The sequence below is a fragment of the Streptomyces sp. NPDC006193 genome (genome assembly GCF_040613915.1).
Taxonomy (GTDB): domain Bacteria; phylum Actinomycetota; class Actinomycetes; order Streptomycetales; family Streptomycetaceae; genus Streptomyces.
This window is the reverse complement of the sequence record NZ_JBEXTB010000022.1, coordinates 55,500-108,933: the sequence shown is the minus strand read 5'-3', so window position 1 is coordinate 108,933 and position 53,434 is coordinate 55,500. Positions and strand designations below refer to the sequence as shown.

The following is a 53,434-nucleotide window of genomic DNA, read 5'->3' as shown; positions in this document are numbered from 1 at the left end:
GCACCTCCACCACACCGCCGAGGGTGTCGCCGTCCCGGTGGGCCCGGTCGATCTCCGCGACCATCGCCTTCGACGCGTCCGCGTCCAGGCAGCGCCCCCGAGAGAAGCGACGGGCTGGGCGTGGGCCGGCCGGCCGTCAGCTGCGTGCGTGGGGTGCTGACTGATCCGGCTGTCCACTGGGGAGTGCGAGCATTCGGCGTTGCCGGACCTCGGCGGGCTGTCAAAGCCCTTGCGTCCCCCGTGGGCTGCCGAGCGCGTGGGCCCAGCCAGCAGTTCGGGAGCGTCCAGCGCCGGTAACCACCCGTCGGCCCGCGCCGTCGCCCCGCGGCCGGGGACCGACGCCCAAACCCGCAGGCCGGCCCGGCGGACCGCCTCCACACCGGTCTGCTCGGCGCTCGCCCGGAAGGCCGCACCGCCGCCGCGCATACGAGGCCGCGGCTGACGCGCACGCCGCCGACCGCCCGCTCGTAACGGCCGGCAGCGGGTGCGGCGCGTGCTCGTCCGGCGCCTCGAGCCGGGCCGCGGCCGGAGCGGTGCGGAAGAAGGGACCGGGAGGAACCGGTGGCGCGCGGTTCCGCCGAACCGGCCGGCTCCCGCGCCTGTGCGGCTTCCGGGTGCTGCCGGGCGGCCGTCACCATGCGGCCGGGCGCCGGCAGGACACTGCGGCCGCCGCGGAGTGACGAACTCTGCACTGACCAGGGAATCGTCGCGTGGGCAGAAGAGTGATGGACGGCCAGGCCGATGCCCTGGGCGAAGACAACCGTGACGGAAGGATCGAGACGGAACGGGAAGGACGACAGCAGCCGGAACCGTCACCGCACGGGCGACCGCCGGTGCGGCCCGCCGTGCGACGCAAGCGCCGAACCGCGCCGACCTGGACGCCGGCGTGCCGCCCGGGCAGGCCGCGCGTGCCCGGCCCCGACCGCAGACAGGAGACCACCAGTGACCGCCATACCCCAGGGCCGCGACTGGACCCGTATGCAGCGCGCCGACTTCGACGACTCCGCCCCGCTCGATCTGGTCGATGCGGCCGTGTGCCGGCCGGTACCCGCTGTGCCCGACGAGTGCGGGACGCAGGCGCTGTTCGGGAAGGAGCCGGAGCCCGCGCGCCCCCGCCGCGCCCGTACGCCGGCCCCGGCGCCCACCGAGGACACCGACACTCTGTTCTAGGCCGGTATGTGCGCCGGCGCGGGGCTCTGGGTGTCCGGGCCGGTGCCCGGGCGGCCACGGCCGAGCACGGCATCCCGAGAGACCAGATGTTCGGCGAGAGGATCAGCACCGGGTGCGGGTGATCAAGGCCCGCAGCCGAACGCGCTCTGAACGGTCACGGGCTCGGTGGCGGCGCCACTGGCTCGGGGTGGGACCGTAGGCGGCGCGGAAGCGCCGGGTGAAGTGGCTGGGGCTGGTGAAGCCGCACCGGGCCGCCAGGGCGGAGACGGGCAGTGTCGCGTGACGGGGTGAGGCCAGGAGCTGGCACGCCGCTTCCAGCCGCTCGGCGATGAGCCACTGTTCGAGCCGGATGCCCGCGCGTGCCAGCACGACGTAGAGCTGCCGTTCGGAGATGGCGCGTACCGCGGCGATGCGTTCCGGCCCGAGATCGGGATCGGTGAGGTGGCGGCGTGTGTACGTCATGATCCGGGTCGCCAGGGAGTTGTCCATGGCCTCTCGGACCCGTTGGTCCCGTTCGTCGTGTGCAGCCGAGGTCAGCAGGGCGCGTACGAGGTCGGTGGTGGCGTTGGCGAGGGCGCCGGCTCCGGGGTCCGCTTCGAGACGGCCCGGATCCCGGAACAGCGACCGCAAGTGCCCCAGCGGCAGGTCGTGCGTTCAGGAGCTGCGGCAGCGTCGTTGCCGGTGCTCAGTGGCGGTATGCGGCTGTGGCGATGTTGATGAATGATCGGATCAACGGGTTGGTGTCCCCTTCGTTACACACCGCCACCACTCGGCTCGGTGCCATGTCGATCAGCGGCACCACGGTGAACTCGGCGGGCAGGTCGTGTCCGAGCGGGGCCAGGCCGACCGTACCGTTCCACAGCACGGCCTGCAGGCATTCCTGGACGGTACGCACCACTGGTCCCTCGCGCGGGCTGCCACCGTTCCAGTACGACTGCCAGATGGGGTCGGTGCCCTGCGGGAACTGGAACCAGCGGCGGTTGCGCAGCTCGGCCAGCCGCAGAGCATCGCGGCGGGCCAGTGGATCGTCGGCGCGCAGGACCACGCCGACCGGATCGGCCCGCAGCGCACGCACCGCCAGGCCGGTCTCGTCGAACGGCGCCCGGGTGAGGGCGACGTCGACCAGTCCAGCGCGCAGTCCGCACGTCGGGTCGGTCAGATCGGTGTCGCGGATGCGGACGTCGACTCCGGGGTGGTTCCGGCGGTAGGCAGCGGCCAGCCTGGCCGCTCCCGGGTCGGTACTGTCACCCAGGATGCCGACGGTGATGGTCGCGGCTCCGGCTGCTGCGCTCACGCGTACCCGGACGCGGTCGGCGTGGTCGAGTAGGGCTCGCGCCTCATCGAGCAGCACCGTGCCCACCGGAGTGAGCGTGACACCGGTGGTCGAGCGGGCGAAGAGAAGAGCCCCGACCTCGGCTTCCAACCGCTTGATCGCCCGGCTCAGCGGCGGCTGACTCATGTGCAGTCGGGTGGCGGCCCGGCCGAAGTGGAGTTCCTCGGCGACCGCCACGAAGTAGCGCAGGGTTCGTAGCTCCACGCTGCAACGATACCCATGAGGTATCGGCTCCGCTGAATGGGTCTTGGACGCCGACGCGCTCCCGGCGGTGGACTGGTGAACATGACCGAAGAGACGAAGACAAGCGAGCCGCAGGCCGACCCCGCCGTATCAGTGGTGGGTCCCCGCGACGGCGAGACGATCGTTCTGGGCACCACGCGCATGCGCGTTCTGGAGGACGGCAGCCACACCGGGCACCGCCTCGCGATCGCCGAGTCCGTCCTCGCCCCGCACACGCAGGGTCCGCCGCAGCACCGCCATGGCCAACACGACGAGGGCTTCTACATCCTCTCCGGCAACGTCCGGTTCACCGTCGGGGACGAGGACTACGACGCCACCGCGGGGACCCTCGTCATGGTTCCGCCCGGCACCCCGCACACCTTCGCCAACCTGACCGACCAACCCGCCATCATGCTCAGCACATTCACACCCGACCTGTACCTGCAGTACTTCCGAGACCTCCAGGAGGTGCTCGCCGACGGCCGACCGCTGACGCCACAGGCCAACATCGACACGATGAGCCGCTACGCGACACAGCCCGCCACCGACCTCGCCTGAAGCCGACAGGACGGAACGGCCCGGCCGCCCTCCTTTCGACCCCGAGGCCATGGCGCTCCCGCCTTTCGCGTCCGAACCCCTCGGACGACGGACCGGCCTTCTCCGGGGGCTTCCCCGGCACTCGACGCAATCGACAGGCCCTCGCAAACCGGGGCCCCGTGAACGGGAACCATGAACATCGCCTACTGGATCGTCGCGGGACTGCTCGCGCTCTTCTACTTCTACGCAGGCATGCTGAAGGTGATCCGCAGCCGCGACCAACTCCGACCGATGATGGCTTGGGTCGACCGCATGCCCTTGCCCGCCCTCAGGGCGCTCGGGGCGGTCGAAATACTCGGCGCGACCGGTCTGATACTGCCACCGCTGACCGGCACCGCTCCTTGGCTGGCGTCGGCCGCAGCCATCGGCTTCGTACTCCTACAGACCGGTGCGATCGCCGTTCACCTGACCGGCGAAGACCGTCGAATCACACTCAATGTCGCACTCACCGCCATCGCGGCTGTGACCGTCTGGTTGGCCGCCCGGCCGTGATCGTGGCTCAGTCCTCGACCGGCGGAGGCGACTGCTCGGCCAGCCACCCCACGGCCGCCGCCGCTGCGACATCGCCCCCGGCGATGCCGCACACGCCCGGCTGCGCCTGCGCGGGGTTGCCGGTCCGGGCGATCCCGCTGTCACACCGCCGGGCCCGCGTCTCCCGGCGGTCAGGACAACAGGCAGTGGAGGGTCGCTCGGGTGGACGCCTAGCGAGTGCACCGATCCGGAGCAGGAGGTCGGATGAAAGCGGAGCGTCCCCGCAACCTCATGGAGAGTCATGCGTACGATTCGTCTCGCCACCGCCGCGACCATGCTGGCCGCGGCCCTGCTGTCCACCGCGGTCGGTACCGCAGCCGCTCAACCCTCCGACGCCCTTGCGTTCGACACGCCCGGACTGATCCAGGACGTCGCTGAAAGCGTCACCGTCGAGGACGTTCAAGTCGGCCTCGTGAACGTGCAGGACATCGCCAGCAACGCGGTCCCCGTCAACGCCCTCGGCCGGTTCCCCGTCAGTGCCGAGGGGAATTGAGCCTGAACAGCAGGCTCATCCGCCGGCAACGTGAACGACTGGCGTCCGGCCGGTGAGCCACCGGACCGTCCGCCGTCTCGGTCGCGCGGGTTCACGCAGCCGCAGCGGCTTCCGTTCGGGGAACGGTCACCGGTGCAGTTCCCCGAACGGGGCGAGGATGTCCGCGCGGCGCGCGTCGGCGTCTCGCGGTCGTGCCGGCCGGTCCGGGTCCGCGTCGGGCGTCGGCGCTGGGGTCAGGGCTTCTTGGGCGTCGACCGCGGGCGGGCGCTGTGAGGGGAGGCGGAGTTCGGGTCGGGCATCTGGTTCAGTCTCCGGAGGGGGAACAGGGCGGGCCGCGGCGGTCACGGATGAGGCAGGCCGCCGCACAGGCCGGCAGCGCGAGGGCACCCGCTGCGGCGAAGTCCGTGCGGTGCCCGTCCAGGGTCGGCGCCGACACGGCCGCGCCCGCCGGGTCACGGCAGCTCGTGCACTTGTGCCGGGCGGCCCCGGCCGGACCGGATGGCCCTGCCTTCTGCACACCAGCACAGCGGCTGGGCTCGGGCGTTTCAGCGCCCGCAGGGTCACAGAAGGGGCCCACGACGTGATCACCCGCTTCCCGGTCGCCATGAGCAGGCTCTCCAGCACGAGGCCGCGCCGGCCTTGCGTGAGGTGGTGGGCCTCGTCGGCGAGGATGAGGCCGACGCCGATGTCAGTGCGGCTGTCATCGCGGGCAGTGTGCGTGGACGATGTCGAGCGGGTCGCCTGCCTGCGGACCCGCCCCGTCAGCCGGCTGGTGCTGCTGTCCGCCGCCGGCGGCGACCGGGCTGCCTGGCTCCGTGGCTGGATCCGACGCGGTCGGCAAGAGATGTTCAGCGCGTCACTTGATCGGCACTGTTTCGGCACCTGCCCCGCCGTACGATCGACCGCCCGTCAAGTGACCGTCGAAAGGCAAGAGCCCCCGGCATGGCGTACACAGCTCAAGAGCAGCAAACCGCGTCCCTGGCAGATCTGTCGTTCGAGGCTTTCGGTGTGATGACGGCTCGGCGCGGGACCGAGCAGGTGCCTCTCGGTCCCCCACGCCACCGGGCCGTGCTGGGACTGCTGCTGATCCGGCTGGGCCAGGTGGTGCCCGCCGATCAGCTCGTCGACGAACTGTGGCGCGACAGCCTCCCCAGACGCCCGCAGGCCACCTTGCAGACGTACCTGTCCCACCTGCGGCGGGTGCTGACGGGGCGGCACGGGCCGATCGCCCCGCTGCGGTACCAGGCCCCCGGGTACGTCCTGACGGTGGAGCCGGGCACGTTCGACCTGTCCCGGTTCGAGAGCCTCGTCTCCCAGGGGCAGCGCCATGTGGCCGACAGCCGGCTCCCGGACGCCCGCGACGCGTTCCACAAGGCGCTGCGGTTATGGCGGGCAGACCCCTTCCTGGACCTCGCCGCCTACACCCCGCTCGCGGAGGAGGCCGCCCGGCTGAACCTCCTGCGGACCACCGCCGTCGCGGCCCACGCCGACACGCTCCTCGCGCTCGGCGAGGCCGGTGACGCCGTCGCGCTGCTGCGCCGCGAGGTGTCCCTCCAGCCCACCGACGAACGCCTGGTCGGCAGCCTCATGACGGGCCTGTACCGCCTGGGCCGGCAGGCCGAGGCGCTCCAGCTGTACGACCGGACGCGCGCCTACCTCTCCGAGGAACTCGGGGTCGCCCCGGCCCGCGAGCTCCAGCGCGTCCACCTCGCCCTGCTGCGTCACGAACTCGACGACCAGACGCCCGCCCCGGCCGCCGTCGAGGTACGCGTCCGGCCCGGCACCGTGGCCGAGCGGGAGGCGGAGGGGCCCGCGCCGGCGGACGGTCCGGCGCCCGTCCTCGAGGCCGGGCAGCGGGGTACGGCACCGGCGGCCTGGTCCGCCTTCCCCTGCCGCGGCGACGCCCTCGACGCTCTGCGGTCGTCCATCACCGGCGCCCTGCGCGGCAGCGGGCACACCACCGCCGTCGTCGGCGAGGCGGGCGTCGGCAAGACCGAACTGGTGGCACGTGCCACGGATCAGGCGCAGCCGCAGCACCCGCAGGCGGAGGTGATCCGCGTCAACTGCCGCGGCAGCGTGGGGATGCCCGTCGGCTGGGTGTGGCAGCAGGTGCTGCGCCGGCTCGACATCCTGTCCGGGGCGTCCTTCGACGACCCGTGCAAGCAGCGCGCCGAACGGCATCCGGTGACAACGCTGTCAGAACCCCCCGCGGACCAGATGGACTTCCTCGCCCAGGACGCGCTCTGCGAGGCGATCCTGCAGTGCGCCGACGACAGCCCCCTCCTGCTCGTCCTCGAGGACGTGCACCGGGCGGACCGGCTGACGCTCGACGTGCTAGGACTGTTCTGCAGCCGCACGCAGGGGCGGCCCGTCAGCGTGGTGATCACGGTCCGCGAACCCGGTCTCGGTGCCGGGCCGGACGCCGACGGCCCGCTCGTCGACCTCCTGGCCGATTCCCGCACCAAGGTCGTGCACCTGGACAACCTCACCGAGGACTACGTCCGGTCCGCGGTCACGGCCCAGGCCGGGCCCGGCGTCGAAGCGTCCGTCGTACGGGCGCTGTACGAGCGCAGCGCCGGCAACCCCTATCTCCTCGACCAGTTGCTCGCCGACGCCGGCGGGGCGCGGCGCCTGCACGATCCCCGTGCGGCCGACGTCGTCCGCGCCGGGATCCCGACGGGCGTCCGCAGCATGCTGCGCCAGCGGTTCGCCGGGTTACCCCCGCGCGTCCTGCACCTGCTCCAGTGCTGCGCCGTGCTCGATGGCGAGGCGACGCTTGCCTCGCTGACCGCCATGCTGGACGACGACGGCGCCGGCTGCGACGTGCTGGAAGAGCTGCTGGGGACCGGGCTCATGCGCAGCGACCCCGACGACCCGCACCGACTCGTCTTCCGCTACGGCCTCATCCGCGACGTCCTCCTGGCGGAGCTGCGCCGGCAGGAGCGGGCGGCGCTGCACGCGCGCGCCGTCGGCGTGCTCGGCGCCCGCCACGGCGACTCCCCCGAGGCGAGCGAGCAGATCGCCGAGCACGCCTGGCAGGCCGTGCTGGCCCTGCCGGCGGAGGACGTGCTGCCGCACCTCAGGCGCGCCGGCGAACAGGCCATCGGCGACGGCGACTACCGGCGCGCGCAGACCTGGTTCGAGCACGCGCAGACCTTGCTCTGCGCCTCGCCCCGGGACGGTGGCGCGGCATCGGAGCAGACGCTGGACCTGCGCAGCAAGCTCCTCTACACGGCGAGCATAACCCGCGGCTACAGCGACCGGCAGGTGGAGTCCGAGGCCGGGCGCATCCGGAAGCTGTACGCCGGCACGGCGGGCCGGATCATCGAGCAGGGCTCCTTGTTGCTGCGGCAGTTCGTGGCCGAACTGGTCACCGGCCGGCACGCCGAGTGCGCCCGGCACGCGGAGCAGCTGCGCGCCCTCGCCGAGCGGTCCGACGCCCCGGAGGTCCGGTTCTACGAGCGGATCGCCCGCGGTCTGCTCCAGTTGCCCAGCGAGACCGCCGACGCGCTCACCGCCATGACCGAGGCGGAGCGGATCGCCGAGAAGCTGACCCCGGGACAGCGGGAGCGCATGACCCGCCGCTCCCAGCACGACCCGCGGTTCATGGCCGCCAACCATCGCGTCCTCACCCTGTGGCTGCTCGGCGCCACCGACGAGGCGCGGGCGCTGTGCGAGGAGCTGCTCGTGGCCACCGGCCTGGACGGCACGCCGGTCGACCAGGCGAGCGCGTACTACTTCCACTCCCTGACAGCGGCCCTGGGCGAGGACCCCCACGGGGCGGCGGCCTCCAGCGGCCGGGGCCTGGACATCGCCCGCGCCCACGGGCTGAGCCACTGGACCCCGATGCTCCAGGTGTGCCGGAGCTGGGCACTCCAGCTGAGCGGCGAGGCCACCGCGCTCGACAGCCTCGAGTCGGCCATCGCCGAGCTGCGTGAGCGGCGGCTGCTCATCCGGCTGCCGCTCCACCTGGGCCTGCTGGCCCACGCCCAGCACAGCAGCGGGGCGGCCGAGGACGCCAGGCGGACGCTGCGGTCGTCGGTCGCGGAGGCCGAGTCCCGCGGGGAGTTCGCCTATGTGAGCCGCGCTCTGCCGTTCACCCGGCTCTCTCCCTTGAAGTCCGCTTCGTAGCGGCCGGGTCGCCGGCTGCTTCGCCCGCCTCTCAGCCGGGCGCGGGCCTGGCCGGCGTCGGGGTGGCCGAGTCCGTCGAGGATCCGCACCGCCTCCCGCCACAGGGGCAGGGCGGCGGCGCGGTCTCCGCGGGCCTCGTGGGCGTCTCCCATGTGCAGGAGGGTGTCGGCCTCCAGGTAGCGGTCGTTCATGTGCTGGTAGAGATCCAGGGCGCGCTCGTAGCAGCGGAGGGCTTCCTCGTGGTGGCCCAGGTGGTGGTGGGCGTAGCCGAGGCTGTCCCAGGCCGCGGCCTGGCCGTTGGTGTCGCCGCTCCCCTGGTGCAGGGCCACCGCCTGGGCGCACGCGGCCACGGCCTGCTGGTGGGCGCCGTTCAGGATGTGGGTCCATCCCGTCTCGTTGAGGACGAGCGCCTGTCCGGTGAGGTTGCCGGCCGCCCGGTACAGGTCGAGGGCCTGCGCGTAGTGGCGCAGGGCCGCGTCGTGGTCCTCGCGGGTGTTGGCCAGGAAGGCCAGCGACCGGTGGGTGCGGGCCTGGCCGCCCTGATCGCCGAGTGCGGTGAACAGGGACATCGCTTCCTGGAGTTCGGTGTGGGCCCGGTCGTCCTGGGTGAGGCGCCCGTACGCGAAGCCCAGGGCCCGGCGGGCGCTCGCCTCGCGGCGCCGGTCCTGGAGCGCGAGGGCGGCGTCCACGGCGATGGACTGGATGTCGATCTGGTCCTGCCAGCGGCCCCTGCGGTCCAGGTGCAGCTCCAGGGTCTGGGCCAGCAGCCAGGCGCGGTCCGGGTGGCCCGTGCTCCCGGCTCGCTCCACGGCGGCCAGCAGCACGGGCAGTTCCCGATCCAGCCAGGCCGCGGCCGAGGCGGGGTCGGTGAGGGGCTCCAGTTGGACGCCCGGTTCGGCGGGGGCGTCGGGGGCGGCGTCGATGCGGTCGGGCGTCAGCGCGGTCGTGGCGGCGTGGGCGCCGTGGACGTAGTGGTCGAGCATCCGCCGTGCGGCGGCGGCGCGCGTGTCGGCGTCGTCGTGGTCCTGGAGCTGCTCGGACGCGTAGATCTTGAGCATGTCGTGGAAGACGAAACGGTTCGGCAGCGGCCTGATCATCAGGTGGGCGTCGGCGAGCTTGGCCAGCAGCGTCGTGGTCCGGCGCGGCGGCAGCGCGGCCAGGCTCGCCGCGGCCGCGGCGGACAGGTCGGGGCCGGGGTGCAGGGACAGCAGCCGCAGGAGCCTGGCCGTCTCGGGGCCGAGGCCGTCGAGGGACCAGGAGAAGACGGTGCGCAGGTCGGTGTAGGGGTCGTCGTCGGCGAAGGCGTCGAGGCTGTCGTGGTCGGCCCGGAGTTCGGCGGCGATGGCGGCGAGGGAGAAGCCGGGCAGTGTGGCCGCGCGGGCCGCGATGACCGCGAGGGCGAGGGGCAGGCGGTGGCAGAACTTCACGATCGCGTCGACGGCCTCGGGTTCGGCGGCGGTGCGGGCCTGGCCCAGGTGGCGCGCGAGGACCTCGCGGGACTCCGCCTCGCTGAGCGGGCCGAGGATCAGGGGGGCCGCTCCGTGGGTGGCGACGAGGCCGCGCAGCTGGGTGCGGCTGGTGATGACGACGAGGCAGGTGCGGCTGCCCGGCAGCAGGGGGCGTACGTGCTGCGAGTCGCGCGCGTTGTCGAGGACGATCAGGACCCGGCGGTCCGCGAGGATGCTCCGGTAGAGGGCCATCTGGGAGTCGAGATCGGCGGGCAGGTGGCGGGCGGAGACGCCGAGGGCGATGAGGAACGAGCGCAGGGCCTCGGCGGCGGTGACGCAGGGTCCGCCGGCGTCGAAGCCGCGGAGGTTGACGTAGAGCTGGCCGTCGGGGAAGCGGGGCGCGAGGCGGTGGGCGAGGTGCACGGCGAGGGCCGTCTTGCCCACGCCGGCCATTCCCTCGATGGTGTTGATCACCGCCGAGCTGGTCCCGGAGGTTTCGCCGGGCTTGTCGAGGGCGCCGGCGATCCGGGCCAGTTCCTCCCGTCGGCCGACGAAGGTGCGCAGGTCCAGCGGGAGTTGGGTGGGACGGACCGTGGCCGGGGCGTCCGTCCGCGCGGGGTTCCGCGCCGGCGGGGCTTCTTGGCGCTCGTCCTCCGGTGCCGCGGCCTGTTCCGAGCCGCGCAGCAGGCTCGCGTGGGCGAGGCGGAGTTCGCGGCCCGGCTCGATGCCGAGCTCGTTCTTCAGCCGCAGGCTCATCTCCTGGAAGAGGCCCAGCGCCTGCGCCTGACGCCCCGTCCGGGCGAGGGCCTGGATCAGCCGGGCGTGCACCGCCTCGTCCAGCGGGTACTGCGCGCTCGCCCGGTGCAGCAGCGGCAGGACCGGGGCGGGCGTGCCCAGCGCCAGCATCAGGTCGGCGCCCTCGCGCAGGGCCGCCAGGTGTTCGCTGTCGACGGCGGAGAACAGGGGGTGCGCCCGGATGTCCGGGGGGACTCCCTGCGCTGCTTCTCCGCGCCACAGGGAGAGGGCCTGGGTGTAGAGCTCGGCGGCGGCGCTCACCTCGCCGCCGTCGGCGGCGTCGCGGGCGCGGGCGACGAGGTCACGGAAGCGCAGCAGGTCGAGGGTGGTGGCGTCGGCGTCGATGCCGTACCCCCCGGCGCGGCGCACCAGCAGGGCGCCCGGGGCGCGGGGCGGGAGGCCGGGCTCCAGCAGTTTCCGCAAGGAGCCGATGTGGCGGTGGACGACGTTCACGGCGCTGTTCGGCGGGTCGCCGTGCCACAGGACGTCGACGATCTGGCTCAGGCCGACGGTCTGTCCGGCGTGCAGCAGGAGCAGCGCCAGCAAGGCGCGCTGCTTCGGTGGTCCGAGGGGTAACTCGGCGCCTGCCCGCCACACTTCGACCGACCCCAAGACCGCGAACCGCACGTGGTGATCCTGGTCTTCTCTCATCTTCACTGGTCCCGGTAGGAGGATCCTGAACGCTCCCACCCTAGTTCGCGATCTTCCTCGCTCGTGCGGCACGTCAACGCAGGCGGTCGTAGCGCCGTTCGTTGTAACTGAGCATGTCGATGAGGCCCCGGGCGGTGAGCCGCTGCCGGTTCCCGGCCAGATCGCGCGCCCGGGGAATCGGCACCCCTGCGGGGTCGGCCCAGGTGAGCCGGCCACGGTCGTCGATGCGGGCCCGGCAGCGATTGGCGTTGTCCTGGTGCAGGCAGAACGGGATGTCGAGGTGTCCGAGGGCGAACGCGCGGACGAGCGCCTTCCCGACGTCGCTGCCGAGGGTCAGCGTGTGCGTGATGATCGCCTGGGCCTCCTCGTAGATCCCGGAGTCCGGAATTCCGGCCGGTTCGGCCACCGCCTCCCGCTCGGCCGCCCTCGCGGCGCGTTCCAGGGCGTCGACGTTCTCCGCGATCGACGGGATTCTGCTGGCCTCCACCGCGGTCTTGACGATCAGCCGCTCGGTCCCGGATGCGGCGGCGAGCCTCGCACTCGCCTCGAGGAGCCCGTACGCCCCCTGCCGGGTGCGGGGATACACACCCATGTAGGTGTACAGGACGGCGTGCCAGTCGGTGTCTCCGAGCCATTCCTTCGCCAGGGCGCGCAGGGCGTGGATCGCCTCGATGTCCTGCTGCTGATTCGTCTGCTGGGCGTAGCTGACGGAAATGTCCCGCAGTCCGTGTTCGCGGAAGAACAAGCCTTCCAGAATGCTCAGGGAGATCAGCAGGCTCGGCGGGCACAACTGTCCCAGCATGCAGCCGCCGAAACTCTCCAGATGCACCGGTTCGCTGATTCCCGCGAGCATGTCGCAGCATTCCGCCCAGGCGTCGACGGCCTGCGCCAGAGGGACGCGGCTGTAAGGCAGACAGTAGGAGACAGGGCCGCCTTCGGTGGCGTCGATGCCGGCCGCCACCAGTTCCTCGAACAAGGCACCGGGCAACGCCGAGCCGTGCCTCACCTGCACCGGGAAGCCGTCGCCCGCGATGTCGGCGAGCAGCTCGCGGGTCACCGCCGCGCCGTGGGCCACCAGCGGGAAGCCGTTGAGGTCCGCGCCCTTCTCCAGAGCGAGAAGGGCCGAGGCGTGATCGTTCACCCGCGTGTAGCTGTCGACGGTGATGGTGCCCACCGTCGCCGCGTCGACGTTCCTGACCGCGTCGAGTCCCGCGCGCATCTGCTCGACCGTGCCGAACCCCATGCGCGGCTGGACGACCAGTCTCCCTTCGCTCGACGCCCGCCGGACGAACCGGGTGAAGCGTCCGGGTCCGGCAGGAGGTGCCATCAGGTGCTCCGGATTTCCGTAGAGGCGAGGCGTTGCGGCGCGGGCGTGCCCAGTCCGAGGCAGTCGAGGAACCGGCCGAGATCGGCGTCCGCCTCGAACACCGCGTCGAAGCCGTTCGCGACCAGGTCCGCCCGGGATCCCGCGTGCCGGGAACCGTGGACGCCGAGCTTTCCGCCGATGACGACTTTCATGGAGGCGAGCGCCGCATGCCCGCGGATCTTTCTGATCAGCCGCAGGCCGTCGATATGGCCGTGTCCGTTGACCGTGCTGATGACCAAGGCGTCCGGCCGGATTCTGAGGCATTCGGACATGACCAGTTCGTCCGGAGTGCACGCGCCGAGGTTGATCACCTGCCCGCCGTTCTCCTCGAGCAGCAAATGGAGGAAAACGAGATTCCACATGTGGGAATCCGACGACACACTGGTCACGACGAACGTCCTGCCGTTCTCACGGGGAGCGGCACTCACGGGCGGTTCGTCTCGGCCGCTGCCAGGAACGCGTCGTTGTCCGCCGCGGTCCCTGTCGTCACGCGCACGCCGTCACCCGGGTAGGGCCGTACGTCGACTCCCGCCGACGCGCACGCGGCGGCGAACTCCTCGGCGCGGGCGCCGAGCGGCAGCCAGAGGAAGTTCGCCTCCGAGGGCGGCACGTCGAATCCCAGAGCGAGCAGCGCGGCGCGGACGCGGTCCCGTTCGGCGGCCGTCTCCCGGACGCGGCAGAGGAGCTCCTTCTCCGCCGCCAGTGACGCGACGGCGGCGGCCTGGGCGATGTCGCTGACGCTCAACGGCATGACCATGCGGTGGACGCGGGAGATCAGGCCGGGTTCCGCGAGCAGGTAGCCGACGCGCAGGCCGGCGAGGCCGTACGCCTTGGAGAAGGTGCGGGCGACGATCAGGTTCGGCCGCGAGGTGTGGAGGCGGGCGCCGAGGCCGGGGTCGCGCGCGTATTCGCAGTACGCCTCGTCGAGCACGACCAGGCAGGTGCGCGGCACGGCGTCGAGGAACCGCAGGAGCTCGGCCTCGCCCGAGGCGGTGCCGGTGGGGTTGTTGGGGTTGCAGAGCAGCACCAGGCGGGTGTGCTCGTCGACCGCCGCGGCCAGGGCGTCGAGGTCGTGCCCGTCCTCGGCCAGCGGGACCCGTACCGTGCGGAATCCGGCGAGGTCCGCGAGCACCTCGTAGCCGTCGAAGGACGGCCACGAGTAGGCGACGGCTGCTCCCGGTCCGGCGGTCACCGTGAGCAGCGCCTGGAGGAGCGTGATCGATCCGGCGCCCACCGCGACGCGGTCCGGGGAGATGCCGTAGTGCCGGGCGAGTGCGGCGCGCAGCGCTCCGCAGAACGGGTCCGGGTACCGGTTGGCCTCGGCGGCGGCGCGGGTGATCGCGTCCAGCACGGGCGCGGGGGGCTGGAACGGGGTTTCGTTGCGGGCGAGCGGGTGGGCGGGGGCGGGGCGGTCGGGGCGGACGCCGTCCCCGCCGCCGAGCAGCCGGGCGAGCCCGGCGTCCTCGCGGCCCTCGGCTCGGTCCGCCGCCTGGGACAAGGGTGCTCCCGGGGAGCCCGGCAGGCCGGCGGTGCGCTTCTCCAGGAACGCGGCGATGTCCGCCAGCGTCCTGAGGCCGAACAGGTCCTCGTCGGCGATGGTGACGCCGAGGCGCTGGCTGAGCGCCAGGGAGAGTTCGAAGGTGGCGAGGGAGTCCAGGCCCGCGTCCTCGCGGCTCGCGTCCGGGGACACCTGGCCGGCCTCCACCTCCAGCTCCTCGATCATGATCGTCTTCAGCAGTTCGTACACGGGTCCTCCGGTCCGATCGCCGGGCCGCTACGCGTCGGCCGGCTTCCTTCGGGGCGTCTTCCAGCGGTCGGGCACCGCGTTGGTCCGGTCCTCCCAGACGACGTTGTCGTCCCACCACTCCTCGATCCGCCGCAGCTCCGCCCAGGTGTCCGGCTCAGTGAGCCGGAAGACCATCTCGGCGACGGGCCGGCCCAGTCCGGCGGAGCGGCCGTAGCGGCGTCCGACGTCGCCGCAGGGCCGGTAGCTCACCGTCCCCGGCAGCGGGCACGTGTCGGGCAGCGCGCGCAGGACTCCCCTGGCCGGCGGGAACCAGACGAAGCCGAGCCGTTCGCCGGTCGGCCGGATCTCGACCTGGTCACCGCGCCCGGCCTGGCCGAGCAGGCTCGCGCCGTGGAAGTTGATGCCCAGCACGGCCTCGTGGACGTCGCTGACGAGGGCCGCGCCCGCCCGGCAGGCGATCTCGCAGACGACCACGCGGTCGTCGGCGGTGTGGAACAGTTCGAGGTGGAAGGCGCACAGGCCGGGCACGGCGGGAAGCGCGGCCACGACCTGCCGCGCGGTACCGCGCAGCCGCTCGGACAGGGGGTGGTCGTCGGGCATCATCCCCGTCATGGTCGGGGCGTCGTAGGCGACCGAGAACCAGTCGGAGTACAGATTGCGGGAGGGCACCGCGAGCACCACCTCGCCGTCCTTCATGAGGCCGTTGACGTGGTAGAAGTCGCCCTCGACCCAGGCTTCGGCCAGCCGGGGGGCCGCGGTGGCGCGCTCCGGGAGGGCGCGCAGGTCCTCCTCGTCCATCAGGACCACCGTGCCGTTCGACGCGCCGGAGTCGAGCTCCTTGACGACGACCGGGAAGCCGACCTCCCACGCGAACTCGGCGAGGTCGTCGTTGGTCCGGAACGTGCGCATGGGGGCGACGTCGATGCCCGCCGCCGCCAGGGTCGACTTCATGACGTGCTTGTCCCGGTACGCCGTGGCCGAGGCGAGGCTCTGGCCGGGCAGGCCGAGTTCGGCCCGCAGGCGCGCCGCGCGCAGCACCTCGCGCTCGCCGAGCGACAGGATCCGGCGTACGCCGAACCGCCGCGCGAGGGCCAGGAGTTCGTCGTCCGGCAGCTCCGTCAGGCTGGGCACCACCTCCAGGTGGAGGAAGCGCCGTGCGTACGCGGCGATGTCGGAGGCGGGGATGTCCGCTCCGGTCGTCACCACGACCAGCTCCCGCGCCGCGTCGGGGAACCACTCGTGCAGGCGCGAGACGATCTCCTTGGTGTTCAGCAGGAGGAACGGCCCCTGTTCGGCCTTCATGTGCATCCTTCGATCAGTCGTCGTTCCACGGTCTTGCAGGCCGGCCGGGGAGCCGGCCGCGCGCGTCAGGCGTCCGTGCCGAAGTAGCGGTCCCCGAAGTCCCCGATGCCGGGCAGCATCCACGCGTCCTCGGTCAGCCGCTCCTCGATGGCGGAGGTCACGATCCGCAGCCGCGGGTACTGCTCGCAGACGGCGGTGATGCCCTCGGGGACGGTGATGAAGTTGACGAAGACGATGTTCTCCTCGGGCACGCCGAGGTCCGTCAGCACCCGCAGCGCCGCCAGCGCGGTCCCGCCGGTCGCCATGACCGGGTCGAGGAGCAGGACGTGCCGCCGGGCGATGTCGGCGGGCAGGGCGGTGTAGTAGAGGCGGGCCTCCTTGGTCGTCTCGTCCCGCTGGATGAGGATCTTCCCGATCCTGATCCCCGGGCAGACGTCCCGCAGTTCGCCCTCCATGCTCTCCCCGGCGCGCACCACGGTGACCCCGCACAGCCCGGAGGCGAAGCGCAACCCTTGGTAGACGGCGCCGGTCGGGGTGCGGACCTCGTGCGGCTCGAAGGGCAGCAGGTCCATGCCCGCCTCGATCAGCAGGCGGATGATCCGGCGCGAGTAGCGGACGAAGTCCTCGGGGCGGGCGTCCCGGTCGCGGATCGCGGTGTGCAGGGCGCGCAGTTGGCCGGTCTGGGGCAGCAGACGGACATGGGTGCCGAGGTAGGTGTCGGTCGAGGGGGCGGTCGACGCGGTCATGGGGCAGCTCTCCTCAGGCCCTCGGAACGAATTTCACGGGAAGCGAGTCGAACCCCCACAGCAGGTTCGAGCGCAGGCGGCGGACCTGGCCGGCGAGTTCGGCCACCTCGACCCGCGCCAGGAGTTCCTCGAACATCACCGTGAGTTCGAGCTTGGCGAGCGAGGAGCCGATGCAGTAGTGGTTGCCCTGGATGAAGCTCAGGTGGCGGTTGGGCTCGCGCTCGATGTCGAAGCGGTCGGGGTCGTCGAAGACCTTCTCGTCGCGGTTGGCCGAGGGCAGCCACGCGACGACGTGGTCCCCGGCGCTGATCCGCTCCCCGCCGAACTCGACGTCCTCGGTCGCGGTGCGCAGCGCGTGCATGACAGGCGAGGTGTAGCGCACGATCTCCTGGATCGCCGAGGGCATGAGGGCGGGCTCGTCGCGCAGCCGGTGCCACTGATCCGGGTTGTCGATGAGGGCGAGCAGCCCGCCGACGGTGGCGTGCCGGGTCGTCTCGTTGCCGCCGGAGACCAGGGCGTCGCAGTTGTAGAGGATCTCCTGGTCGGTCAGCGGGGCCCCGTCGATCTCGCCGCACACCAGGGCGCTCATGAGGTCGTCCTTCGGCTCCCGCCTGCGCTGCGCGGCGAGGTCCTGGAAGTGGAGCAGGATCTCGGTGTGGGCCTGGGTCTTGCGCGCCTCCTCCGCCTCGTCGAGGGCGGTGGAGCTCCAGGCGAAGCGGGTGCGCTCGACCATGAAGTCCCAGTCGGCGGGCGCGACGCCGAGCATGTCGCAGATGACCGAGACCGGCAGTTTCTGGGCGACGCGCGTGAACTCGCACTCCCCCGCGGCCAGCGCCTCGTCGATGGCCTCGGCGGCCGTCCTGCGCATGGTGGCCTCCAGCCGGCTCACCATGCGCGGGGTGAACGCCGAGCTGACGACCTTGCGGATCTTGTCGTGCCGGGGCGGGTCGGTGATGTTGAGCATCTTGCCGGCCGCGGCGGCGAGGACCTGCGGGTCGGAGTCGAGGCGCATCCCGTTCTGGGAGCTGAACACGCGGGAGTCGGTCAGCATGTCGGTGCACAGGCCGTGGGTCATCACCGCCCAGAAGTGCTCCCCGTTCGCCCGTTCGTTGCGGTAGACCGGGTGTTCGGCGCGCAGCCGCGACCAGACCGGCCCGGGGTCGGAGTCCCGGTACAGGAGCGGGTCGGACAGGTCAACGTTCATCAGCTCTCCCGGTGTCGATCGTGGTGGCGGGAAGGAGGACCTCGCGCAGGGCGTGCAGGACGTCGTCCGGGTGTTCTCCCAGGTAGAAGTGGCCGCCGGAGAAGGTGCGGAGCGTGAAGCGGCCCCGGGTCGCGCCGGCCCAGGCGCCCGCGTCGCCGACGCCGACCGCCTCGTCCCGCCGGCCCACGAACGCGGTGACGTCGGTCCGCAGGAGCGGGCCGCCGGCGCGCGGGACGTAGGACTGGACGATGCGGTAGTCGTCGCGGACCGCCGGCAGGAAGGCCGAGCGCATGTCCGGGTCGTCCAGCAGGCCCGCGTTGCCCGAGCCCAGCTCCTTGAGGAGGGCCACGAGCCGGTCGTCGTCCAGGAGGTGGGCGCCTTCCTGTCCGGCGAAGGGGCGCACCCGCTGGGGGGCGCCGCACCCCGAGACCACGAGGTGGCGTACGGTGCCGCCCCGGCCGCCGGCCGTGAGGCGACGCAGGACCTCGTAGCCGACGACGGCGCCCATGCTGTGCCCGAAGAAGACCGCGGGCCGGTCGAGGAGTCCGCGCAGTTCCTCGGTGACCTGGTCGGCGAGGGTGTGCAGGTCGGGCGGGAACTCCTCCCGGATCCGGTTCTCGCGGCCCGGGTACTGGACGGCCCACACCTCGGCCCCGGCGAGGTCACGGCCGCCCCAGTCCCGGAAGTAGCTGGCCGCGCCCCCGGCGTGCGGGAAGCACACGAGCCGGGCCGGGGCCGCAGGCTGCGGCGGGCCGAAGGTGCGCAGCCAGGGGCTGTCCGGGCGCGTGGCGGCGGTCTGTCGCGGTGCCACCGCCGGTCAGCTCCGGCCGGCGCGGTCCGCCGCGCCGTCGCCGGCCGCCCGGGTGACGGCTTCGGCGAGCCCGGCGATGGTCGGGGACTCGAACAGCACGCGGGCCGTCATGGCGACGTCGAACCGGGCGCGGATGCGGGCGATGAGGCTCGCGGCGAGCAGGGAGTGGCCGCCCGCCTGGAAGAAGTCGGCGTCGACGCTGATGCCGCGGCGGCCGAGGACGTCCTCCCAGATGTCCGCCAGGACCGCTTCCACCGGGGTGCGCGGCGCGATGTGGACGGCTTCGCCGTCGTCGTCGGGTTCGAGGGCGAGCAGGGCGGCCCGGTCGATCTTCCCGTTGGGGGTCAGGGGGAAGGCGTCCAGGACGCGGACGGCCGTCGGGATCATGTACCAGGGCAGCCGGCCGCGCAGGTGGGCGATCAGTTCGGCGGCCGGCGGCGCGGCCCGCCCGCCCGCGGTCACGAAGCACACGAGGGTGCTGTCGGGGCCGTCGCCGGCCACCAGGGCGACGCACCCCCGGACGTCCTCGTGCTCGGCGAGAACGGCCTCGATCTCGCCGAGCTCGATGCGGTAACCGCGCAGTTTCACCTGGTGGTCCCGGCGGCCGAGGAACTCCAGGCAGCCGTCGGCGTCCGCGCGCACCAGGTCCCCGGTGCGGTAGAGCCGGCTGCCGGGCACGCCGGAGAAGGGGTCGGGCAGGAACCGCTCGGCGGTGGTCAGCGGCGCGTTCAGGTAGCCGACGGCCACGCCCGCCCCGCCGATGAACAGCTCGCCCGGCTCTCCCGCCGGGACCGGTCGCAGGGCGTCGTCGAGGACGTACGTGCGCACGTTGTCGATGGGGCGGCCGATCGGGACGGAGCCGTGCTCGCCGGCCTCCCAGTCGGCGCCCGGCTCGTGGACCGTCGTGGTGATGGTGCCCTCGGTGGGGCCGTAGACGTTGAACCAGCGGATGTCCTCGCCGACCCGTTTCTTCCAGGTCAGCAGGGCCTGGCGGGCCGCCTTCTCGCCGGCCACGATCATCGTGCGCAGCGCGGACTCCGTGGCCAGCCGCAGCAGGCAGTCCTCCTCCGCGACCCAGCTGTGCCAGAAGGCCGTGGGCACGCTCAGGAAGGTCGTGCCGGTGTCGATGACCTGCTGGGTCAGGGCCCGGAACGTCTGGCGCAGGGGGTCGCTGCCGAGGACGAGGGCCGCGCCGTGCAGGAGCGGCGGGAAGATCTCCTCGGCGGCGGCGTCGAAGCTCAGCGGCCTGCACTGCAGGACGCGGTCGCCGGGGGCGAAGGCGAAGTGCCGGTTCACGGCGGAGCTGTGGTTCGCCAGGGAGCGGTGCGTCACCAGGACGCCCTTGGGGCGGCCCGTGGAGCCGGAGGTGTGGATGACGTAGGCGGCGTCCGACGGCAGCGGGACGGCGCTGTCCGGCGCGGGCGCGGCGGGCAGCGCGTCGATGTCCTGCCGGTGCTCGTCGAGGCAGAGGATCTCGCCGTCGTGGTCGGGGAAGAGCGACCTCAGCGGCTCCTGGGTCAGGAGCAGGCGTGCGCCCGTGTCGGACAGGACGTACCGCAGCCGCTCGGCCGGGTACTCGGGGTCGAGGGGCACGTAGGCGGCGCCGGTCTTCAGGACGCCGAGCAGGGCCGTGATCATCTGCGGCGACCGCTCGACGCACAGGCCCACGAACGCGCCGGGCCCGACGCCGCGCAGCCGGAGACAGGCGGCCAACCTGTCCGCAGCGTCGTTGAGCTGACGGTACGTCATCTCTTGGTCCCGCCAGATGAGGGCCGGGGCCCCGGGGGTGCGCGCGGCCTGCGCGGCGAACAGGTCGTGCAGGCAGGCGCCCGCGTCCGTCCCGGCGTCCGGGAGTCCGGCGGGCCGGATGTCCGGCCAGTGGGCGCCGATGTACTCCAGGCACTCCCGGCGGCTCGCCGCCCGGTGCGCGACGCGCCAGCCCGGTGGCACGTCGAGGCCGCCGGCCCACAGAGCGTGCCGGTTCTCGCTGTTCACCAGGACCAGAGAGACACCGTTGTCGTCATGAATCGGGTTGACCACGGCTCGCAGTCCCCTTCGGATGCTAAAGGTGCGGCGTACGGACTGGCGTTGTAGCGGGGGAAGCCCCCGGGGTGGTGCCCGCACAGCATGTCGCCGCGTCCCTGCAAGGACCTCGCCGCCTCGCTTGCCCCGCCCGCGGCGCCGGCCGGTCAGTGCGACGGCGAGCCGTCGACAAGGCCCCGGTTCCAGGCTGGGCCGCACAGGGACCACCGCGGCCGGCCTCCGCGGGTCCCAGGGCGGATCACGCCGCACCTTGACGGAAAGGCGACCGTACATGCAAGCAACTGGACGGCTGTCCGTATCGGTCCTCGGCGCCGGACTCATCGGTATGGACCTGGCGACCAAGATCATGCGCTCAGACTGTCTCGACCTGCGGCTCGTCGCGGGGCGGCATGACGCCGCCGAGCTGCGGCGGGCGGCCCGGCGCGGGCTGCCGGTGGCGACCGGGGGCATCCAGTCCCTCGTCGACGCCGAGGAGGACTTCGACGTGGTGTTCGACGCCACCAACGCGTCGTTCCACGCCGAGCACGCGGAGAAGCTCGCGGCGTCCGGGGCGATGATCGTCGACCTGACGCCCAGCAGGGTCGGGCAGATGATCGTCCCGACCGTCAACCCGGAGGACATCGGCTCCCACCGCGACATCAGCATGGTGACCTGCGGCGGACAGGCGTGCGTACCGATCCTGCACGCGGTCGCGAGAGCGCACGAGATCGACTGCGTCGAGGTCGTGACCACGGCCGCCACCCTGAGCGTGGGCCGCGCCTCACGCCTGAACCTCGACGAGTACGTGCAGACCACGCAGGACGCGATCCGCTGGTTCACCGGCGTCGAGGACGTGAAGGCGCTCGTCAACATCAGCCCGGCCCGGCCCGCGGCCACCTTCCGGGTCGCCATGCACCTGCGGGGCCGGGACCTCACCGCCGACTCGGTGCGCGCGCTGGTGACGGGAGCCGCTGACGAGATCCGCACGTACGTCAAGGGGTTCGGCGTCAGCGTGTGCACCGTCAACGACGACACGGCCTTCGTCTCCGTGGAGGTCACCTCGTCCGGCGAACGGCTGCCGCACTACGCCGGGAACCTCGACATCATCAATTCCGCCGCGATCCAGGCCGCCGAGTGTTACGCGGCGGACCGGCTCGCACTGGCAGGCAGGGAGACGGCATGAGCCAGGAAGCGGCCCGGGACGCCGCCGCGGGCAGGCCGGTCCAGATTCACGACCCGACGCTGCGCGACGGCCAGCACGCCGTGCGGCACAGTCTCGGCGCGGAGCAGTTCCGCGCCTATCTGAAGGCCGCGGACGCCGCGGCCGTCCCGGTCGTCGAGGTCGGCCACGGCAACGGGCTGGCCGCCTCGTCCCTCCAGGTCGGCCGGGCCCGGCTGAGCGACGACGAGATGATGTCGATCGCCCGCGAGACCCTGACGACCAGCAAGCTCGGGGTTCTCATGTTCCCGGGCTGGGCCACCACCCAGGACATCAAGAACGCCCTCGGGTACGAGGTCGACCTGGTGCGCATCGCGACGCACTGCACCGAGGCCAGCGTCGCCGAGCGCCACCTCGGCTTCCTGCGCGACGAGGGCGTGGAGGCGCACGGCATCCTCCTGATGACGCACATGGCGAGCCCCGACCAGCTCGCCGAGGAATGCGCGCGCCTGGTCGGGTACGGCGCCACCGGTGTGGGCATCCTCGACTCCTCGGGGCACTTCCTGCCCTCGGACGTCACGGCCCGCATCGGGGCCATCTGCGCCGCCGTCGACGTGCCGGTGATGTTCCACGGGCACAACAACCTCGGCATGGCCGTGGCGAACTCGATCGCGGCGGCTCAGGCGGGGGCCGGCATCCTCGACGCGTGCGCGCGGGGCTTCGGCGCCGGCGCCGGCAACACCCAGCTGGAGGTCCTGGTGCCGGTGCTGGAACGGCTGGGGTTCCGGACGGGCATCGACCTGTACCGGCTCCTGGACGCGGCGGACATCGCCGGGCGGGAGCTGATGCCGGCGCCGCCCACCATCGACTCCGTCTCCATCGTCAGCGGGCTGGCCGGGGTGTTCTCCGGGTTCAAGAAACCGGTGCTCGACATCGCGGCGCGGGAAGGGGTCGATCCGCGCGACGTCTTCTTCGAACTCGGCAGGCGTCAGGTGGTCGCGGGCCAGGAGGACCTGATCGTGGAGGTGGCGCTGGCCCTGCGCGCCGCCCGGGACGGGGGAAGCCCGGCGGGCAGCGGGACCGGCTCATGCTGACCGTGGACGAGAACTCCCGGTACTTCGTGCCGGCCCCCGCGGTGGGAAGCGTCCTCGGGGACGCCGAGCTGGCCGCGCTGGGCGAGGTCGTCCGGTCCGGCGAGAGTCTGTCGCAAGGGCGGTGGCGGGACGCGTTCGAGCAGGCGATGCGCGAGCACGTCGGCAGCCGGTACGCGATGACCGTCACCAGCGGAACCGTCGCCGTCGCGCTCGCCGTGCACCTGCTGGACCTCGCCCCCGGTGACGAGGTCATCGTGACCCCGCAGACCTTCAAGGCCACCGCCGACCCCCTGCTGGCGCACGACGTGACGGTTCGTTTCTGCGACGTGGAGCCGGACACCCTGAACGTGGACGTCGACTCGTTCGAGTCGCTGATCACCCCGCGGACCCGGGCCCTGATCCTGGTCCACTACGGCGGCCGGCCGGCACGCATGGACGAGATCATGCGGGTGGCCCGCCGGCACGGCGTCAGGGTGATCGAGGACTGCGCGCACGCGCTGGGCGCCCTCTACCGCGGCCGGCGGCCGGGCGCGCTCGGCGACATCGGGTGCTTCAGCTTCCACTCCAGCAAGAACATCACGACCCTCGGCGAGGGCGGCATGCTCACCTTCGACGATCCCGAGTGGGCCGAGCGCCTCGACCGCATCCGCTCCAACGCCGCCGACGGGGTCCTCGTCCCGTCGCCGCTGTCGGCCGGGCCGTACGAGCACGCGGAGCCCTGGATGATGTGGGCCGGGGACTCGTACGAGAAGGAGTGCCTGCGCATCCGGCACCCCGGGAGCAACGCCACGCTCAGCGAGGCCGGGGCGGCTGTGGGGCTCGTCCAGCTGGAGCGTCTCGGGGAGCTGGCCGGGCGGCGGCGATGGATCGCCGGGCGCCTCGCCCGGACGCTGGCGGAGTTCGGGCAGGCGCGGCTGGCTGACGTGCCCGAGGACATCCACCACCCCTACCACCTGTTCACCTTCTTCGTCCGGCCGGGACAGGGCGTGAGCCGCGACGAGGTGATCCTCGCCCTGGAGGCCGCCGGGGTCCAGGTGCAGGTGCGTTACTTCCCCCTGCACCTGCGCCCCGAGTGGCGGGGCCGGGGCCACCGGCTCGGCGAGTGCCCGGTCACCGAGCGGCTCTGGTTCCACGAGCAGGTCAACCTGCCCTGCTATCCGTCGATGACCGACGGCCAGGTGGAGCATCTGGTGCTGGCCCTGAAGTCCGCGCTCACCGGACGGCGGGACCCCGGCGAGCGCGGCACGTCGAGCTACGAGGAGGCCCGGGCATGACGGAGTCCTATGACGTGGTGGTCGTGGGAGGCGGGCCCGTGGGCCTGGCCACCGCCTGGCAGGTCGCCGAGCGCGGCCACCGGGTACTGGTCCTGGAGCGGCACACGTTCTTCAACGAGAACGGGGGGACCAGCGGCGCCGAGCGGCACTGGCGGCTCCAGTACACGCAGGAGGACCTGTTCCGTCTGACGCTGGAGACCCTTCCGCTGTGGCGGGCGCTGGAGAGCCGCTGCGAGCGCCGCCTCATCCACGAGATCGGCAGCCTCTGGTTCGGGGACATTGACGTCGTCACCAACGAGGGCCAGATCTCGGGGACCGCCGCGATGATGGACAAGCTCTCGGTGCGCTACGAGTGGCTCAAGGCCACCGACATCGAGCGGCGGTTCGGGTTCCGCGGCCTGCCCCGGGACTACGAGGGGTTCCTCCAGCCGGACGGCGGGACGATCGACGTCAGGGGAACGCTGGCGGCGCTGTTCACCCTCGCCCAGGCGGCCGGCAGCACCCTGCGCGCCGGGGAGGCGGTGACGGAACTCGTGCCGGACGCGGACGGGGTGAGCGTCACCACCGACCGGGGCGCCTACCGGGCCGGCAAGGTGGTGCTGGCCTGCGGCCCCTACACCAACGACCTGCTGGAACCGCTGGGCGCGCGCCTCGCGTACTCGGTGTACGAGATGGCCGTCGCGGCCTACCGGCAGACCACGCCGGTGACGGAGGCGCCGTTCTGGTTCGCCTTCCAGCAGCCGACGCCGCAGGACACCAACCTGTTCTACGGGTTCGGCCACAACCCGTGGGCGCCCGGGGAGTTCGTGCGCTGCGGGCCGATCTTCGAGGTGGACCCGCTCGACCACCCCTCGGCGGCCACCGGCGTCGCCGACCGGCGCCAGATGGACCGGCTGTCGGGCTGGCTGCGGGACCATCTGGCCACGGTCGACCCCGACCCGGTGCGGACCTCGACCTGCCTGGCCGTGCTGCCCACGGACCCCGAACGGCAGTTCTTCCTCGGCACCGCCCGGGACCTGGTGACGCACGGGGAGAAGCTCGTCGTCTACGGGGCGGGCTGGGCGTTCAAGTTCGTCCCGCTGTTCGGCCGGATCTGCGCCGAACTGGCCGTGGAGGACTCCACCGCGTACGACATCTCACGGCTCGCCCCGCAGTCGGCTCTCTGACGTGGCCGCGAGAAAGGAAGGTGACAGGGCGTGAGTTCATTCCGTCCCGAGGACCCCGGCCTCCCGAGGATTCCGCCGGATCGCGCGCGGGAGTACCGCGAGCGCGGGTGGTGGCGTCCCGAGCGGGTCGACCGGCTGGTGCTGCGGCACATGGCCGAGGATCCCGAGAAGGAGGCCGTCCGCGGCCCCGGCGGCCGGCTGACCCGGGGCGAGCTGGCGGACGCGGTCGCCGGCGCCGCCGCCCGGCTGGCCGGCCTCGGGATCGCGCGCGGGGACCGTGTCCTGGTCCAGCTCCCCAACGACCTGGAGCTGGTCGTCCTGCCGCTGGCGCTGATGCGGCTGGGCGCCCACCCGGTGATGGCGGTGCCCACGCTGCGCCGCCGCGAGCTGCTGGCGGTCGTGGCGGCCACCCGGCCCACGGCCGTGGCCGTACCGCGCCACTGGCAGCGCTTCGACCATGTCGCGCTGGCGAGGGAACTGCGGGAGAGCTGCCCGAGCATCCGGCACGTCCTGGTCGCCGACCGCGCGGCGGACGCCGTTCCCGAAGGCACCGAGGACCTGGTCGAGCTGTGCCGGCCGGACCCCGGGGCGAGGCCCCTGCCCGATCCGGGACCGCCGCTGGCCGACGAGCCCGCCGTCTTCCTGCTGTCCAGCGGGACCACCGGCCCGCCGAAGGCGATCGCGCGCGCCCACGAGGGCTACGGCTACATGATCCGCACGGCCGCCCGGTGGGCCGGGCTGTCGCCGGACGCGGTGTACCTCGCCGTCATGTCGGGGGCGCACGGGTTCGTCCTCAACTGCCCCGGCATCTTCGGCGTCCTGGCCTTCGGCGGCCGGGTGGTCCTGGGCTCGCCGGGAGATCCCGGGGCGGCGCTCGACCTCATCGACCGGGAGGGGGTGACGCACACGACGCTGGTGCCCGCGCTGGTCACCCAGTGGCTGGGCGAGGTCGGGCAGCGGGGCCGCGGGCCGACGTCGCTGCGCGTGCTCCAGGCCGGCGGCGCCCGTCTGGAGCCCGCCCCGGCGGCCGAGGCGCACAAGCTGCTCGGCTGTACGGTGCAGCAGTGCTACGGCATGAGCGAGGGGCTGCTGACCTACACCGCGCTGGACGACCCCGATGACGTCATCGCCCACACCCAGGGGCGGCCCGCCTCACCCGGCGACGAGATCCGCATCGTGGGCGAGGACGGCACCGAAGTGGCACCCGGCGAGGTGGGCGAAGTGCTGACCAGGGGCCCGTACACGGTCGCCGGGTACTACGCGGCGCCGGACGCCGACGCGCGCGCCTTCACCGACGACGGCTTCTACCGCACCGGCGACCTGGCGCGCCTCCACCCGTCGGGCGGGCTGGTGGTGGAGGGCCGGATCGGCGACGTCATCAACCGCGGCGGGGAGAAGATCTCCGCCGGGGAGATCGAATCACTGCTCGCCGAGCACCCCTCGCTGCGGGCGGTCGCGGCGGTCGCGATGCCGCACCCGGTGTGGGGGCAGACGGTCTGCGTCTTCGCCGTCCCCTCCGCCCCGGAGAAGCAGCCGACGCTGCTGGGCCTGCGCCGCTTCCTCACCGAGCGCGGCATCGCCACGTACAAACTGCCCGAGGAGATAAGGGTGGTCGACGCCCTCCCGATGATCGGCGTCGGCAAGATCAACCGGGTCGCGCTCCGTGCGGCGGCAGCGGACCGGCAGGCCCGAGAGGAACGGGAACCCCTCCCATGACCGAGACGTTCGACCACGGCATTCCGTCGTTCCCCATGGCCCGCGAGTGCCCCATGCACCCGCCCGCCGAGTACCGCAAGCTGCGCGGGCAGGAGCCGGTCAGCCGGGTCCGCATGCCCGACGGCCAGGTGGCCTGGCTGGTCACCAAGCACGAGCTGGCCCGCAAGCTGCTCGCCGACCCGCGGGTCAGCGCCGACCGCCTGCACCCGGCGTTCCCGGGCCGGCTGACCGCCGAGCAGCGCGCGGCGCCCGAGCGCGTCCGTCGGCTCAGCACCCGGCGGTCCATGATCCACCTGGACGGGGCCGAGCACGGGGCTCACCGCAAGATCCTGACCGGCGAGTTCTCGCTGCGCCGGATCGCCGCGCTGCGCCCGCGTGTCCAGGAGATCGTCGACCGGAGCATCGACGAGATGCTGGCCGCGCCGCAGCCGGCCGACCTCGTCGAGCACGTGTCGCAGGCGGTGCCGTCGCTGGTGATCTGCGAGCTGCTGGGCGTGCCCCACGAGCAGCGCCGCGACTTCCACGAGTGGGCGGGCATGCTGGTCAGCCGGTCCGCCTCGATGCGGGAGCGCGCCGCGGCCTCCGACGCGCTCAACGACTTCCTGGAGGACCTCGTCACCGAGAAGGAGCGGGGCGAGCCCACCGACGACCTGATCGGCCGGCTCATCGCGCGCAACCGGCAGACGTCGGTGATGACGCACGACGAGATCGTGGGCACCGCCGTCATGCTGCTGATCGCCGGACACCAGACCACCGCGAACATGATCTCGCTGGGCGTGGTGGCGCTGCTGGAGAACCCGGAGCACAAGGCACGGATCGCGGCCGACCCCGCGCTGCTGCTCCCGGCGATCGAGGAGATGCTGCGCTACTTCAGCGTCGTGGAGAACGCGCCCGCCCGGGTCGCCACCGAGGACATCGAGATCGGCGGCGTGACCATCCGCAAGGACGAGGGCATCGTCGTGTCCGCGCTGGCCGCCGACTGGGACGACGAGGTCTTCGAGCACCCGGACCGGCTCGACTTCGGACGTGGCGCCCGCCACCACGTCGCCTTCGGGTACGGGGTCCACCAGTGCCTCGGGCAGAACCTGGCCCGGGTGGAGCTGGAGATCGTGTTCGAGACGCTGCTGCGCCGGGTGCCGGGCCTGTCGCTGGCCGTGCCCGCCGAGGAGCTGCCGTACAAGGACGACACCGGGATCTACGGCATCCACCGGGTGCCGGTGAACTGCTGAGAAGAGGGGCACGCCCGTGCACATCACCGCGGACAGGGGGCGGTGCGTCGGCGCCGCCCAGTGCGTCCTGGCGGCGCCCGCCGTCTTCGACCAGGACGAGGAGGGGCTGGTCGCGCCCGTGACGGTGGAACCGGCCGGGGCGGACCGGCCGGCCGTCCGTCAGGCGGTCCAGCTGTGCCCGTCGTCGGCCATCCGGATCGACGAGGAGTGACCGGCAGAAGCCGCCGTCCGAGACAGCTCGGGCGGCGGCTCCGGTCGTGTCCGGCCGTCGGTGTCCGGCCGGGGTCCGCCGGTCACTCGAAGAAGGCCATGGCGACCCACCGCCGCACCAGGCCCCGCCCCGCGCTGACCGGCGCCATCCGGTGCCAGGACGAGGGCGACGCCGGATAGAGCCAGGCGGTGCCTCCCGTCGGAAGCATGGCCGAGGCGGGGCCGGCCGACCTGTCCGGGCCGGACCAGCACTCCTGTTCTCCCCCGCCGTCGGCCGGCCAGTGCTCGTTGGTGTGCAGTGCCAAGGCGAGTCTCTTGTTCTGTTTGCCGACGCTGAGGTCCTCGAAGTCGCCGTCGTAGTGGTGGTAGATCTCGGCCCGGCGGTGCAACCCGGTGGTGTCCACCCCGGTCTCGCCAAGGAGCCAGTCGGTGAACTCGTCGGACAGCAGGTCGGCGACCAGGTCGCGCCACGGCGCCGCCAGGGGGATCTCATCGGGGGTGAGGCCGGTCCTGTTGTCGAAGACCGGCAGGACGGACGAGCGGTAGCGGCGCCGTACGTCACCGGTCGAGGTGTCGATCCGCTGGAACAGGCCCGCGTCCGGCGCGGTGGCGCCGAGGTCGGCCAGGTCGCGCGCGGAGAGCAGACCGGCGCCGCGGAAGTGCCGGAAGGGGTGGTCCCACGTTTCGAGCCGGACGTCCAGATCGATCAACACTCGCACCTCTCGGCGGCCGGTGTGTGCACCGGTTCGGGTATCAGGGCTGCCCCGCCAGTGTCGCCGTCCCGCTTGCCGTGCGATGGCGCGCCGGTTTGCGAAGACCTTGCGGATCCACGGCAGCGGCCGGGCAGCGAACCGACAAGGGGTCGGCAGGGGTCCGCGGACAGGCTGTGGCCAGGTCGGGCCCGGGCCGTCCCGGGACCTCCGCATCGACCCCAAGGAGACACCGTGGTGCTGACGCTCGACTCGGCGCTGGAGGAACGCACCCAGCCGTTCCAGCTCTTCCGCGGCCGTGACCTGCTCGACGACGGGCAACTGGAGGAGTTGCTCGCGACCATGCCGACCGCCGACGTCGCGAAGATCGCGGTCGAGGACCCGAAGCACGAGAAGCAGTACCGGATGAACCTCGTGGACCTCATAGTCCTCGAGAAGGAAGCCCCGGTCTTCCCCCGCCTGCCCGCGATCTGGCGGGACCTCGTGGAGGACCTGCGCGGCGCCGAGTTCACCGCCTGGCTGGAGAAGTCGACCGGGATCGAACTGGCCGGCCTGCAGCGCAGCATCGGCCTCTACACCCACCGCAACGGCGACTACCTGTCGGTGCACAAGGACAAGCCGACCAAGGCGATCACCGTGATCCTCTACCTGAACCGTGACTGGCCCGTCGAGGCGGGCGGGCAGTTCCAGATCTTCGCGTCCCCCAAGGAGGGTCCGACGGAGGAGATCAGCCCGGTCGGCGGCCAGCTGCTCGCCTTCCCGCCCACCGACAGGTCGTGGCACGCGGTCTCGAAGATCGAGCACCCGGAGGGGACCGAGCGGATCACGGTCCAGATCGAGTACTGGCTGACCACCGGGCTCGCCGGCTCCGCGTACCGGCCGCAGAGCTGACCGTCCGGCGCCCGGCACCGAAAGGACCCCCCATGGGAGAGATTGTGGACGAACCCCGGAAGATCCTCGTGATCTGGCCGCCGCAGGTGCTCAGCTACTTCAACGCGGGGCACCACCTCGCGCTCTACCAGGTCACCGGTCACCTGCGCGCCGTCTACCCGGGCGCCCAGGTCACCGCGATCGACGCCAGTGTCGAGCGGCTGACGTGGAAGGACCTCGGCAGCAGGCTCTTCCAGGAGCGGTACGACGTGATCGCCGTGATGAACGAGTTCGACGGCATCGACGGGCTGCGCCGGCTCGTCTCCTACGCGCGGGCGCTGAACCCCACCGCCCCGATCGTCACGTTCGGCAGGCTGTCGGGGGTCAACCCCCGCTTCTTCGAGCGCTTCGACATCGACGCGATCGTGGAGAACGGCGACTTCGAGTCGGGCGTCGTCGCCGCGATCGAGACCTTCCGGGGCCGGGCGGCCGACGCGGCGGGGGTGCACCTGCGCCGCGACGGCTCCTGGGCCGCTCCGAAGCGCCGCGGCGACCTGCTCCCGGCTGAGGACTGGTACCTGCCGACGCCCGACGAGATCCCGTACGGGCACTACGACGCCCTCTACTTCGACGACGCCAACAAGTTCTGCGGCATCCCGCGCCGCCGCGAACTGGTCGTACCGGCGGCTCGCGGGTGCCCGGTCGGCTGCTCCTACTGCGAGGTGCCGCTGATCTACACGCGGAAGGAACGGCGGCTCACGGTCGAGCGGACGGTCCAGTACATCGAGGAGTCGTTCGCCGCGGCGCCGTTCGAGTACGTGGCGTTCTACGCGCCGACGTTCACGCTGGACAAGAAGTGGACGGAGGAGCTCTGCCGGGAGCTGACCGGCCGCGGCTCCCCGTACCCGTGGAAGTGCGCGACGACGGTCCACCACCTCAGCGAGGGGATGATCCGGTCGATGGGCGCGGCCGGCTGCGTCCGGATCAGCGTCGGTCTCGAGACGCTCGACCCGCAGGAGGGCGCGTTGCTGCCCCGGGCGAAGCAGAAGTCCGCGGTGGACCTCGACCGGCTCTCGGCCTGGTGCAAGGAGTCGGGCATCGAGCTGAACTGCTTCGTCATCGTCGGGCTGCCCGGCACCACGATCGAGGGAGCCGAGCGGACCATCGAGGCCGTCCAGGAGCGCGGGGGCCGGGCCCGGCCGACCGTGTACGCCCCCTGGGAGCTCGCGGGCCCGGACCTCCTCGACCACGAGATGGCCGCGTTCAACCGGCAGTTGTTCGTCCCGGGCACCCACGCGCTGACCGACGACGAGCTGGCCCGCGGCTACGACATCGTCTTCGGCAGCCAGCCGGACGTCACCCAGGTGTTCGAGAACATCCCCGCCCGCGCCGCCGGCCCGGCCCTGCGCCCGGCATGAGGGACGAGACGCTCGTGCCGGCGCGGGACGGGGCGGACTCCCCCTTCCTGCGGGAGAGCGCCGGCCGGTTCCGCAACCGGCGCGTCCGGGTCCCCGACGAGATCAACCTGAAGAACTGCGGGCTGCTGGACAGCCGGGCGGCGGCGGTGCACCGGGCCACGCTGGCGGAGTTCGACCCGAACGACGTGCTGACCTACCCCGTCCTCCAGCCGGTCTACGGCATGCTGGCCGACCGGTTCGGGGTGGACACCGACTCCCTCGTCCTGACCGCGGGCAGCGATCCCGGGCTGAACCTGCTGACCCGGGCGTTCCCGGAGGTGTCGCGGATCGTCCTGCACCAGCCGAACTTCGACGGCTGGGCGAAGTTCGCGGCGATCTCGGGCTGTGTCCTGGACCCCGTGGCCCCGGACCCCGAGACCGGGCTGTTCGACCTCCGTGACCTGGCGCGGCGGCTGCGCGCGGGTGCGCCGGCGTTCGTCGTCGTCACCACCCCGCACAGCTTCACCGGGCAGGTGCACGGGAGGGAGGAGCTGGCCGAGCTGGCGGACGCGGTGGCGGAGCACGGCAGTCTGCTGGTCGTGGACACCGCCTACCTGGCGTTCACCGAGGGCGGCGAGGAGCTGGTGCGCGGGCTCGCCGGTCTGCGGCACGTCGTCCGCGTCAACACGTTCTCCAAGTCCTACGGGCTGTCGGGCGCCCGGATCGCGGTGACGGTCGCGCACCCGGCGACCGCCCGCCACCTGTTCGACCTGGACCCGGAGGGCTCGGTCTCCGCTCCGGCGGTCGCGCTGCTGCGGCGTTCACTGGAGGAGCAGGCCGTCTTCACCGGGATCTGGGCAGACGTGCGGCGGCTGCGGGAGCGGTTCGCGGCCGAGGTCGAGCGCGCCGCGCCCGGCTGGCACGCCCGGCCGAGCGGCGGGAACTTCGTCACCTGGGACGTCCCCGGCCCGGCGGACGCCGGGGCCGCGAGCCGGCACCTCCTGGAGCGGGGGATCGTCGTACGGGACCTGTCCGGCGCGCCGGGGCTGCCGGCCGCCGTCCGTATCGCGGTCGCGAACGAGGCCGTCGTCCGTCAGGTCGTCGCCGCCCTGGGCGACCGGTACCGCGAAGGGGTGGCATGACCACGCGGAGGATCATGGTTCCGGGCCTGCCCAACGTGCGCGATCTGGGCGGGCTGCGCGGTCCCGGCGGGGGGTACCTGCGGCGGGGGCTCCTCGTCCGGGGGCCGGCGCCGTCTCCGCAGACGGCGCCGGCGCTCGGCGGCCTGGGCATCCGTACCGTCGTCGACCTGCGCCTGGAGGAGGAACGCCGGCAGTACCGGGGGCCCGAGCGCACGGGCGCGACCGTGCTGTCCCGGCCCGTGGCCGGCGACATGAGCCGTATCCGGGGCAATGTGCGGCCCCGGCCCAGCGACTACCTCGCGAACTACCGTGACATGCTGACGAGGGCGGCGCCGGTCGCGGCGGAGATCGTGGACCTGCTCGCCGACGGTGCGGAGGTCCCCGTCTACATCTGCTGCGCGATGGGCAAGGACCGCACCGGCGTCGTCAGCGCCCTGGTCCTGCGGGCGCTCGGAGTGCGGACCGCGGACGTCGCCCGGGACTACGCCCTGACCGCCCGCGCCTACCGCGCCCTGCGCAGCACCGACGCCCGCCCGAACTGGACCCGCGAGGACACCCTCGCGCAGCTGCGGCTGCGGACCTCCACGCCGGCGGCGACGATGCGCTCCCTGATCGCCGGGATCGAGGCCGAACACGGCAGCGTCGCCCGGATGCTCACGCTCCACGGCCTCCGGGAGGAGACCCGGCTGCGCGCGGTCGTCGGCGTGTTCACCCATTCCGTCCACCTGTGAGGAAGAAGACGTGTCCCTCGTCGACATCGAGACCATCAGCCGGGCCGAGCTGGAACAGGACCCGTTCGACCACGCCGTGATCCCCCGCTCGTTCGTCACGGACGCCGTCGCCGAGAACCTGCGCGGCGAGTTCAGCGACGACGGCTTCGAAGAGTCCGAGCGCACCGGCCTGAACCGGTCCGACAAGCAGTACCGGATGTTCAACCGCAACCTCGTCACCGCCGGCGCGGTCGACGAGGACCAGGTGCGCACGCTCCCCGCGAACTGGCAGCAGCTCGTCGCGGACGTCGTCTCCCGGCCCTACCGGGAGGCGCTGTCCGCGCTCACCGGCGTGGAGCTGGAGCGGTGTCTGGTCGAGGCGCGCATGACCCGCTACGCGCGGGGCTGCTGGATCGAGCCGCACACCGACCGCCCGGACAAGGCGGTGACCCACCTTTTCTACTTCAACGACGGGTGGGACCCGCAGTGGAGCGGTGACCTGCGGCTGCTGCGCAGCGCCGACATGGCCGACTGCGCGAAGCGGGTGGCGCCGACCACCGGGACGTCCGTCGTGCTCGTCCGCTCGGACCGGTCCTGGCACGGCGTGCCGCCGGTCGCCGACACCTGCCCCGTGGACCGGCGGGCACTGCTCGTGCACTTCGTCCGCCCGTGATCCCGTCCCTGACCGGCCGGCGGCGGAAGACGCCCGGGAAGCGCACCTACCTCGTGGCGCTGACCGTCGACTGCGTGGGCAACGGCCTGTGGACGCCGGTCGCGCTGATCTTCTTCACCCGGGGCCAGCACCTCCCCCTGGCGCACGTCGGTGCCGCGCTGACGGTCGGCGGGCTCCTCGGCCTGCTTGCGGGGCCGGTGAACGGCCTGCTGGTGGACCGGTGGGGTCCGGCGAACGGGGCGGCCCTGAGCTACGCCGTGCGCACCGGGGTGTTCGCGCTGTTCCCCTTCGTCTCCGCCACGTGGCAGGTCGGCGCGCTCGCCGTCGTCGCGGCGGCCGCGGACCGGCTGTTCTGGACGGCCGGCACCCCGCTGATGGCCCGGCTGGTCCCGGCCGGGGAGCTGATCGGCGTGCTGAGCACGGCGAGCGTGCTGAAGGTCGGCGGGTGGGCGGCGGGCGGTGCGATCGGCGCGACCGTCGGGGGCCTGCTGATCGGCAGCGGTACGGGACTGCACCTGGTCGCGTACGCCAACGGCCTCACCTACGCGGCGGCCATGGGCCTGGTGCTCACGGTGCGTCGGCACATCCGGCCCTCCCCCGCGGCCGGGCTCTCGGCCGACGGGCGGGCGTGGCGGTGGCGCGACCTGCGCGACGACCCCGGCTTCCTGCGGCTGTGCCTGCTGACGCTGTTGCTGGCGTTCGCCTCCGACTGCCTGACGACGATGCTCCCGGTGGTCGCCGTCGTGGTGCTGGGGCAGCCGTCGTGGGTGCCGGGGGTGGTGATCGGCGTCGCCTGCGGGGCGATGGCCGTGGCCCGGCGGCCCGCGGCCGCCTACGCGCAGCGTGTCTCCGCCCCGCGGGCGCTGCGCCTGGCGGCCTGCTTCTTCACCCTGGCGGTCCTCGTCATGGCGCCGTCCGGCTGGGCGGGTCCGGTGACCACCGCGGTCGTCCTGGCCGCGGCGCTGATCGGCACGCTCGGCGACGCGCTGTTCACCCCGGTCGTCACGACGACGGCGCACGCAGCCGCGCCACCCGGTCTGGAGGGCCGCTACAACGCGACGTTCCAGACGTCCTTCGGGATCGCGGGCTCCGTCGCCCCGGCGGCCGGGACGGCGCTGCTGGCCCACGGGAACACCGTGCTGTGGCTCGGCCTGGCCGCCGTCTGCGCGGGAACGGCCCTGTCGGCCGGGTTCCTCACGCGGCCCACCCGGCCGGTGGCGGCGCCCGCAGCCGCGCCGCTGCGGCGGATCGTCGTCGGCGGGATCTCCGGCGCGGGCAAGACGACGCTGGCCGCCGCCCTGGCCGGGGCGCTGGACATCCGGCACATCGAGATGGACGCGCTCTACCACGGTCCCGGCTGGACCCGCCGGGCGGAGTTCGCAGACGACGTGGAGCGCGCCACGCGGGCACCGGCGTGGATCTGCGACGCCCAGTACCACTGGGTCGTCGGCGACCTGCTCGGCGAGCGCGCCGACACGTTCGTCTGGCTCGACCTGCCCCGCCGGACCGTCATGCGCCGCGTGCTGCGGCGCTCGGTGGTCCGGGCCGCCACGGGCCGGGAGCTGTGGCACGGCAACCGGGAGACCTGGCGGTCGATGCTGCGCAACCCGCGCCACCCGCTGCGCTGGGCCTGGTCCCAGCACGCCACCCGGCGGGCCGAGACGGCCGCTTTCCTCGGCCGGCACCCCGGCCTCACCGTCGTCCACCTGACCGGTGCGAGGCAGGCGCGGCAGTGGCTGCGCTCGATTCCGCACCGGACCCTTTCACCCGACCCCTCACCACTCAGCGCAGGAGGCACCCCCATGCAGGACCGTTGGCGAGAACCCGCTCCCACCGGCGAGCCGCTGCTGGAGATCCACGGCGGCAACCGGCTCTCCGGGGCCGTCCGCACCTCCGGGTTCAAGCATTCCTTGGTCACCACCGTGGCCGCCGCGGCCACCGCGAGCGCGCCGGTGCGCGTCGAGAACTGCCCGGACATCGTCGAGACCGCGGTGCTGGGCGAGATCTTCCGCGCCGCGGGCGCGCACGCGCACTACGACGGGGCGTCCGAGACGTTCACCGTCGACGCGTCCGCCTGGGACTGCGCGGAGCTGCCGGCCGACCTCGTCGGCCGCATCCACGGTTCGCTCTACCTGCTGCCCGCCCTCGTCTCCCGCAACGGCGCGGCCCGGCTGCCCGCGACCGGCGGCTGCACGATCGGCGAAGGCCCGCGCGGGAGGCCCGTCGAGCACCTGCTGGACGTGATGGAGCGGTTCGGCGTCACCACCCGGCTCACGGCGGACGGCTCCGTGGACCTCACGGCGCAGCGGCTCACGCCGTGCACCATCGACATGCTCGACTACACGCGCAACAAGGCACTCATGAGCGGGCCCTGCTACAGCGGTGCGGTCAAGACCGCGCTGCTGATGGGCGCGGTCACGCACGGGACGACCACGCTGCGGCACCCGTACCTCAAGCCCGACGTGACCGACATGGTCACCGTGCTGCGCGACCTGGGCGCCGACATCGAGTTCGCCGGGCCCGAGACGTGGGTGATCCACGGGCGCGGCCCCGAGTCGCTGGACCGGCCCGCCGACGTCACGCTGATCCCCGACCTGATCGAGGTGGTCACCTGGATCTGCGCCGGTGTCCTGCTGGCGGACGAGCCGCTGCGGATCACCGGGCCGGGCATCGACCGCGCGGTCCACGCGCTCGCGCCCGAGTTCGACCTGCTGGACCGCATGGGGGTGCGGGTCGACGTCGGAGCCGACGAGGTGACCGCGCACCCGCTGACGAAGCCGTTGCGGCCCGTGGAGTTCACCGCCATGTCGCGCGGCGTGTTCAGCGACAGCCAGCCCTTCCTGGCCCTGCTGGGGGCGTACGCCGAAGGCCCCACCTACATCAGGGAGGCCGTCTGGGAGCACCGTTTCGGCTTCGCCCCGGAGCTGGAGGCGCTCGGCATGCGGACGGCGGTCGACGACACGGTCCTGCGCGTCGACGGCCCCTGCCCGCCGTACCGGCCCGGCAGCGACCTCCATGCCACCGACCTGCGCGCCGCCGCGGTCCTGCTGCTCGCCGCGCTCGCGGTACCGGGCCGGACCACGCTGCGCAACCACCACCACCTGGCCCGCGGTTACCGCGACCTGGTCGAGGACCTGGTGAAGCTGGGCGCCGACATCCGGCACACGACGGCGCCCGACGTCCGGCCGAGGCCCACGGCGGGGGCCGGTGCAGACCCGGCCTGACGTCCTGAGCCGCGACCGCGACGGGGCCCTGCTGGAGTAAGGAGGCTCTGGGCGCGCTCGCCACCACCGCCCGTCCGGGCGAGCGCGCCCCAGCCGCACGACCCGGCCGGTCACAGCAGGCTCCCCACCGCTGCCCGGGCTGATCGCGCACCGGCTCGGTGTCGCCCTGCCGCCGTCGGCGTTCGCCCGGACGCCGGCCGCCGACGACCCCGCGCCGGCCCCGGTCCCGGTGACCGGCGCGCCGCGCCGGGTGGACTACCTGGTCTCCCGTCTTCTCCGAGATGTTCATCGCGGGCCGGAACAGGTCACCATGCCGCCCACTGCCTGGTCGCGGGTGACGGCGCGGCCCAGGTAGCTGCCGCCGCCGGCTACGCCGATCAGTCCCACCTGCATCGGGACGTCGTGGAGTTCACCGCCGGTCGGCGGGGTCCGGCTCGCGCCGACCGGACAGGTCAGTTCGTCCACGGCTTCGCCGATGCCGGTGGTCATGGCCCGGTGCAGCTCTGTCCGGGTACCGCGCCTGAGCAGCACGCCCAGGGCATCGGCGATCTCGCCTCCCACCTCGGTCTCCACCCACCCCGGGATTGCCGCCGCCTTGTCCGTCTGTCTGCGGTCAGACCTGCGCGGCCGTGCGTGTTGTGACGGTGAGGGCGGCCGCGGCCATCATGAGCGCGCCGAAGAGCGCGGCGCAGGCGTACATGGTGAAGCCGAGGTCGGCGTTGCCCGCCTCGATGAGGGCGCCGCCGATCCACGGGCCGAAGATGGCGCCGAAGCGGCCCATGCCGGAGACCCAGCCGAGGGCGGTGGGGCGGTCCGCGCCGGTGTGGTGGGTGCCGACCGTCGCGTAGACCATCGTCTGGCCGGAGAAGAGCAGTAGTCCGGCGAAGAAGACCACCGCGTACAGGACGCCGACCGGCATGGCGACGCCCATGAGGTAGACGAAGACGGCGGTCAGGAGGAACCAGGCGATGACGACCTTGTGCGGGCCGGTGCGGTCGGCGGTGCGGCCGGCGATGAGCATGCCGAAGATGCCGCCGACGTTCAGGAACGTCGAGAAGAGCAGCGAGTCGCCGGTGTCGTGACCGAGGTCGACCATGATCTTCGGCAGCCACTGGCCGACTCCGTAGACCAGGAGCAGACCGGCGAAGGATGTCGACCAGAAGCACAGGGTGGTGGGCCACTGGCGGTTCCGGAAGAGGTTCTTCACCGCGTCCAGCTTGTCGCCGCGGTTCACCCTCGGCTCGGCCGGTTCGGTGCCGTAGTCGGCGGCGAGCAGCTCGGCGTCGGCGCGGCGGCCGCGGGTGAGCAGGTCGGTGGGCGACTCGGGCAGCAGCTTGAAGGCGACCGGGAGCAGGATCAGGGCGGGCAGCGCGGAGGCGATGAAGGCCGTTCGCCAGCCGTGGTCGTCGACCAGCCAGAGGGCGATCAGCGGCGCCAGCGCGCCGCCGGTCTGGTGGGCGGTCATGATGATGCCGGTGGCGAGGGCGCGGCGGCCGTGACCGGTGAATTCCATGCCGTAGGAGATCGCGATCGGCAGCAGCGCGCCGAGGCCGAAGCCGCACACGAAGCGGAAGAGGCCGAACTGGCCCGCGGACTGGGACCAGCCGGTGGCCAGCGTGGCCAGGGTGAAGATCGTGACGCTGGCGAAGACGGTGACGCGGCGGCCGATCCAGTTCGAGGCCGTGCCGGACAGGATCGTGCCGAGCAGCATGCCGAAGTTGGCGTAACTGCCGATCGTGCCCGTGGCGTCGGGGGTGAGGCCGAGGCTGCGGCCGCCGAGCATCTTCGGCAGCACGGAGCCGTAGACGAAGGTGTCGATGCCGTCGAGGAGGACGAGTCCCCAGCACAGGGCGATGACGCCGGTGCGGCTACGGCGGGACGCTGTCCCGGTCGCCCGGGCGAGCGGGGAGGTGGCGGAGGAGGACATCGTTGTTCCTCTCGTGCGGGACGTCAGCACAGGGCCTGGTCCCTGGCTGCAAGGGCAGTGGGGCCGGCGCGGCTCGCGCGGCCGGTGGGGAGGGCGGACGGGCATGTCCGCGAGCTGCGGGCTCCGCGCGGAAGGCCTCGGGTTCGCTGTGGCGTAGACGTTAAGAAGCCGCGGGCGCTACGTCAACAGTTTTGTTGACAATCTGAGCGACAGTTTGGCCCCGGGGACGGGACGCCGTCCCCGGGGCCTGGAAGGGCTCACATCAGGGCCGCACGGGCGGTGTGCCGTGCGTGTGGAAGGACTCGATGGTCTTCAGGCCCCATGCCTGGCCCCTCCTGCGTTCCTCCTCGGTCCAGGTGATGAGGGGCCAGTCGGGGGCCAGGACGAGGCGGGTGAGCGGGTTGCAGAGCTCGATGCGGTTGCCGCCGGGTTCGTAGACGTAGAGGAAGAACGTCTGCTGGATGGCGTGCTTGTGCGGTCCCGTCTCGATGAACACGCCGGTGTCGATGGCGAGGTCGGCGGCTCGCAGGATGTCCTCGCGGGTGTCGGTGGCGAAGGCGATGTGGTGCAGGCGGCCCTGGCTGCCGGTCCGGTCGGACGTGTAGACGACGTCGTACGACTTGTCGGTGTAGGTCAGCCAGCGTGCCGCGATCGCGCCGGAGTCGAGCCGGATCTGCTCGGTGGGGCGGGCGCCGAGGAGTTGTTCCTGCCACTCGGCGTTGGCGAGGACGTCGGCGGCGAGGAAGTTGATGTGGTCCAGGCGGCGGACGCCGACGCCGCGGTTGGGTTTCGCCTGCGGCTGGTTCTTGAGAGAGGGCTTGAACGCTCGGGGGGCCTGGTAGTGCTCGCTCTCCCAGTACAGGGCGTGTTCGTGGCCGTCGGGGTCGGTGGTGACGTAGAGCCGGCCGAGACCGGGCTCGTCCTCGGTCCACTTTCCCGTGCGCCCCGCCGCCTCGACGGCCCGCACCCGGCGCTGGAGCGCCTCCTCGCTGGAGGTGCGCAGGGCGAGGCGGCCGAGGCCGGGCTGTTCGCGGGCGGTGAGGACGAGGCTGTGGTGCTCGTAGTCGTCGAAGGTCCGCAAGTAGACGGTGTCGCCGTCCTGTCCGTTGACGGTCAGGCCCAGGAAGTCGGTGAAGAAGGCGACGGAGGCGTCCAGGTCCGGGGTGAACAACTGGGCGTGGCCGATGTGGGCGATGTCGCCGAGAGGCGGAGTCATGAGCGACCTCCTGTGGGCGGTACGGGGAAGACCGTGCCGTCGAAGATCTTGCGGGCGGTGCGGACGACGGCGGTGCGACGAGCTCTCGGGCCGCCCTGGGCAGCGCGATCGATGCTGCTCTCGACGTCGGTGAATCCGCTGGGATGCTCGATGCGGAGCCGGTCGCCCGCATCGGGGAGGACCGCGATGCCCTGCGCAACGCTTCCCTCGATCCGCAGCCCGGCCGCCACGCTGGCTGCGCCCAGGACGCCGATGGAGGGGTGGACGCGGGCGGGGATGAAGGTGCGGGTGGTGACGGCGCCGCCGTGGCGGGGCGGCGAAAGGAGGGTGAGCTTGGGAACGGTGGTGCGGGTGGCGTCGCCGAGCCCCATCAGCTGCCCGGCTGCCAGCCGTATGTCGTGGAGCCGGGCGGTCAGTTCCCGGTTGCTCTCCAGGTCTGTCGGGTCCTCCTGACCGGTGACCTCGAGGGCTCCGGCTGGGATCAGGACGGTCGGCATGCCGTTGTCGACGCACGTGACCTCGATGCCGGCGACCGTGTCGCGCACGTTCCCCGTGGGCAGCAACTGCCCTTTCCAAGGCGGGAATCGGAGGACGACGGCGGCGGCGCTCCCGGGGACCCCGGAGATCTCCGTGTCGCCGCCGTAGTCGACGCGGCCGTCAGGGGTCGGGAACGTCGCCGTGGCGAGGTCACCGGAATTCACCATGCGGATGCGCACGGACGTATCGCTGCTGCCTGCCCGTACGAGTCCGCGCTCGACGGCGAACGGGCCGACCCCGGCGAGCAGGTTGCCGCAGTTCTGGCGGTCCGAGACCTCTGCTCTGTCCACGGCGACTTGGAGGAAGAGGTAGTCGACGTCGGCCTCGGGGTCGGCCGACGCGGACACCACGGCGACCTTGCTCGTGAGCGGGTGGGCGCCGCCGAGGCCGTCGATCTGGCGCGGGTCCGGGCTGCCCATGACGCGCAGCAGCAGCTCGTCGCGGACGGTCCCTTCGGTAGGCAGGTCGTCCGCCAGGAAGTAGGCGCCCTTGGAGGTGCCGCCGCGCATCAGCATGCAGCGGACCTCTGGGGGGCGGGTCACGACTCGGCCTCCTCGTACGGGCGGCAGGTCACCCCGAGCCGTGCGAGTGTCTCCCGCAACCCGTAGCGGTCCAGGCCCAGTTGGCCCTCCAGGAAGGCGGCGCGGGCCCCGGCCTCCTTCCGTTCGCGTGCCTCGGACGCCTCGGCGGTGTCGCGGGCGCGTTCGCGCGGGACGACCACGACCCCGTCGTCGTCGGCGACGATCACATCTCCGGGGCGGATCACCTGGCCGCCGATCACGATCGGCACGTTCACGCTGCCGCCGGTCGCCTTGACCGTGCCCTGCGGGCTGACGGCGGCGGACCAGGCGGGGAAGCCCATGGCGCGCAGCTCCGCGGTGTCGCGGATACCGGTGTTCAGGACGGCACCGCGCACTCCGCGATGGGCGAGAGCTGTGGCGAACAGCTCGCCGAACAGGCCGTCCGTGCACGGTGAGGTGGTGGTGACGACGAGGATGTCGCCCTCGCCGCACTGCTCGACCGCCGCGTGGATCATGAGGTTGTCGCCGGGCCAGCACAGCACCGTGACAGCGGTGCCCGCGACCCGGACACCTTGCTGGATCGGACGCAGATGCGTGCCGAGGAAGCCGGTGCGGCCCATGGCCTCGCCGACGGTGGCTGTCCCGTGGCCGGCGAGCGCCTCGACGTCCTCCGCCTCGGCCTTGGGCGGGTCGGTGACGATCATGCCGGGCATCAGGCGAGCTCCTTCGCGATCTGCGGGTAGGGCCGCATGTACGCCTCGGCCATGGTCCTGTGGGCGAGGCCCAGGTTGGGGCCGGCGTTGCGCTTGAGCTGGGCCCCGCGCCGGGCGGCGAGGTCGGTGTAGTAGTCCCACAGGTGCTGCTGGGCGCCGAGGCACTCCATGGCCTTGCGCTTGGTCTCCCACACCTCGGTGATGTCGAGGAGGACCTCGGGCTTGAAGCCGCTCATCTCGGGCTGGTGCGGCTCGAAGTAGAAGACGGGCGGAGCGCCGATGATGTCGCCCTCGCCGGGGTAGCCGATGGCCTGGGCGAGGATGCGGGCCTGCAGGGCCATGCGGTTGGCGGCGGGGTGGTCGCCGTTGTAGGGGTCCTCGGTGGGATGGGTGAGGACGATGTCCGGCTGCGTCTCCCGGTAGAGGGCGACGAGCCCGTCGGTCAGCTCGGCCGTGGCGAGGAGCGGGTAGTCGCCGGCGTCGAAGAAGCGGACCTCGGCGCCGAGGACGGCGGCGGCCTTCTCCGCCTCCTCCCGGCGTACCGCCTTGACCTCCTCGAGACTCTTGCCTTCCCGCCACGCCCTGGCCGACTCGCCGCGCTCGCCGAAGGTCAGGCACGCGATGGTGACCTTTTCGCCCCGGGAGGCGGCCAGGGCGATGGCTCCGCCCGCCCGCCACACGAAGTCCCCGGCGTGCGCGGTGACGACGAGGGTCGATCGGGGCGGAGCGGCGGGTGCGCCGTTGCCGTGGGTCATGCTGCATCTCCTTGGTGACAGGTGCCGCACCCGCCCCAGGAGCGCGTTTCAGTCGGCGCGCAGGGCGTCGATCACGCTGCTGAGGTGGGCGCGAACGGCCGTCTCGGCCGCTTGCGAGTCCCTGGCCCTGATCGCGTCGATCACGGCCAGGTGCTCACTCAGGGACTGCTGCGGACGGCCCGGCCGCAGCGCCAGCTGGAAGCGGTGGCGCACCAGCTGGGCGTTGAGCCGCTCCAGGAGACCGACGGCCGTGTGCTGGCCGGAGGCGTCCCGGATCAGGGCGTGGAGGTCGTGGTTGAGCTCGGAGTAGGTGACCGGATCGCCGTCGCTGACCGCCCTGGACATGGCCTTGCCCAGGGCCGTCAGCTCGTCGAGCTGCGCGTCGGTGGCCTCGGTCGCCGCCTTGCCCGCGCACAGCCCTTCGAGCACCATCCGGCACTCCGTGATCTCCACGGCCTCCTCGACCGTCACCACCCGCACCCGCGAACCGCGGTTGCGGATCCGCTCGACCAGCCCCTCGGCGGTCAGATCGAGCAGTGCGGCACGCATGCTGGCACGCGTGACGCCGTAGGTCTCGGCGAGCTCGCTCTCCACCAACCGCTGGGCCGGCGCCATCTCGCCCTGCAGGATCGCCTTCCTCAGCCGCTCCAGCGCGTACTGCTTGGCCTGCTCTCCGGAGCCTGGACGGGCTTCCTTCGGCATCTGCCCTCCCTGAGTGAGTGCCTGTCGACGCTAAATCTAGGCGAACAGAATTGTCAACGATTCTGTTGCCACTTTGCCGAGGGTGAGCCACGGCGGATGCCGCCGGCGACAGCCCGTCTCGCGGCGCAGGGCGCCAGATCTCGCGCCTGTCCTCATCGAGCCGGCGGCGGCCGGTTCCTCACTCACCGGACCAAGATTGTCGGCAATACTGCTACTCAGATTGTTGACAAAGCTGTAGCGTGCGTCACGCCGTGACCCTGAGGCATCCGCGAAGCACTTGGTGCTCAATGAGGGGAGACCCATGCATCGGTTGACCGCGTCACGCGGACGGGACGCACTCACCCACCCGCCGAGCCTGCGGGCGGAACGCCCCGTGACCCGCAACCGCTTCCTGACAGGTGCGGCACTCGCGGGTTCCCTCGTCCTCACGCTCGTCGCAGTACCGGCCACGGTCACGACGGCCGCCCCTGCGCAGAGCCGTGGCCATGCCGCCGACCCCCAGGACGCGGCGCTCGCCTTCGACTCCTCCGACTACACGACGATCACCGTCACCATCGACGGCCGTCCGGTTGATGTGCGCTGGTACAAGGAGATCTGCTACGTCGCGAACCCGATCGCCGCGGCGGCACAGCAACCCGGTGGTCCCGGCGGGGGCGGCACCACCATCCCCAACACCGCCTGCGGCTACCAGAGCATGAACGTGTTCGTCCCCGAGAGCGCCTTCGGCGACCAGCGGGCGCCGATCTACTTCGCAGTGAACAACAGTGGCTGGATGGCCAGTTACGTACGGGCAAGCGTGACCACCGGCGCCTCCTACAACAGTGCGACGAGCAACGTCGGCGCCGCCCTGAAGGCGGGTTACGTCTTCGTCGACGTCGCCAGCCGCAGCCGCGGACTGGTCGGTGCCGACGGCTCGTCACCCGGCAAGGCGCCGGCGGCCGTCGCTGACGCCAAGGCCGCCGTGCGCTACCTGCGCCTCAACGACACCGCAATGCCCGGCAGCGCGGAGCGGATCGTCGTCAACGGCACCAGCGGCGGCGGAGCGCTGGCGTCGATCCTCGGCGCTTCCGGCAACAGCGGCGCGTACACGCCGTACCTCGCCGCGATCGGCGCCGCAGGCATCGACGCCACGGCGCACAGCACCCTGCGCGACGACGTCTTCGCAGTCAACGCCTACTGCCCGATCACCGACCTCGGCAACGCCGACACGGCCTACGAGTGGCTCTACAACGTCCTCGACACCCGTGACACCACCGAACAGAACCCCTCCCCCGGAGCAGCCGCAGAAATAGCGGCCCGTTTCGTGGGCTACGAGAAGAGCCTCGGGCTGCGCGATTCCGACGGCTCGCAGCTCACCGCCGCGACCATGCTCGACACCATCAAGAAGGAGGTCGTCCGCTCCGCGGAGACCTATCTGAAGGAGGACCCCGCCCGCACCGTCCCGCCGCTGGGCGGAACCTTCCTGATCACGACAGGGGGCACCACCACGTCGTACGTCAACGACTGGATCGACGTGGACACCGCCACCCGCACGGTGCGCTCCGTCGACATGGCGAAGTACCTCGCCTTCGTCGCCGCCCAGGCCGCCCTCAAGACGACCCCTGCCTTCGACGCCGTGGGCGTCGACGGGAATGTCACCAGCCGCACCGAGACCAACCTCTTCGGCCCGCCGACCGCGACGTACATGAACTACACCGAGTTCAGCTGGAACCACAACGACGTGCCCGGCGACGGCAGCGGCCTGGACGACACCGGGCTGACCTGGAAGCAGTACACCGCGCGGAAGAGCACCACCGTCGATGACCAGGTCCACCTCATCAACCCGATGGACTTCATCGGCACCGGTGCCGACACCGCGCCGAACTGGTACGTCCGCCACGGCACCCGCGACCGGGACACCGCCTTCACCGTCTCGGTCAACCTGGACCGTGCGCTGGCCGCGGACAAGGAGGTCGAGGACCTGGACTACCGGCTCGCCTGGAACCAGCCACATGCCGGGAACTACGACGTGCCCGAGGCCATGGCCTGGATCGCCGGGATCGTCCAGAAGGCCGGCGACCCGCTCGCGGCGCGATAGCCCGACCTCGGCGGCGACGTGCGCGATCGGCCGGCCGCGTCGATCCGCCGGCACGACCGCAGACGTCCCTCGGGAGTCAGCGGTGCGCTCCGGTGCCCCATGCTGCCGGCCCGTCAACGTGCGAACTTGGCGATGGCCGCCGGGGTGACGGGGGTGAAGAAGTTGACGAGGTTGCCGTCGGGGTCGCGGAACAGCAGCGACCGGTTGCCCCAGGGCATCGTGGTGGGCTCGTTGACGAAGTCGGTGACGAAGTCGGTCAGGTTCTGGTGAACGCGGTCCACGTCGTCGACGCGGAACTCGATGATCACGCTGTGGTTGTCCGCTGGGCGGGCGGAGCCCGGGGCGAACAGCGGGACGGTGCGGGTGCCGGCGATCGCGAGGGTGGCGTTGGCGGTCTTGAGTTCGGCGAAGTCCTCAGTGGCCCACATCGCCTGCACCCCTGTGGCTCGCTCGTAGAACTCGACGAGGCGCGCGACGTCGCTGGTGATGATGCGGATCGAGACGAAGTCCATGGTGATCTCCTTGACAGATGGGGTCATTGCACGTCGCAGGTTAGGAGAAATAGTGGACAGAATCGGTCCGGTATTCGCATTAGGCTGTGTATATGCCTCGACCCACCGGCCGCGTGCTGACACTTCTGGAGCTGTTGCAGTCCGGCGGCACCCGGACGGTGGCCGAACTCGCCGACCGGCTCGGCGTCGATGGGCGCACCGTGCGGCGGTATGTGGATCATCTGATCGACCTTGACGTGCCCGTGGAGTCGGTGCGCGGCCGGTACGGCGGGTACCGGCTCGCCCCCGGGTACCGTTTGCCTCCGCTCATGCTCAGCGACGACGAGGCGCTGGCCGTGCTGCTCGGCTTGGTCGCCGGCCGCCGAGCAGGGTTGACGACGACGGAGGGCACGGCGAGCGAGACGGCATCGGCCAAGATCCGGCGGGTGCTGCCCCAGCACGTGGCCCGCCGGCTCGACACACTCCTGGAATCGCTGGCCTTCACGGATCAGCCCCGTGAGTTCGCCACCCCCGACGCTGGGGCCCTGCTCACCATCGCCGATGCGGTGCGCCACCGCCGGCCGGTCTCGATCAGATACACCGACCGCGACGGCCGACGCAGCGAACGCACGCTGCACCCGTACGGGATCGTCGCCCATTCGGGCCGGTGGTACGTCACGGGTAGGGACCCCGGAATCGGCGAGGACCGGACCTTCCGGCTCGATCGCATCGCCGACGCGAGGACCCTGCCCGGCTCGTTCGAGGCGCCCGCGGGTCCCGATCCGGCACAGCGCGTGGTGTCAGGGTTCGCCACGGCTGAGTACCGGCATGAGGTGACCTTGCGGATCTTTGGGACCGTTGAGCAGATCCGCGCCCACCTTCCCGCCAGTGTCGCGAGCCTGGAGGAGCACGCGCCCACGGCAGGCAAGGACCCGGCGACCGAGCGCTGGCTGCGCGTCGAACTGCGGGCGGAGCGGCTCGACTGGTTGCCTCCGGCACTTGCCTCACTCGACCGGCCGTTCGTCATCGAGCGCCCCGATGAACTGCGCGGCCTCGTCACCGCGCTCGCCGATCGCCTCGCGTCCTACGCCCGCCAAACCGACGAGGGACCAAGGTCATGAGATGCCGCACCCGGGGTGTTCCCGGCTCCCCCAGGCCCGTCCGCTCGAAAGAGACTGCGAGGCGCTGAGCAGCCCGGTCCGAACTGGCCCCGGGTCGAGGGATGAAGGGGGTGGAGTTGGTTGTCATCTGCTGAAGGCGAAGCGGCGAGTGGGAGGCTTCGGCGGTGCCTAGGTTGTCCGTATGGAGATGGTTGAGCTGTTGCCGGAGCTGCATATGCTCCGTTTCGAGGTCGGGCAGGCGTATCTGTGGCGTGACGCGGACGGGCTCACGTTGATCGACTCTGGGGTCGCGGGGGCCGGTCCGGCAATCGCCGATGCCCTTGTGAGCATCGGCTCGAAACCCCGGGACCTGCGGCGTGTCGTGCTGACTCACTTTCATGAGGACCATGCCGGCGGTGCTGCCGAGATCGCCGCGTGGGGAGGGGTCGAAATCTTCGCGCACCGTCTGGACGCCGCGGTGATCCGCGGGGAGTCACCGGCTCCGCCACCGGTCTTCACGGATGCTCCTGACTGGGAACGTGCCTTGTTCGAGAGCAAGCCGAAGCTGCCACCGGCAGCGCCGGTGCCGGTGGACCATGAGGTCGGTGATCAAGATGTGCTTCCCTTCGGTGGCGGGGCTCGCGTGGTGGCTGCACCGGGTCATACTCCGGGCAGCGCCGCGTTCTATCTCCCTGCCTTCGGAGTGCTCTTCCTGGGCGACGCTGCAGCGAACGTGGGAGGCAGGACCATGGTCGGCGTGTTCAACACGGACCGGTCTCGTGCACTGAAATCCTTGAGGGACTTGAGCCGACTGGATGCGGAGGTGGCCTGCTTCGGCCACGGCGAGGCGATCGTGGGATCGGCTTCGGCGGTTCTGCGGGCTGCGGCAGCGACCCCGAGCGGCAGTTGATCGACCGGTACGCCACGGGGGGCGGTGTGGGCCTGGGGCGGCCAAGGCCCATCTCGGCACGCTGGCTGACCGCGACGCTCCCCCGCCGGGCTGGGTGGCACGCAGTGACACATAGGCTCTGGACAGGCGGGAAAAGTAGGACATAATGGGACCAGGCCGGACAGCGTTGTCACCCCGCCCGACGTGTCCCCTCCCCCTCGCTTCCCCCCGCGACCGCAAGGAGCCGCTCCCCGTATGGCGCACGGAGCCCACCGCCACCTGATGCCTCCCCGCCCCGACCTCGCTCTCGCCCGCGACTGCGAGCAGTGCCTCGGCTGGGGGACCGTCGTCACCCGCGACGGGGACCACGAGCTGTGCCGGGCGTGCCAGCCCGAGCCGGGCGAGGAGGGTGGCGCCGGCCTCACCGGGTCCTGATGCCACGCCTGCCGGCGGTACCGGCGGCCGCGTCGGCCCCGGCTTCCGGCCGGGCGGGCGGGCGGACGGCGATTCCCGGCAGCCGCGGCACCCGCGCGACGACCGCGAGCCGCCACGGCGTCGCGAGCCGCCGACGGGGCTTCGCCGCCGCAGGCCGCGAGCCCGTGCGAAGCGCCCACCGCGGTCCGGACCTCCCCGCGCTCGCCCGCGTCCGCCCGCACCAGGCGATGAACGGCCACCGAAGCCAACCGGCACTTAGACGACCGGTCTAATGCCGGGTAGAATCGCTGGCATGCCAGCAACCGCGACACGAAGCGCCGAGACCCGTCAGAAGATCCTCGATGTCGCCCGGAGGATCATGGCACACAAGGGCTACTCCGCCGTCGGCCTCAACGAGGTGCTCGCGGAGGCCGGCGTGCCCAAGGGCTCTTTCTACTACTACTTCACGTCCAAGGACGCCTTCGGCGAAGCCCTGCTGAAGAGCTACTTCGACGAGTACCTCGCCGACATGGACCGCATCCTGGCAGCCCCCGACCGGTCCGCAGCCGAGCGCCTGATGGACTACTGGCAGCTGTGGCGCGAGACCCAGAGCATCGACGAGTGCCAGGGCAAGTGTCTGGCCGTGAAACTGGGGGCCGAGGTGTCCGACCTCTCCGAGTCGATGCGCCTGGCGCTCAAGGAGGGGACGGACGCGATCGTCGGCCGGTTGGAGCGAGTCATCTCCGCCGGCCTCGCGGACGGATCCGTCACGATCGAGGACACGCCGCTGGAAACGGCCCGGATCCTGTACGACATGTGGCTCGGGGCCAGTGTCATGGCCAAGATCCACCGCAGTGTCGAGCCCCTCGACATCACCACGACGGTGACCCGCCGGCTCCTGCACGCGTGACGGTCCTCCGGCCGAGAAACTGAACCGCACGCGAAGCGTGCGCCATGATCCCGCTCGGCCCGTCCCTCCGGGCGCTCCGGTACATCGGCGCGGTACGTCGGCGCGGTACGGAGGGAGTTGAGGTGGAAGCACGGACCGAGCGGGGTGCGCAGCACCTGCGGCGGGGGCGGCGCGGCCACCGGCGGGCACCTCACGCAGAAGAGCCCGGCACCTGATCGTCGCCCTGCTCGGGATGCCCGTCGTGCGCGTCACCCCGCCAGGCCAGCGAGGTCGTCGCCAGCGTGCCGACCGCGAGTGCCGCGCCGGCGATCAGGACGTACACCGGGTCCCACAGCTTGCCCAGCGCCTGCACGAGAACGGGAAGGGCGAAGCCGACGTAGGTCAGGCTGTAGAACACGGCGATCACCGTCGAGATGTTGCGGGAGTCGGTGAGGGACTCCACGAGCCGCAGACCGCTCACCAGCAGCAGACCGTAGGCGGAGCCCAGTACGACGGCCGTGGCGATCAGGAGGACCGGCGCACCCGTGGCGACGGTGAGCGCTGCGGCGAGCATCCCGCCGATGACGGAGGCCATTCCCGCCCGGAACGGTGCCGCCGGGGAGCGCCGGGCCAGCCGCCGGGCCCACGGCTGCACCGCGATGCCGCTGCCCAGGGTGACGGCGGCGACCACACCGCCGGCGACGGCCCCGTAGCCGCCCAGCGGGACGAGAACGGGAAGCGCCGCCAGGGACACGGTCGCGGCCCCGAAGACCCACGGCGCCGTCGGAAGGACCGCGGTCAGGAAGACGCGGCTGGTCAGCACCTTCATCGATCCGGTACTGCGGTGCGACGCGTGACCGGCCCGCCCGGTGGCGGCCGGAGCCGGCTCCGGAGCCCGCCGCACCACCGGCAGGGTCAGTGCCACCAGCGCGATGTGCACCAGGTAGGCCGTGATGTCAGGCGACGGCGCCCACTGCACGAGGGCTCCGGACAGCAGAGGGCCGAGGGCGAACCCGGCGGTCAGCGCGACTGCCGAGCGCCGCGCCCCGGCTCCGGCCCCGCCCCCGTCGGCCCGTGCGGCGTCGGAGAGTTCCTTGATCCATGCCGTGCCGGGCCCGAACGCCGAGCCGGCGGCGACCCCGACGAGTATCCGCCCTGCCAGGATCGTCCCGAAAGCCCCGCCGGACAGCAGGATCACCGCGGAGCCAAGGGCGGAGAGCAGCAGAGCGGTCATGAGGACCCGCCGCCGGCCGAGCCGGTCGGAGACCCCGGACATGATCAGCAGAGCCGGGACGAGCCCCAGGGCGTAAGCGCCGTACAGGGCGTTGACCTGGAAGCCGCTGAGGTCTGCGCGGTAGACCTGGAGCACGGAGGCGAACATGTTCGCCCCCCAGCCCACCGTGAAGACGGCAGCCGCGGGCCGGACCCAGGCGGCATGTGCCGCAACCGCGGGGGCTCCCCCGGCCGTCACGCAGGAGGCTGCGCCGCCGCGGCTCGGCGGGCGGGTGGCAGCGGTGATCTTTGATGTCGCCATGACCACGATCCCAACGATTGAGTAGACGTCTGCGTCCTGCGCCTGGAAGGCGGTCCGGCCCTGTGACCGCTGTCATGCCGCCGCCGGTCCGCGGGCATCACCCCGTGGACCGGCGGCGGCGTGATCTCCGTGGGCCTCGTCAGCCGCGGGCCCCGGCGAACGCGATGAGGGCGTCGGCCGCCGGACCGGACGAAGCGGGGTTCTGGCCGGTGATCAGCAGACCGTCCCGCACGACGTACGGCGCCCAGTCCGCGAGCTTGGAGTAGTCGCCTCCGAGCCTCTTCAGCTCGTCCTCGACGAGGAAGGGAACGACGTCGGTCAGCGCGACGGCGTCCTCCTCGCTGTCGGCGAATCCGGTGACCCGCTTGCCGCGCACGAGCGGCTCGCCGTCCTCGTCGACGGCGTGCCGCAGGACGCCCGGAGCGTGGCAGACCAGCGCGAGGGGCTTGTCGGAGCGCAGGGTCGCCTCGATGAGACGGATGGAGTCGGCGTCCTCCGCCAGGTCCCACAGGGGGCCGTGGCCGCCGGGGTAGAAGACGGTGTCATAGTCGTCGGCGACGACGGAGTCCAGGCGCACGGTGTTGGCCAGTGCCGCGACGGCTTCCGGGTCGGCCTCGAACCGGCGGGTCTGGTCGGTCTGGTTGGCGGGTTCGTTGCTCTTGGGGTCCAGTGGCGGGCGGCCGCCCTGGGGCGAGGCGAGCGTGACGTTCCAGCCGGCCTCCTGGAACCGGTAGTAGGGAGCAGCGAGTTCCTCCAGCCAGAACCCGGTCTTGCGGCCGGTGTCGCCGAGTTGGTCGTGCGAGGTCAGAACGACGAGGACCTTCATGGTCACTGCTCCTTGATCAATGGACCGGCCGTCTCGCCTCGGTGCGGAGAGAGACCGGAAGGGTCCGGGCAGGCGTGCGGGGGTGGCCTGCGCCGGTCGGTGCGGACCGTCGGCCGCGGGGCGGGCCGGGCGACGGGGCGGTCACCTCACCGGGCGAGGAAGGCCAGCAGGATCTCGTTGACCTCCGCGGTATGCGTGGTCAGCAGTCCGTGCGGGGCGCCTTCGATCTCCTCGTACTGCGCGGAGGGCAGAGCCCGGGCGAAGCGCCGGCCCGTGGCGTCGATGGGCAGGGTGCGGTCAGCGGTGCCGTGCACGATCAGGGCCGGAACGTCGATCCTGGGGATGTCGGCACGGAAGTCCGTGGGCCAGGCGAGGGGGGCGGCGGCCGAGGCGATGGCCCCCGAGGCGGCGGCGACGTTCCAGGCGTTGCGGACCGCTCCTTCGCTGACGCGGCTGCCGAGGTTCTCGTCGAGGTTGAAGAAGTCGCTGTAGAAGTCCGAGAAGAACGCGTACCGGTCCTTCCTGGCCGCGTCCGAGACACCCTGGAAGAAGGAGAGGGGCGCCGCCCCGTCGGGGTTGTCGTCGGTGATCTCCAGGTACGGCTCGAGGGACGCCAGGAACACCGCCTTGGCGATCCGCTCCGAGCCATAGGTGGACAGGTAGCGGGCGACCTCGCCCGTGCCCATCGAGAAGCCCACCAGCACCGCCTCACGCAGGTCCAGCGCCTCCACCACGGCGTGCAGGTCTGCGGCGAAGGTGTCGTAGTCGTAACCCGTCGAGGGCTGGCTGGACTTGCCGAAGCCCCGCCGGTCGTAGGTGACGACCCGGTAGCCGGCCTCCAGCAGGGCCGGCACCTGCCCCTCCCACGAGTTCCCGTCCAGCGGGTAGCCGTGGATCAGCACCACGGGTCGGCCCGTCCCCTTGTCCTCGTAGTGCAGCTCGATGTCCGCACTGTTCTCCACGCCCACCTTGATGCGTCCCATGATGGCCACCCTCTTCGCTGTGTGTGCCGCGTTCCGACACCGTGAACTATACGACTGGTCTACTAGAAATGGCAACGGCGCGCGCCCCGACAACCGGAGTGGCGGTTGGGCACCCGCGGATGATGACGACCGGCGGCGTCGGCCGTGCCGACTGCGCCCGACCGGCTCCCACCGAGGATGCGGTGGCCGCCGTGTCGCAGCGTTTCACATGGTGAGGATGGCACCCAGCAAGGCTTCGGGCGTTTCGATCTGCGGCAGGTGGCCGCTGTGAGGCAGAAGGGTGAACCGGGCCCCCGGGATGGCCGCGGCGAACGCCTTGCCGTACTCGGCGTCGACGATGCCGTCGCTGTCACCCCAGACGACATGGACCGGCAGGTTCACCGAGGCGAGCCGTCCCAGCAGGGAGGGGTCCGACATGGCGGGGCCGGTGTAACCCACGAGGGCCTGCATCTCGGGGCGCGGACCCGCGGAGGGCGCACCCTGCGGCGCCACGGCCGGAGCCTTGCCCGGGTCGTGGAAGGACAGCTTGTGGATGCCGTCGGGAGACAGGCCCCTGAGGTCCGCCACCGGGTGGCCGGCGACCTCGATGCCGATGCCGTCGACGATGACCGCACCGCTCACGCGGGGACTGGCCAGCAGGGCGATCTCGGCTGCGATCCAGCCGCCGAACGAGTTGCCGACGACGGTGACATCGGCGAGGCCGAGACGTTCGAGCAG

The 53,434-nt window shown here is 72.2% G+C and carries 46 protein-coding genes and 1 pseudogene (1 of these 47 running past the window's edge); 24 read left to right on the top strand and 23 right to left on the bottom strand.

Annotation, left to right across the window (positions count from 1 at the left end; genetic code table 11):
* The first annotated feature begins 942 nt into the window (after window positions 1–942).
* The gene (locus ABZ261_RS20495) at window positions 943–1,170 is read left to right on the top strand and encodes a hypothetical protein (RefSeq protein ID WP_356861093.1); all 228 of its coding nucleotides are present in this window, start codon (window positions 943–945) and stop codon (window positions 1,168–1,170) included.
* Window positions 1,171–1,272: 102 nt separating this feature from the next.
* Here ABZ261_RS20495 and ABZ261_RS20490 read toward each other — a convergent pair whose 3' ends face one another.
* Both ABZ261_RS20490 and ABZ261_RS20485 read right to left on the bottom strand, forming a co-directional pair.
* The gene (locus ABZ261_RS20490) at window positions 1,273–1,800 is read right to left on the bottom strand and encodes a helix-turn-helix transcriptional regulator (protein ID WP_356861091.1); all 528 of its coding nucleotides are present in this window, start codon (window positions 1,798–1,800) and stop codon (window positions 1,273–1,275) included.
* A gap of 55 nt (window positions 1,801–1,855) precedes the next feature.
* Window positions 1,856–2,707, bottom strand: a complete 852-nt coding sequence (locus ABZ261_RS20485) for a LysR substrate-binding domain-containing protein (RefSeq protein ID WP_356861089.1) — start codon at window positions 2,705–2,707, stop codon at window positions 1,856–1,858.
* 81 nt (window positions 2,708–2,788) lie between these two features.
* On the opposite strand from ABZ261_RS20485, the gene ABZ261_RS20480 reads away from it, so the two are divergent.
* From ABZ261_RS20480 to ABZ261_RS20465, 4 genes are all read left to right on the top strand, one after another.
* Entirely contained in the window at window positions 2,789–3,283 is a 495-nt protein-coding gene (locus ABZ261_RS20480; protein WP_356861087.1) for a cupin domain-containing protein, read from the top strand.
* A gap of 171 nt (window positions 3,284–3,454) precedes the next feature.
* Entirely contained in the window at window positions 3,455–3,814 is a 360-nt protein-coding gene (locus ABZ261_RS20475) for a DoxX family protein (RefSeq protein ID WP_356861085.1), read from the top strand.
* Window positions 3,815–4,094: 280 nt separating this feature from the next.
* Window positions 4,095–4,346, top strand: coding sequence for a hypothetical protein (locus tag ABZ261_RS20470; RefSeq protein WP_356861083.1), 252 nt, complete (start codon window positions 4,095–4,097; stop codon window positions 4,344–4,346).
* A 1,038-nt stretch (window positions 4,347–5,384) separates the two neighbouring features.
* The gene (locus tag ABZ261_RS20465; protein ID WP_356861081.1) at window positions 5,385–8,477 is read left to right on the top strand and encodes a BTAD domain-containing putative transcriptional regulator; all 3,093 of its coding nucleotides are present in this window, start codon (window positions 5,385–5,387) and stop codon (window positions 8,475–8,477) included.
* Here ABZ261_RS20465 and ABZ261_RS20460 read toward each other — a convergent pair.
* The 9 genes from ABZ261_RS20460 to ABZ261_RS20420 form a co-directional block, all read right to left on the bottom strand.
* A complete protein-coding gene (locus ABZ261_RS20460) occupies window positions 8,420–11,266 on the bottom strand; it encodes a BTAD domain-containing putative transcriptional regulator (protein WP_356861079.1) in 2,847 nt (948 codons plus the stop codon). The genes ABZ261_RS20465 and ABZ261_RS20460 overlap by 58 nt on opposite strands.
* 178 nt (window positions 11,267–11,444) lie before the next feature.
* Window positions 11,445–12,698, bottom strand: a complete 1,254-nt coding sequence (locus tag ABZ261_RS20455; RefSeq protein WP_356861077.1) for a methylaspartate mutase — start codon at window positions 12,696–12,698, stop codon at window positions 11,445–11,447.
* Window positions 12,698–13,126 (bottom strand): methylmalonyl-CoA mutase, encoded by a 429-nt coding sequence (locus tag ABZ261_RS20450; protein WP_356861075.1) that lies wholly within the window; start codon window positions 13,124–13,126, stop codon window positions 12,698–12,700. The genes ABZ261_RS20455 and ABZ261_RS20450 overlap by 1 nt, the downstream gene beginning before the upstream one ends.
* A gap of 35 nt (window positions 13,127–13,161) precedes the next feature.
* A complete protein-coding gene (locus ABZ261_RS20445; RefSeq protein ID WP_356861073.1) occupies window positions 13,162–14,484 on the bottom strand; it encodes a histidinol-phosphate transaminase in 1,323 nt (440 codons plus the stop codon).
* 27 nt (window positions 14,485–14,511) lie between these two features.
* Window positions 14,512–15,786: an ATP-grasp domain-containing protein gene (locus tag ABZ261_RS20440; protein WP_356861071.1), complete on the bottom strand. Its 1,275-nt coding sequence runs from the start codon at window positions 15,784–15,786 to the stop codon at window positions 14,512–14,514.
* A 65-nt stretch (window positions 15,787–15,851) separates the two neighbouring features.
* Window positions 15,852–16,532, bottom strand: a complete 681-nt coding sequence (upp, locus tag ABZ261_RS20435; protein WP_356861069.1) for a uracil phosphoribosyltransferase — start codon at window positions 16,530–16,532, stop codon at window positions 15,852–15,854.
* Between the two features lie 13 nt (window positions 16,533–16,545).
* Window positions 16,546–17,736 carry a cytochrome P450 gene (locus ABZ261_RS20430; protein WP_356861067.1) on the bottom strand — a complete coding sequence of 397 codons (1,191 nt, stop codon included), beginning with the start codon at window positions 17,734–17,736 and terminating at the stop codon, window positions 16,546–16,548.
* Window positions 17,726–18,547, bottom strand: a complete 822-nt coding sequence (locus tag ABZ261_RS20425) for an alpha/beta fold hydrolase (protein ID WP_356861065.1) — start codon at window positions 18,545–18,547, stop codon at window positions 17,726–17,728. Before ABZ261_RS20425 ends, ABZ261_RS20430 begins: the two co-directional genes overlap by 11 nt.
* A 6-nt stretch (window positions 18,548–18,553) precedes the next feature.
* Window positions 18,554–20,587, bottom strand: coding sequence for an amino acid adenylation domain-containing protein (locus tag ABZ261_RS20420; protein ID WP_356861063.1), 2,034 nt, complete (start codon window positions 20,585–20,587; stop codon window positions 18,554–18,556).
* A 274-nt stretch (window positions 20,588–20,861) separates the two neighbouring features.
* Here ABZ261_RS20420 and ABZ261_RS20415 point away from each other — a divergent pair, with 274 nt between their 5' ends.
* The 7 genes from ABZ261_RS20415 to ABZ261_RS20385 are packed head-to-tail and all read left to right on the top strand — an operon-like array spanning window position 20,862 to window position 28,418.
* Window positions 20,862–21,752, top strand: a complete 891-nt coding sequence (locus ABZ261_RS20415; protein WP_356861061.1) for an acetaldehyde dehydrogenase (acetylating) — start codon at window positions 20,862–20,864, stop codon at window positions 21,750–21,752.
* Window positions 21,749–22,822, top strand: a complete 1,074-nt coding sequence (dmpG, locus tag ABZ261_RS20410) for a 4-hydroxy-2-oxovalerate aldolase (protein ID WP_356861059.1) — start codon at window positions 21,749–21,751, stop codon at window positions 22,820–22,822. Before ABZ261_RS20415 ends, dmpG begins: the two co-directional genes overlap by 4 nt.
* Window positions 22,816–24,096, top strand: coding sequence for a DegT/DnrJ/EryC1/StrS family aminotransferase (locus ABZ261_RS20405; protein ID WP_356861057.1), 1,281 nt, complete (start codon window positions 22,816–22,818; stop codon window positions 24,094–24,096). Before dmpG ends, ABZ261_RS20405 begins: the two co-directional genes overlap by 7 nt.
* Window positions 24,093–25,262, top strand: a complete 1,170-nt coding sequence (locus ABZ261_RS20400) for an FAD-dependent oxidoreductase (protein ID WP_356861055.1) — start codon at window positions 24,093–24,095, stop codon at window positions 25,260–25,262. Before ABZ261_RS20405 ends, ABZ261_RS20400 begins: the two co-directional genes overlap by 4 nt.
* Window positions 25,263–25,292: 30 nt before the next feature.
* Window positions 25,293–26,978, top strand: coding sequence for an AMP-binding protein (locus tag ABZ261_RS20395; RefSeq protein WP_356861053.1), 1,686 nt, complete (start codon window positions 25,293–25,295; stop codon window positions 26,976–26,978).
* Window positions 26,975–28,207 carry a cytochrome P450 gene (locus ABZ261_RS20390; RefSeq protein WP_356861051.1) on the top strand — a complete coding sequence of 411 codons (1,233 nt, stop codon included), beginning with the start codon at window positions 26,975–26,977 and terminating at the stop codon, window positions 28,205–28,207. The genes ABZ261_RS20395 and ABZ261_RS20390 overlap by 4 nt, the downstream gene beginning before the upstream one ends.
* 16 nt (window positions 28,208–28,223) lie before the next feature.
* On the top strand, window positions 28,224–28,418 hold the full coding sequence (locus tag ABZ261_RS20385) for a ferredoxin (protein WP_356861049.1): 195 nt from the start codon (window positions 28,224–28,226) through the stop codon (window positions 28,416–28,418).
* An 82-nt stretch (window positions 28,419–28,500) separates the two neighbouring features.
* Here the strand turns inward: ABZ261_RS20385 and ABZ261_RS20380 are convergent, their stop codons facing one another.
* Complete coding sequence (locus ABZ261_RS20380; protein WP_356861047.1) at window positions 28,501–29,127, bottom strand: 2OG-Fe(II) oxygenase; 627 nt, start codon at window positions 29,125–29,127, stop codon at window positions 28,501–28,503.
* A 234-nt stretch (window positions 29,128–29,361) separates the two neighbouring features.
* Between ABZ261_RS20380 and ABZ261_RS20375 the strand changes: the two genes are divergently transcribed.
* From ABZ261_RS20375 to ABZ261_RS20345, 7 genes and pseudogenes are all read left to right on the top strand, one after another.
* Window positions 29,362–30,018, top strand: a complete 657-nt coding sequence (locus tag ABZ261_RS20375) for a 2OG-Fe(II) oxygenase (protein WP_356861045.1) — start codon at window positions 29,362–29,364, stop codon at window positions 30,016–30,018.
* A 32-nt stretch (window positions 30,019–30,050) separates the two neighbouring features.
* Window positions 30,051–31,415, top strand: a complete 1,365-nt coding sequence (locus tag ABZ261_RS20370; RefSeq protein WP_356861043.1) for a radical SAM protein — start codon at window positions 30,051–30,053, stop codon at window positions 31,413–31,415.
* Entirely contained in the window at window positions 31,412–32,536 is a 1,125-nt protein-coding gene (locus tag ABZ261_RS20365; RefSeq protein WP_356861041.1) for a pyridoxal phosphate-dependent aminotransferase, read from the top strand. Before ABZ261_RS20370 ends, ABZ261_RS20365 begins: the two co-directional genes overlap by 4 nt.
* Window positions 32,533–33,267 (top strand): tyrosine-protein phosphatase, encoded by a 735-nt coding sequence (locus ABZ261_RS20360; RefSeq protein ID WP_356861039.1) that lies wholly within the window; start codon window positions 32,533–32,535, stop codon window positions 33,265–33,267. Before ABZ261_RS20365 ends, ABZ261_RS20360 begins: the two co-directional genes overlap by 4 nt.
* 10 nt (window positions 33,268–33,277) lie before the next feature.
* Entirely contained in the window at window positions 33,278–33,919 is a 642-nt protein-coding gene (locus ABZ261_RS20355; RefSeq protein ID WP_356861037.1) for a 2OG-Fe(II) oxygenase, read from the top strand.
* Window positions 33,916–37,143 carry an MFS transporter gene (locus tag ABZ261_RS20350; RefSeq protein ID WP_356861036.1) on the top strand — a complete coding sequence of 1,076 codons (3,228 nt, stop codon included), beginning with the start codon at window positions 33,916–33,918 and terminating at the stop codon, window positions 37,141–37,143. The genes ABZ261_RS20355 and ABZ261_RS20350 overlap by 4 nt, the downstream gene beginning before the upstream one ends.
* Window positions 37,144–37,452: 309 nt before the next feature.
* Window positions 37,453–37,557, top strand: a pseudogene (locus ABZ261_RS20345) (AraC family transcriptional regulator); the annotation flags it as partial.
* A gap of 199 nt (window positions 37,558–37,756) precedes the next feature.
* Here the strand turns inward: ABZ261_RS20345 and ABZ261_RS20340 are convergent.
* The 6 genes from ABZ261_RS20340 to ABZ261_RS20315 form a co-directional block, all read right to left on the bottom strand.
* Window positions 37,757–39,070 (bottom strand): aromatic acid/H+ symport family MFS transporter, encoded by a 1,314-nt coding sequence (locus ABZ261_RS20340; RefSeq protein ID WP_356861035.1) that lies wholly within the window; start codon window positions 39,068–39,070, stop codon window positions 37,757–37,759.
* A 262-nt stretch (window positions 39,071–39,332) separates the two neighbouring features.
* Entirely contained in the window at window positions 39,333–40,286 is a 954-nt protein-coding gene (locus tag ABZ261_RS20335) for a VOC family protein (RefSeq protein WP_356861033.1), read from the bottom strand.
* Window positions 40,283–41,365: a 4-oxalomesaconate tautomerase gene (locus tag ABZ261_RS20330; RefSeq protein WP_356861031.1), complete on the bottom strand. Its 1,083-nt coding sequence runs from the start codon at window positions 41,363–41,365 to the stop codon at window positions 40,283–40,285. The genes ABZ261_RS20335 and ABZ261_RS20330 overlap by 4 nt, the downstream gene beginning before the upstream one ends.
* A complete protein-coding gene (locus ABZ261_RS20325; protein WP_356861029.1) occupies window positions 41,362–42,057 on the bottom strand; it encodes a 4-carboxy-4-hydroxy-2-oxoadipate aldolase/oxaloacetate decarboxylase in 696 nt (231 codons plus the stop codon). The genes ABZ261_RS20330 and ABZ261_RS20325 overlap by 4 nt, the downstream gene beginning before the upstream one ends.
* The gene (locus tag ABZ261_RS20320) at window positions 42,057–42,812 is read right to left on the bottom strand and encodes a PIG-L deacetylase family protein (protein ID WP_356861027.1); all 756 of its coding nucleotides are present in this window, start codon (window positions 42,810–42,812) and stop codon (window positions 42,057–42,059) included. The genes ABZ261_RS20325 and ABZ261_RS20320 overlap by 1 nt, the downstream gene beginning before the upstream one ends.
* A 48-nt stretch (window positions 42,813–42,860) precedes the next feature.
* Window positions 42,861–43,514 carry a GntR family transcriptional regulator gene (locus ABZ261_RS20315; RefSeq protein WP_356861025.1) on the bottom strand — a complete coding sequence of 218 codons (654 nt, stop codon included), beginning with the start codon at window positions 43,512–43,514 and terminating at the stop codon, window positions 42,861–42,863.
* 373 nt (window positions 43,515–43,887) lie between these two features.
* Between ABZ261_RS20315 and ABZ261_RS20310 the strand changes: the two genes are divergently transcribed.
* Window positions 43,888–45,591 carry a subtype B tannase gene (locus ABZ261_RS20310; RefSeq protein ID WP_356861023.1) on the top strand — a complete coding sequence of 568 codons (1,704 nt, stop codon included), beginning with the start codon at window positions 43,888–43,890 and terminating at the stop codon, window positions 45,589–45,591.
* 113 nt (window positions 45,592–45,704) lie between these two features.
* On the opposite strand, the gene ABZ261_RS20305 is transcribed toward ABZ261_RS20310, so the two are convergent.
* Window positions 45,705–46,103 (bottom strand): VOC family protein, encoded by a 399-nt coding sequence (locus tag ABZ261_RS20305; RefSeq protein WP_356861101.1) that lies wholly within the window; start codon window positions 46,101–46,103, stop codon window positions 45,705–45,707.
* Window positions 46,104–46,195: 92 nt separating this feature from the next.
* On the opposite strand from ABZ261_RS20305, the gene ABZ261_RS20300 reads away from it, so the two are divergent.
* From ABZ261_RS20300 to ABZ261_RS20285, 4 genes are all read left to right on the top strand, one after another.
* Window positions 46,196–47,203, top strand: a complete 1,008-nt coding sequence (locus ABZ261_RS20300) for a YafY family protein (protein WP_356861021.1) — start codon at window positions 46,196–46,198, stop codon at window positions 47,201–47,203.
* A gap of 181 nt (window positions 47,204–47,384) precedes the next feature.
* A complete protein-coding gene (locus ABZ261_RS20295; RefSeq protein ID WP_356861019.1) occupies window positions 47,385–48,092 on the top strand; it encodes an MBL fold metallo-hydrolase in 708 nt (235 codons plus the stop codon).
* Window positions 48,093–48,326: 234 nt separating this feature from the next.
* Window positions 48,327–48,506 (top strand): hypothetical protein, encoded by a 180-nt coding sequence (locus ABZ261_RS20290; RefSeq protein ID WP_356861017.1) that lies wholly within the window; start codon window positions 48,327–48,329, stop codon window positions 48,504–48,506.
* A gap of 292 nt (window positions 48,507–48,798) precedes the next feature.
* A complete protein-coding gene (locus tag ABZ261_RS20285) occupies window positions 48,799–49,395 on the top strand; it encodes a TetR/AcrR family transcriptional regulator (protein ID WP_356861015.1) in 597 nt (198 codons plus the stop codon).
* Between the two features lie 190 nt (window positions 49,396–49,585).
* Here ABZ261_RS20285 and ABZ261_RS20280 read toward each other — a convergent pair whose 3' ends face one another.
* The 4 genes from ABZ261_RS20280 to ABZ261_RS20265 form a co-directional block, all read right to left on the bottom strand.
* On the bottom strand, window positions 49,586–50,908 hold the full coding sequence (locus ABZ261_RS20280) for an MFS transporter (RefSeq protein ID WP_356861013.1): 1,323 nt from the start codon (window positions 50,906–50,908) through the stop codon (window positions 49,586–49,588).
* A 139-nt stretch (window positions 50,909–51,047) separates the two neighbouring features.
* Window positions 51,048–51,734: a type 1 glutamine amidotransferase domain-containing protein gene (locus ABZ261_RS20275; protein ID WP_356861011.1), complete on the bottom strand. Its 687-nt coding sequence runs from the start codon at window positions 51,732–51,734 to the stop codon at window positions 51,048–51,050.
* Window positions 51,735–51,880: 146 nt separating this feature from the next.
* The gene (locus tag ABZ261_RS20270; protein WP_356861009.1) at window positions 51,881–52,717 is read right to left on the bottom strand and encodes an alpha/beta hydrolase; all 837 of its coding nucleotides are present in this window, start codon (window positions 52,715–52,717) and stop codon (window positions 51,881–51,883) included.
* A gap of 204 nt (window positions 52,718–52,921) precedes the next feature.
* A protein-coding gene (locus ABZ261_RS20265) for an alpha/beta hydrolase (protein ID WP_356861007.1) crosses the window boundary here: on the bottom strand, window positions 52,922–53,434 show its 3' portion. The gene runs 297 nt beyond the window's last position; the window shows 513 of its 810 coding nt (coding positions 298–810); its start codon lies off the right edge, out of view; the stop codon is at window positions 52,922–52,924.

What these genes read in the sequence shown, in the direction of transcription:
- ABZ261_RS20360 (WP_356861039.1), top strand. Translation starts at nt 32,533, where the DNA reads ATGACCACGCGGAGGATCATGGTTCCGGGCCTGCCCAACGTGCGCGAT.
- ABZ261_RS20470 (WP_356861083.1), top strand. Translation starts at nt 4,095, where the DNA reads ATGCGTACGATTCGTCTCGCCACCGCCGCGACCATGCTGGCCGCGGCC.
- ABZ261_RS20370 (WP_356861043.1), top strand. Translation starts at nt 30,051, where the DNA reads ATGGGAGAGATTGTGGACGAACCCCGGAAGATCCTCGTGATCTGGCCG.
- ABZ261_RS20315 (WP_356861025.1), bottom strand. Translation starts at nt 43,514, where the DNA reads ATGCCGAAGGAAGCCCGTCCAGGCTCCGGAGAGCAGGCCAAGCAGTAC.
- upp (WP_356861069.1), bottom strand. Translation starts at nt 16,532, where the DNA reads ATGACCGCGTCGACCGCCCCCTCGACCGACACCTACCTCGGCACCCAT.
- ABZ261_RS20270 (WP_356861009.1), bottom strand. Translation starts at nt 52,717, where the DNA reads ATGGGACGCATCAAGGTGGGCGTGGAGAACAGTGCGGACATCGAGCTG.
- ABZ261_RS20275 (WP_356861011.1), bottom strand. Translation starts at nt 51,734, where the DNA reads ATGAAGGTCCTCGTCGTTCTGACCTCGCACGACCAACTCGGCGACACC.
- ABZ261_RS20440 (WP_356861071.1), bottom strand. Translation starts at nt 15,786, where the DNA reads ATGAAGGCCGAACAGGGGCCGTTCCTCCTGCTGAACACCAAGGAGATC.
- ABZ261_RS20390 (WP_356861051.1), top strand. Translation starts at nt 26,975, where the DNA reads ATGACCGAGACGTTCGACCACGGCATTCCGTCGTTCCCCATGGCCCGC.
- ABZ261_RS20285 (WP_356861015.1), top strand. Translation starts at nt 48,799, where the DNA reads ATGCCAGCAACCGCGACACGAAGCGCCGAGACCCGTCAGAAGATCCTC.
- ABZ261_RS20325 (WP_356861029.1), bottom strand. Translation starts at nt 42,057, where the DNA reads ATGCCCGGCATGATCGTCACCGACCCGCCCAAGGCCGAGGCGGAGGAC.
- ABZ261_RS20305 (WP_356861101.1), bottom strand. Translation starts at nt 46,103, where the DNA reads ATGGACTTCGTCTCGATCCGCATCATCACCAGCGACGTCGCGCGCCTC.
- ABZ261_RS20455 (WP_356861077.1), bottom strand. Translation starts at nt 12,698, where the DNA reads ATGGCACCTCCTGCCGGACCCGGACGCTTCACCCGGTTCGTCCGGCGG.
- ABZ261_RS20290 (WP_356861017.1), top strand. Translation starts at nt 48,327, where the DNA reads ATGGCGCACGGAGCCCACCGCCACCTGATGCCTCCCCGCCCCGACCTC.
- ABZ261_RS20480 (WP_356861087.1), top strand. Translation starts at nt 2,789, where the DNA reads ATGACCGAAGAGACGAAGACAAGCGAGCCGCAGGCCGACCCCGCCGTA.
- ABZ261_RS20300 (WP_356861021.1), top strand. Translation starts at nt 46,196, where the DNA reads ATGCCTCGACCCACCGGCCGCGTGCTGACACTTCTGGAGCTGTTGCAG.
- ABZ261_RS20405 (WP_356861057.1), top strand. Translation starts at nt 22,816, where the DNA reads ATGCTGACCGTGGACGAGAACTCCCGGTACTTCGTGCCGGCCCCCGCG.
- ABZ261_RS20430 (WP_356861067.1), bottom strand. Translation starts at nt 17,736, where the DNA reads ATGAACGTTGACCTGTCCGACCCGCTCCTGTACCGGGACTCCGACCCC.
- ABZ261_RS20280 (WP_356861013.1), bottom strand. Translation starts at nt 50,908, where the DNA reads ATGGCGACATCAAAGATCACCGCTGCCACCCGCCCGCCGAGCCGCGGC.
- ABZ261_RS20415 (WP_356861061.1), top strand. Translation starts at nt 20,862, where the DNA reads ATGCAAGCAACTGGACGGCTGTCCGTATCGGTCCTCGGCGCCGGACTC.
- ABZ261_RS20335 (WP_356861033.1), bottom strand. Translation starts at nt 40,286, where the DNA reads ATGACTCCGCCTCTCGGCGACATCGCCCACATCGGCCACGCCCAGTTG.
- ABZ261_RS20295 (WP_356861019.1), top strand. Translation starts at nt 47,385, where the DNA reads ATGGAGATGGTTGAGCTGTTGCCGGAGCTGCATATGCTCCGTTTCGAG.
- ABZ261_RS20475 (WP_356861085.1), top strand. Translation starts at nt 3,455, where the DNA reads ATGAACATCGCCTACTGGATCGTCGCGGGACTGCTCGCGCTCTTCTAC.
- ABZ261_RS20400 (WP_356861055.1), top strand. Translation starts at nt 24,093, where the DNA reads ATGACGGAGTCCTATGACGTGGTGGTCGTGGGAGGCGGGCCCGTGGGC.
- ABZ261_RS20320 (WP_356861027.1), bottom strand. Translation starts at nt 42,812, where the DNA reads ATGACCCACGGCAACGGCGCACCCGCCGCTCCGCCCCGATCGACCCTC.
- ABZ261_RS20365 (WP_356861041.1), top strand. Translation starts at nt 31,412, where the DNA reads ATGAGGGACGAGACGCTCGTGCCGGCGCGGGACGGGGCGGACTCCCCC.
- ABZ261_RS20340 (WP_356861035.1), bottom strand. Translation starts at nt 39,070, where the DNA reads ATGTCCTCCTCCGCCACCTCCCCGCTCGCCCGGGCGACCGGGACAGCG.
- dmpG (WP_356861059.1), top strand. Translation starts at nt 21,749, where the DNA reads ATGAGCCAGGAAGCGGCCCGGGACGCCGCCGCGGGCAGGCCGGTCCAG.